The sequence below is a fragment of the Streptomyces sp. CB02366 genome (assembly GCF_001905905.1).
Taxonomy (GTDB): domain Bacteria; phylum Actinomycetota; class Actinomycetes; order Streptomycetales; family Streptomycetaceae; genus Streptomyces.
In genome coordinates this window covers 287992-345662 of the sequence record NZ_LIVT01000003.1, presented here as the reverse complement: position 1 = coordinate 345662, position 57671 = coordinate 287992, and the positions used below count along the sequence as shown (strand labels likewise).

The window sequence follows — 57671 nt, the reverse complement described above, 5'->3', positions numbered from 1 at the left end:
CGTCTCCGGGGGGAGGGAACCGACAGGTGGCCGGGCCGGTAAGCGCTTGTGCCCGTCGGCGCCCACGGGCGGGCGGCGGAGGCTCCGGCTCCGGTGCTTCCCGGCGGGAGAGCGCGAACCCCCTGGCGGGGAGGTGTGCTGGGCTGGGGACGCGCCCTCTCCCGCCGCCTCCGGAAGCCGTGTGCGGGGGCGGCGACGTCGCCGTGCGCCCTCCGCGCGCCCCCCGGCGCGCCGGTGGACCAGTGCCCCGGCGTCAACGAGTGCGACTGCTCCGGGAGTTACCGACGTCACAGTGGTGTCGGCGGCGAACACGGCGAGGCCCGTGCGGCCCACGGTGCGGGTGGGGGCGGGGGCGCCCATGACGATCGGATCGCCGCGGCCGAGCCGTCTGCGGATGGGGGCGGGGCCCGGCCGGTGCGGTCGCGGTGCCGGGTGGCGGGCGGGGCGGGGACCTACGGCCGCGCGGTCAGTCCCGTGCGGGGCGTGTGCGGCGCGCGATGCGTGCGGGCTGCCCCGTCGCGGCGTGCAGGACCAGGGCCGCACAGACGAACCCCGTCGCCCCGGAGGCCAGTGACCTGATGAGGGAGTCGTCCCGGGCGCCGGACGCGAGGGCGATGGCCAGTGCCGCCGTCAGGGTGACGAGAGGCAGCGCACGGGGGCTCCGCGTGGGGCCCGGTACGGCGGCCGGGGGCAGCAGCCAGGTCGCGAGGCCGTAACAGGCACAGGCCAGCAGCGCGGCCCCCAGCACTTCGCTGGGCCGGTGGCCGCCCATGGTCGCACTGGCGGCGGCGATACAGGCGAGCCAGAGCACACCGGCCGTGGCGACGTAGGGGCGGACGCGGGGGGAGACCACGAGGACGGCGGCGAGGGTCAGCGCGGCGGGGATGGCCGTGTGCCCGCTGGGGAAACCTTGGTCAAGGAGATTCTCCGGCGCGCCCACCAGATCGGGGCGGGGCAGGATGGTCGATTTGAGCACCTCCTTGCCTCCGGTCGTGAGAACGACGACCCCGAGCGCCGCGCCCCCCTGCCGCCAGCACCGCCGCACCAGGGTGAGGACCACGATGACGGCCAGCCCCACCATCAGGGTGGGCTTGGCGCTCAGTTCCATCGGAGGCAGGGGCGTCGAGCCGTAGGCCGCTCCCGACAGCGGGTAGATCCATGCTTCTTCGCTCCCCTTGGTGCTCAGATGGAACAGGGCGTTCTCGGCTCGCTGCCCCCACGGGGTGCAGACGGCGAGCAGGTAGACCGTCAGGAACCCCAGGGTGTACAGCAGAGTCGGCGTCCACGGCCGTGCCGTACGCGACGGGCCGGGGTGGTCGGGGGCGACGGGGCCCTGTCGGGAGGCCGCCGGGCGGTGGGCGGGCAGGGGCGGGGAATCGTTCTGAGTCATCGCTCTTGTTTCTTCTCTGGGGGAGTGCGGTCGCGCGGGTCTTCCGGCACGACAGGGCCCGCGGGGCCCGGCGGCCCATCGGGGGCCGCTCCTATTCGGCGAACGCCCGCCCCTGCCGGCGCTGGGCGGCGATCGCCAGGGCGGGGAGGGGGGCGATCAGCAGGACGAGGACGACCAGGTCCGGAAGGGACTGCATGAACGCGTCCGGCCGGACGACGACGGCCTGCACGCGCACGAGCGCGAACGCCGCGACGGGGATCAGCCACCGGAGGTCGCCGGTGGCGGCCGTCGCCGCCCACGCGGCGAGCAGCATGGTGACTTCGAGGACGAACAGACCGCGCTGGAAAACCGGGCTGACGGCGATGATGTGCAGGCCCCCCGCCACGAACATGGCGAGGACCACAGGGGCCAGCCAGCGGTACGAGCGGCGTCGCAGACGGCCGGGACGGCAGAGCGCCAGCACGGCGCAGGCGGCGCACAGTGCCCCCGACAGCGCCAGGTCGCGGGCCGTTATCGGGGCGCCGAGACCGTAGTAGCCGAGGCCCGCCTTGCCCTCGTCACCGAAGAGGGTGCGGCCGTGGGTCGTGGCCCCGGCCCAGATCATGGCCGCCGCGGCCGGCAGCGCGAGCCACGGTCTGCCGCGCAGCAGGGCGATCAGACAGCCCAGCGGGAGCAGCCCGTAGGGCAGCAGCCGTATCTGCGTGGGACCTTCGGCCCACGGGTACCAGCCGGAGAAGCGGAAGGCGATGGCGTGCTCTCCGGGGTCGATGCGCAGGGCCCAGTGCCATACGTCCTGCAGGTACGGAACCAGCGCCAGCGCCGCGAGGACCAGGGCGGCCAGATGGATGCCGTCCAGCCACCACGGCCGGGCCGTGTCGTCGGCCACGGCACGGGCGCGGGCCCGCAAGCCGCCGCGCACCAGGGCGGCGACCTCCCGCAGCGGTGGCCGGGAGCGGCCGGGATACGCCTCGGACAGGCAGGCCAGCACCTCCTCTCCCTGCCGGGAACGGTAGGGCTCGGGATAGGCCGCGAGCAGCAGACGGTTCATGCCGGGGCCGCTCCGGCATCCCGCGTGCGTCCGATGACGACGGTCGCCGCCTGCTGCATGCGCAGCGCCTCCCGGGCGACCGCCTCGGCGCCGTCCTCGGTGAGCCGGTAGTAGCGCCGTGCCCGCCCGTCCACGATCTCCTCGTGACCGGCGGCCACCAGCCCGGCCCGCTCCATCCGCTCCAGCGCGCCGTAGAGCGTGCCGACAGCGATCCGGAGCCGCCCCTCGGTGGCCCGCTCGGCGGCCTTGATGATGCCGTAACCGTGCAGCGGGCCGTCCATGAGCACGGCGAGGATGAAGTACTGCGGTTCCGACAAGGGCGGATTCTGTCTGGTCATGCGCCGAGCATATATCGAGCTGCGAAGTATATCTGTCGGCCCTGGACGAGCACCGTCAGCGCCTCTGCGCCCGCGGCGGGCCTCACGCTCTCCCGGCCGGCGGGCGCGCCGTACGCCGCCGGGGCGCCCGGGGCCCGGCGACTCCGGGCGAGCGCGTACGCGCGCGGCCCGCGGGCCGGTGCTCCCCGATAGGATCACGCTCGGGTCCTGAACGTTGATCACGGATCAACGTCCTCCGAGACAGCGGGAATTCACCCGGCCGCGCCGCTGCGGCAATCACGTTCCCGCCGGCGGCCGGAACGCCCGGAACACCGAGTGAGTGGAGTGCCAGTCGTGCGTGGAGGCAGCATCGCCGTCGTCGGCGGCAGCATCGCGGGGTGCGCGGCGGCTCTGGCCGCCTCCCGCGGCGGGGCCGAGCGGATCACCGTTCTGGAACGTGCCGACGACCGGCTCCGCGACCGGGGGGTGGGGATCGCCCTCCACGGCGACCGGTACGACGAGCTGCGGGAAGCCGGATACGTGACGCCCGAGATGCCCTGGGCGCCGCTGACCCGGCGCGTGTGGAGCGTACGGGACGGTGAGGCGGACCACGGCCGGGTCGTCGGCGAGCAGCCGTTCCCCTTCCGCGCCTACAGCTGGGGGTCGCTGTGGAGCGAGCTGCGCCGCCGGGTGCCCGAGGGGGTCGCCTACCGGTCCGGCGCGGTGGTCACCGGGGTGGAGCCCGACGCCGACGGCGTGACGCTGCGGCTCGCGGACGGGTACGAGGAGCGCTTCGACGCCGTGATCGGGGCGGACGGATACCGCTCCGTCGTCCGCGAGGCCATGTTCCCCGGTGCGGACGCCGCGTACGCCGGATACATCGGCTGGCGCGGGACCTCGCCGGAGGTCGCGGGCCTCCCCGCGGACGGCCTCGACGCGCACAACATCGTTTTCCCCGGCGGCCACTGCATGATCTACCGCATCCCGGACGGTCGCGGCGGACACCGGCTCAACTGGGTGCTCTACACCGCGCCCCCCGGGGCGGACGGCCTCCATCCCGACCTCCGGACCCCCACGTCGCTGCCGCCGGGACGGCTCAACTCCCGTCTGACCGAGTGGCTTCGCGCCCTGGTCGCCGACAACTTCCCGCCCTACTGGGCCGCCAGAGTGCTCGGCACCCCCGCCGAAACCACCTTCATCCAGCCCATCTACGACCTGGCGGCGCCGCACTACGCCTCCGGGCGGATGGTGCTCGTCGGCGACGCCGCCAGCGTCGCCCGGCCGCACATCGGCGGCGGCAGCGTGAAGGCGCTCCAGGACGCCACGGCGCTGGAGGCCGCCTGGGCGGCCGGGGGCGATTGGAAGGAGGTCCTGGAGCGTTACGACGCCGGGCGCGGACCGGTCGGGGCCGCGATGGTCGCGCTCGCGCGCCGGATGGGCCACGCGCAGGTCGAGAACACCCCCGACTGGACCGCCATGGACCAGTCCGGGTTCGACGCCTGGTGGCAGGAGCAGAACAGCGGCTCCGACCGGCGCAGCGGCTTCGGCGGCCACAGCATGAAGGCCGGGTAGGCGCGGCGGACCACGGACGGGCCCCCGGGGCCCGTCCGTGCCGGACGCGTGCCGCTCAGCCTCCCGGGCCCGGACCCGCCGCCGTCAGCTCCAGCGCCGCGTGCAGCGCGGTGGCGTCGGCGCGGGCGTCCTCCCCGGCCAGGCGCAGCGTCGTCCGCCCCGAGGTGAGGACCGTGAGGGCGTCGGCGCACTCGACGGCCTGCGCGGGGCTGGGGGAGACCAGCAGGACGGCGAGCCCCTCGGCCGCCAGCGTCCCCACCAGCTCGTGCACCTGCCGTACCAGGACAGGCGCGAGCCCCTCGGTCGGCTCGTCGAGCAGCAGCACCCGCGGGGAGCCGAGCAGCGCCCGGGCCAGCGCCAGCATCTGCTGCTCGCCGCCGGACAGCTCCGCCCCCCGGTTGCCTCGCCGCTCGCCCAGCCGGGGCAGCAGCGCGAGGACCCGCGCCGGGGTCCAGACCCCGGGGCGTGCGGTGTCGCCCCGGCGCGGCGGACGGTGGGACAGCCGCAGGTGCTCCTCCACCGTGAGCCCGGCGAACACCCGGCGGCCCTGCGGTACGAGCCCGATCCCGGCCCGCGCGATCCGGTGCGCCGGGCGCCCGGTCACCTCGCGGCCGTCGACGCGGACGGTTCCCGCGCTCGGGCGCATCAGCCCGGCGACGGTGTGGACGAGGGTGGTCTTGCCCGCGCCGTTGTGGCCGACGACGGCGTGCACCGTGCCGGCGGCGACCGTCAGGTCGAGGCCGTGGAGGACGGTGCCGCCGTGGTAGCCCGCGGTCAGGCCGGTGAGTTCGAGCATCGGGCGCGGTTCAGCCTCTCGCGTCGGTGGGGGACGGGCAGACGGTCGGGACGGCTTCGGCGCCGTCCGGGGCCGCGCCGGGGCCCGCCCCGTGGTACGCCGCGCGGACCTCGGGGCGGGCCAGCACCTCCCGCGTCGGTCCGGTGGCGAGCACCTTCCCGGCGGCCAGCACCGTGGTGGCGGAGGCGAGGCGGGCCACCACGTCGACGTGGTGCTCGACCAGGACGACCGCGACGCTCGACGGCAGACCTCCGACGATGCCGAGCAGTCGGCCGATGTCGGTGTCGGTCAGCCCCGCCGCCGGCTCGTCCAGGAGGAGCAGGCGGGGTTCGCCCGCTAGCGCGGCGGCGAGGTCGAGCATGCGGCGCTGCCCGTGCGAGAGCGTGGCGGCCGGCCGGTGGGCGAGCTCCGCGAGACCGACCCTCTCCAGGTGGCGGCGGGCGGACTCCTGGTGCAGCCGGTAGCGGGACGGCCTGCGCCAGGCCCCGCGACGCTGCGGATGGTGCGGCCAGCCGGCCAGCACGACATTGTCGAGCACCGACAACTCGGCGACGACCGAAGGCTGTTGGAAACTCCGGGCGATACCGAGCCGACTGCGCCCGGCCGTCGCCGTGGAGGTGATGTCGACGCCGTCCAGGGTGATCGTGCCGCGGTCGGGCCGGTCCGTGCCCGCGATCAGGTTCAGCAGGGTGGTCTTGCCCGCCCCGTTGGGGCCGATGACGGCGTGCCGGGCGCCCGGTGCGAGGCGCAGGCTCACGTCGTCCACGGCGGTGAGCGTTCCGTACCTGCGGGTGAGGCCGTCGAGGACGAGGACCGAAGGCGCCGCCGCGGGCGGTGCGGGTGTCATGAGGAGGCCTTCCCGGCGGGGTTCGGTGCGGGCGGTGACGGCTGCCGGCCCCCGGGCCGGGGGGCCGCCTCCGGGGCGGTGGGGGCGTCCGGCGTACCGGGCGCCCGCGGGGCGCCCGGGGCATCAGGAGTAACGGGAACCCCGGGAACCCCCGGAGCGCCCGGCCCCCGGGGCGACGGGCCGTCCCCGCCGCCGCGCAGACCCGCCAGGCCGCGCGGCAGCAGGTACACGGTCGCCACGAAGAGCACACCGAGCAGCAGCGGCCCGTGGCCGGGCCAGGAACCGGCGACCCAGTCCCGGGTGGCGACGATGAGCCCCGCCCCGAGCAGCGCGCCGATCACCGACGTCGTACCGCCGATGACCACCGCCAGCAGCGCGAACGCGGCGATCTCGAACCCGACGTCGGCGGGGGCGAGGTACTGCTGCACGGTCACCATCAGCGAACCGGCCACACCGGCCAGCGCGCCCGCCCCGACGTGGGCCACCAGGAGGTAGCGCCCCACCGGGTGCCCGGAGGCGCGCATCCGGGCCTCCGCGCCCCGCGTGCCGGTGAGCAGCTTCCCGGCCGGGGAGCGCAGGACGAGCAGCGTCAGCGCGACCGCGACGACGGCGACGACGAGCGCGTAGGTGTACAGCTCGCCCTCCTCCACCATCCCCTCCCCGCCCCACAGCGCCTGCGTCGCCGGGAAGCCGACGAGCCCGTCGGCCCCGCCGGTGACGGACTTGAGCTGGTTGACGACCGCGCCGGTCAGCTCCCCGATCGCGAGCGTGATCATCAGGACGGTGGTGCCTCGCGCCCGGACCACCGCGGGCCCCACCACCGCGGCGAAGACGGCGGCGGCGAGCGCGGAGAGCACGATCTGGACCGGGCCCGCGGTCCACCCGGCGTCCGCGAGGTTCGCGGTGGCGTACGCGCCCACGGCGAACGGCGCGGTCTGCCCGAGCGTGGGCAGACCGGCGTAACCGGTGAGAACGGTGACGCTGACCGCGAGCAGCCCCAGGGCCAGGGCGGAACCGGCCAGGGAGACGCTGTACGGGTCCAGCAGGGCGGGCAGCGCGATCAGCGCCGCGAGCAGGGCGAGCAGCGGCGCCGCCCGCCGCACGGGCCCGCCCGGCAGCCGGCCGGCCCACCCGGGCCGGCGGCCCGCGCCCTCGTCGGGGGCGAAGCCGCCCCGGCCCGCGCCCGACGCCGATCCCGCCGCGGAAGCTCCCGCGGCCGTCGCCGTTCCCGCCGCCTCGCGCGGTCGTCTTCGCAGCCGGGCGGCGAGGCGGCCCCGGAGCCGGGCCAGCGGGTCCGGGGCGGGGCTTTCGGGGCCGTGCGCCGCCGGTTCCGTGAACCGGGAGCGCAGCACCAGCACCGCCGCCATCGCGGCGAAGAGCAGGTACGGCGCCAGCGCGGGCGCCAGCGCGACGCCCAGCGTCTGCACCTCGCCCACGGCGACCGCCGCCGCGAGCGTCGCCCACAGCGAGCGCAGCCCGCCGAGCACGACCACCACGAGCGACAGCATCAGCACGTTCTCGGAGGTACCGGGGCCGGGGCCGATGATCGGAGCCCCCAGCACACCCGCCGCCCCCGCCAGCGCGCCCGCCGCCGCGAGGACGCCGGTGTGCACCGCCCGGGGGCTGCGGCCGGTGGCCGCGAGCATCTGCGGGTCGTCGGCGGCGGCCCGTACCGCCGCGCCCATCCGGGTCCGGGTCAGCACCCAGGTACCGAACGCCGCGAGCACCACGGCCATCACGATGAAGCAGAGCCGGTACGCCGGATAGCGGTGCCCCAGCAGCGTCACCGAGGAGTCGAGCGCCTCGGGGACGCGGACGGGGAGTTCGTCCGCTCCGAAGAGCTGGATGAGCAGATCGCCGCCGATCAGGGCGAGCCCGAAGGTCAGCAGCGCCTGCGCCAGATGCCCACGCCGGGCGAGCGGAGCCGTCGCGGCGGCCAGGCCCGCCCCGGCGACGCACGCCGCCGCGGTTCCGGCGGCCAGCCCGAGGGCCAGGCCGCCCCAGGTGCCGTCGCTCAGCTCGGCCCCCGTGTAGGCGCCGATCGCGTACAGCGTGCCGTGCGACAGGTTCAGCACCCCGGCCGTGCCGAAGGCGAGGCTCAGCCCGGCGGCGACCACGAACAGCAGCAGCCCGAAGGCCACCCCGTCCACCGCCGGTACGAGGTGGGCATCGAGGAGGTCCATGTCAGCTGCCGAGGGTCGCCAGGTCCTGGACCATCACGTTCGCCAACCGGGCGCCGTCCGGCCGCACCTGGCGCAGGTACCACGTCTGGACGGGGGAGTGCGCCTTGTCGCCGAACTCCCAGGCGCCGCGCGGGCTGTCGATCTGGCCCAGCCCCGCGATCGCCTTGTTGACGGTCTGCGGCGTCACGTCGCCGTCCTTCGCCGCGTCCGCGATCGCCTTGTCCAGCACGGCGGCCGCGTCGTAGGAGGCCATCGCGTAGGTGGTGGGCTGCGTTTCGTGCTGCGCCGTCCAGTCGGCGGCGAACTTCCGGTTCGCCTCGTTGTCCAGGTCGGCCGCGTAGTTGAGCACGGAGTAGATGTCCTTCGCCGCCGGGCCCTGCGCCTGGAGCACGCTGCCCTCGGTCACGAAGGCCGTGTACAGCGGAAGGTCGGCGATGTCCGACTGGGCGTACTGCTTGGCGAAGTCGATCGCCGCCTTGCCCGCGTAGAAGCAGTACACGGCCTTGGCGTCCGTCTTGGCGATCTCCGCGAAGTACGGCATGAAGTTGGTGGTCTTCGGGAACGGCGTCCAGGTGGTCTTGCCGCCGGGATTGGCGAGCTTGCCCTTGATCCGCTCGAACTCATCGGTGAAGCCGCGCAGTTCGTCGTGTCCGCCCTGGTAGTCCGGCCCGATCGCGTAGACCGGCCCGTCGACCTTCTCCTTGATGTACGGGGCGATGGCCCGGCCCGGTTCGTCGGACAGGAAGCTCGTCGTCCAGACGTACTCGATGTCCTTGACCGGCGGCCGGGCGTTCGATCCGAGCAGGGGGATCTTCGCCTGCTGGATCAGGGGCAGCACCGCGTTGACCGAACCGCCGCCGACGAGGCCGGTCAACACGTCGACCTTGTCCTTCTTGACCAGTTTGGTGGCGGCGGGGACGGCGGTCGGCGGCCCGTCGCCCTCGTCCGCCACGATCAGTTCGACCTTACGGCCGCCCAACTTGCCCCCGTGGGTGTCCAGATACAGCTTGAAGCCGTCCCGCAGCTCCGTGCCGACCGGCTCGTAGGTGCCCGACAGGGAGGCCACCAGGCCGACCTTCACGGTGTCGTCGGAGGCGCCGCCGCCCCCGCTGCAACCGGTGACGGCCGCCAGGCCGAGGGCGAGCGCGGCGGCGCCTGCCGGCCGGAACCGGGCTCTGCTGCGGCGGGGGCTGGAGGGGGTGAAGGGGAACATGAGGGCTCTCATCAGGGGTCGGGGATACGGAACACGGGGGCGCGCCGGAAGCGTCGCCGGGGCGGCGCCGAGGGGACGGCCGGGGACGGTCGGTGGGGGCAGGGCCGTCCGTCAGCGCGGCGCGGAGGCGCCGACGTCGCGCACCTGGGGGGAGAGCGAGTCGCCCACCTGGTTGATCAGTTCGGACATCATGTAGCTGACCTCGCCGATGTCCGCGTCCCGGGTGGTGGTGACGAGCAGCGAGGCTCCGCTGGAGACCGCCATCGAGAACATGTACCCGCCCTCCATCGCGGTGAGACTGTGCTCCACCGGGTCGGTATCGGTCAACTGGGCTGCCGCGGAAAGCAGGTTGACGACTCCGGACGCGATGGCGGCCAGCCGCTCGGCGTCGTCGCGTTCCACGCCGGTGTACGCCAGCGCGAGTCCGTCCACGGACACGGCTATCGCCTGGGTGACTTCCGGAAGACGCCCGGCGAAATCGCTCAGGATCCAGCTCAGGTCGGAGGAGGTGGTCATGTCTCGGTCCGTTCGGTGGTGTCGTCCGGGGCGGAACGCCCCCGGTGGTTCGTGCTCCGGTTGATCCCCTGGGCGTAGGCCGCCAGTACGTCGGAGACCTGCCGGGAGTCCCGGCGGCGGGGCGAGGGGCGCGGGGAGCCGCCGCCGGGGCGCTGCTCGGCCCCCTCCCGCCGGCCCGCGGCGGGCCACTGCTGCGGGGCCCGGCGCTGCCGCACGGGCAGCCCCGAGGAGCTGACCCCGGCGACCCGGGACGCCGGCTCGTCGTGCACGGGGTGCGGTGCGGGCGTGGCGCCGTGCTCCCGGCCCCGCACGCCGCCGTCGCCCCTGCCGGGGTCCGCGGCCGTGCCCGTGGCGGCCGCCGCGCGGTCCGGGGCGCCGGTGCGGTCGGGACGTGCGTTCGTGCGGTCCGGCCGCCGCCGGGCGCGGGGCTCCGGCGTGGTGGCCGGCCGGGGGGAGGTGGGCCCGGCCTGGGCGCCGTGCCCCCCCGAGGGGGGCTCCTCGGCCTCCGTGAAGTTCGTGACCAGCACCTTCGCGGGCAGCGTGACCTCGGCGATGGTGCCGGGGCCCGAGGAGTCGCGCAGCTCGACAACGATGCCATGGCGTGCCGCGAGCCGGGCCACCACGTGCAGCCCCATGGACCGTACGTCCCCGATGCCCGCCTGCGGCTCGCGCAGCGCCGCGTTGTGAGCCGCTCGGCGCTCCGGCGCGATGCCCACGCCCTCGTCGACGATCTGCACGACGGCCCGGTCCCACAACCGCCAGACGGCGACCCCGACCTGCTTGTCCGGGGGCGAGTACCGGGTGGCGTTGTCGAGCAGCTCCGCCAGGATGTGCGCCACGTCGTGCACGGCGCGGGCGGTGACGCCGATCCCCGACTCGATCACACCGAGCGAGACGCGGTCGAACCGCTCGATCTGCTGGGCGGCCGCCATGATGACGGTGGAGCACCCGACATCGGCGGAGCGCACCCGGGCGTTCCCGTAACCGCCCAGTACCAGAAGGTTGTTGGTGTTGCGCTCCATGCGGACGGCCAGGTGGTCGAGCGCGAAGAGGGCCTTCATGCGCAGGGGGTCGGCCTCGTCGCGCTGCACCGTGTCCAGTTCGGACACCATGACCGCGGTCAACCGCGCTCCCCGGCGCGCGACACCGACCAGGGTCTCGGCCAACTGCTCGTGTGTCTGCGCCTGTTGTGCGGCGAGGCGGACAGCCTCGTGATGGACGGCGTTGAACGCCTCGCCGACCTCGCCGATCTCGTCCCGGCCCGTGGTCCTGACCGGGTCGCCGGACCGCTGCGCCACCTCCTCGGGCGTCGCGCCGCGCAGGGCGCCGGGCCGGGACAGTTCGTTCATCACGGCGGGCAGTCCGGAGTGGGCGACCTCGTGCGCGGCGTTGCGCAGATCGCGCAGCCGCCGGAGCATGACGCGCCCCAGCCGGATCGCCACGACCACGACGCCGACCAGGGTCAGCACCACCAGCCCGACTTCCGCGGCCGCCGTCCGGACGAGGGTGACGCGGACGTCGGACACCTGGGCGAGGACGGCCGCGTCGACCCGCTTCTCCACCGAACGCAGCAGCTCCTGCCGGTCCTGGGCGGCCTTCTGCCACTGCTCCGGCGTGACGGTGATCTCCCGGCCGGCCCCCGTGCGCCCGATCTCGTCCTCCAGGCGCCGGGCCTCCAGGGCCTCGGCCCCGGAGAGGGTCCGCTCCAGCCAGGTCCGCCACTCGCCGGGACCGAGGTCGTACAGGACGCCGATCGACTCGGTGTAGCCCATCCGGCCGGCGTCGAAGGTCCGCTGCGAGGCGGTGGTGAAGCCTCCCGCGGCCTGCGCCCGTCCGACGGTGACCTGCTGCTGGGCCGTGTGCTCGGCGGCCTCGGACAGGGCGGCGGCGGCGCGGATGCGGTCCGCGATGTCGGCGTCCACGCCGTCCGCCTGGGCGATGCCGTCCCGATAGCCGTTCAGGTCGGCGATCACGATGCGATAGCCGAAGGCGAGGGCGGAGACGGTGCTGCTTCCGGAACGCACCTGGGCGCGCAGTCCGGGCATCTCCTCGACGAAGCGCTCGATCCGGCGCAGGGCTCCCTCGGCGCTGCCGGGAACCGCGGTGAGCCCCTTCGTCCTGCCCTGGAAGCGGGTGATGCTCCGGTCGGTCTCGTCGGTGCGCGCCCGGAAGGTCTCCGCGCTTCCCTGTCCGGAGACCAGGGCGGTGGCCGCCGCCCGTTCGCGTTGTAATCGGTAGGTCAAGTCAGCTGCTCCGTCAGCGACTTCGACCATCGAGGTCAGCCGTCCGGCCTGGATCGCCTGGTCGGTGGCGGGCACGAGGGCCAGGACCGAGAAGGCGACGGCGACGGTGAGCGGGGCGCTGACGAGAAGGACGAGGCGACGTTTGATTTTCACCGCGCGGCTCCGTCGCCGGAACCGGGCTTGTGTATCGGGGGCACGCAAATACCTGTCAACGGGGGGGTGGGGGCGGCGATATGTCCGTAGAGGTGAGGGGAGTTGGTGCGGGTGGGGCGGAAGTTGCCCCTGTGGCACGGCATGATCCTATGCCGAAGTGAGCCCCCGCGGGCGAGGGAATCCCCGAAAAATCTGTACGCCGTTCACAGAAGGGTGGCCTGATTGCGCTCACAAGTGGCCATAAAACAAAGGTTCTTGAGGTCAACAGGCACGACAGGCCGTCGCGTGGGCCACCGTCGCCCCCCGGCGGCCGGACCGGCCCGGAGGCCGAGGCGGGCCGCCCGGCCGGAAGCCGGACCGGCCCGCCGGGCGGGCGTCAGTCGTCGAGGGCGTCCATGACCTCGCCGAGGTCGACGAACTTGAAGTTGGTCGAGTCCCGGTCGCCGTCGCCGGGGGCGTCGTGCCCGTCCTGGACGACGAGGAGGCCGTCGGGGTACGCGGAGCCGAGCGGGGCGTTGAGGACCGCGGCGCCGTCGCACTCCTCGGAACCGTCGAGGGCGTCGTTCGCGGCGGCGACCCGGAAGCCGCCCTCGTACTCGTTGGCGTCCTCCAGTTCGCGGTCGTAGGCGGCGAAAGTGTTGTCGCCCTGGCTGGAGGCGAGGAGGTAGCCGTCGCCGTCGGGTTCGGTGAGCAACGTCAGGCCCTCGACGTCCGCGGAGATCCTCGTGCCGCCGAAGCCGGGGTCGACGCCCGGCGCGCACTCCTCGGTCTCCTCGTCGTAGACGCCCGGGACGCCGTACTCGCGGACCTTGTCGATCAGCTTCGGCGTGCCGGTGAGGTCGGCGCGCATCCGCCAGATGCCGACGTCCTCCTGACCGGCGTAGAGCATGCCGTTGGCCGGGTCGACAACCATCCCCTCGACCTGGGGCAGCTCGCCGGGCTCGCCGCACGGCGACCAGGAGGCGCCGTTGGGCAGCCGGAAGGAGGAGGGCAGGTCCAGGGTGCGGATCTTGCGGTAGGTGACCTTGCCGCCCGCGGCCGGCAGCAGCTCCAGGAGGGCGATACTGGTGCGTTCGCGACGGCTGACCAGGGCGTACGCCTTCCCGGTCGCCGGGTCCGTCCAGGCCGCCAGACCGTAGGCGGTCCGCTGCTCGTTGATGTCGGCCTGGTCGCGGGAGAACACGGGCGGCGCGGCGGGGTCGGTGATGTCGGTCAGCGGACCGCCGGCGCGGTCGCGGTCGATGCGGTGGAAACGCAGCCGGTCGTGGCCGCGGTCGCTGGTGACGGCCAGGTCGGCCTTCCCCGAGGAGAGCCGCAGCCCGTGGACGAGGTCCACGTTGTTGAAACGGCCCGGCGCGTCGTCCTCGCCCGCGGCGGGGGGCGCGGCTATCGACTGCACCAAACGCGCTTCCAGGTCGTAGACGCGCAGGCCCCCCTCCTTGGCGGTGGCGACGACGAGGCTGCGGCCGGGGGCCGCGGCGTTGCGCCAGATGGCGGGGTCGTCCGCGTCGGCGTTGCCGCCCTCGTCGTCGTCGTGCAGCACCGGCGTCTCCGCGCGCGGGGCGACGGTCGGCAGCGCGTCGTCTGAAACGCGATGGCGGCCCTCCGCCTGCGCCGGTGCGGCCAGGGCCGCCGCCGTCAGGGCCGTGGCCACGGTCAGCACGGCCGACCGGACGATCATGGAGCGAGTCACGCTGATCTCCTCTGGAAGGGGGACAGTCCCGCGAGAGCGTGGCCCCTCTTCGTGTCGGCACGGCGGCCGCCGACCGACCGGTAACCCCCTTCTCCCGTGTACAGGGGGTGAACGCCACAGACCGTACGCACCCTGATGAGCGAGATCTGCAACGCGTTCTTCACGCAGGGCCCCACGGGATCGATCTTCAACCGGTCCCCGCCGACCCGGCAAGAACTCGACTTCATTCTCTGTTCCGACGGCACGGTCCGTAAGCGGCACAGTGAGAACATCGGCAGTGCGATCCTGCGCTCCAGCTTCATGCCGAACCAGCACCTCTACCGCAACGGCCGGTCCATGGCTCTGGACGGCTCTGACGTCAGATCCTTCGGGCCGGTGGTCAACGGTGATTTCAAGGACTTCAGCAGGGTCGCCACTTTCCATGGCGGCGACACTCCCTACGGGTATTGCGACCAGACCTCCGGGTGCGGCGGCAACCCCTGGGCATAGACCGGGGGACCGGCCGGACGCGAACCGTGCGGGCCGCAGCTGCTTCGAAGGGTGAGGTGGAGACCCCGACTGCAACGTAGGGTAATCCGAAGGGAATCCTGGGAGAGGGTGCGTTCCGTCCTCTCCCAGGATCAGGTCAAGGAGAAACCGTCATGCCCCTCCTGGCGATCGCCTACATGACCGCGTGGCTCGTTTTCTCGCTGCTCGGTTTCTGGAAGTTGACCGACCCGAGGCGTCAGATGCTGTTGTCCGGCTCCCTGGTCGTGGTCGCCGTCGGGGTCACCTTCGGCGTGTTGTGCAACGCCGGCCTCGGTGTCTTCGTCTTCGGTATCGGCGTGATCGCGGCACTCGTGCGGCTCAGGCGCGCGTGGGGCCGACCGCCCATCGCTCCTCCCCGCTGACCGGTCGTGACCTGGATTCCTCCAGTGAAGGCAGGGCCTTCCCATGGCCCATGCCCCGGAGTCCCGGTGATCACCGGATGTCGTGGAGGGCAACGGTCGCCGTACGGTGGGTGCAAACGCTGTTCAGCGCTCCCGATCGCCCTGTTTGCGGCCTTCCTGCCCCCCCCTGAACGGGCAGCGAGACCGCCCCTGCCAACGGCGACAGCACGCCGTAACCGCGACCTGATTACTCCGGTACACGGGGAATGCGCCCACCTCGGCGGATAAAGTTGTCCGCCGGGGGCGCGGGGCCCGGCCCGGCACGGGACCGCGGGGCGCGAACACGCACCACGAACCGACCGGATCCGCCGACGAGCAGCAGACCGCCCTGCGCAGTCCCGCGGAACTCACCGAACCTCTCCCGTACTTGCTCGGATCCCCCCGCTGATTCCTTGCCAGGACAGCGAGCGTTTCAGCGTTGCCTCTCCAGGGCGAGGAGGGGTCGGGCGATAACCCTCATCCGGTGGGGCTGGTGCGGGTTCCACGGAAGGCCTGCCAGGACTTCAGGCGTGCCATGCCTCGTTCGGCGGATGCACGAGCTGCGGACGGGGTCCGGTTCGCGGTCTGCTCGGTGGTTCGGCTCGCATGAGGAGGGCGAGCAGGCCGCCGAAGAGGAAGAACGAGAAGGACGTGATCAGGTAGAGGTGTCCGATCTCCTGATGGCCGGTGGTGCTCAGCCGGCTCACCACCACCTTTCCCGGGCCGCTGTGGGCAACGGGCACGGGAGTGACGGGTTCAGGAGTAACGGGTTCGGTCGATGCGGCCATGGATCCGCCTCGAATGGCCGTCGCTGGGAAACGGATCACTGAGTGCCCTGATCCGGGCTTCCCGAACTGCCCCGTCACCCGGATGGACGCGCCCCGAGTGCACTTGTCCGGATCCGGTGCTTCCAGCGAGGAATCCACGAGTTTCCGGCCGGATATCGCCGTAGCGCCTTGCGGAGGGTCGACGCGCCAGCCCCAGGAGTCGGGTATGGATCGTGTATTCGGTCCCATGGGTGCGGGCACAGGCGGTGTGGATTTCTGGTTTGAGCGTATGCCGCCGGGATACTCGGTGATCTCCCCCCTGCCTTCGAAGGAGGCGTGGCATGGCTTTCAATCCTTTGGAGCAGCGCGGTATCCCGCTGGACCGTCAGCTGAGGAATTGGCGCGAGCTGAATGTGAAGCCGATCGATCCCGACCACTGTGACCCTTACACCCGGTGCCGCATCATCACGATGAACGGCATCGAGGTCGAGGCGATCATGTTCAGTCACCAGATGGCCCGGCATTGTCCGGACCTCGAGGTCAAGCAGCAGCTCGCCCGGACGAGGTACATCGAGGCGCAGCAGCAGAAGGTGGTGAACTGGCTGCTTCCCGGGGTTTCCTCGGTGCTGGAGACGACGATCGCCTATGAGCAGGTGGCGGTGGACCTGACCGCGTGGGTGGCGAGGATGGAGCCGGATCCGTACCTGAAGCAGGCGTATCAGTTCGGTGTGCTGGAGGATTTCGACCACCTGTACCGGTACGCCAACCTGTACGAGATGATCGAGCACCGCAAGGCCGAGAAGATCGTGGACGGGCTCACCGAGGTCATGCCGGGGCGCCCCACTCCGCTGCACCACCGTGATCCGGTCGACAACGTGCGCGAGCCGTACGACAAGGACACCGTCAACCCGCTGTCCCGGCTGCACGCGCTGACGATCATGTCGGCCGAACAGCAGACGATGAACTTCTACATGAATACCGGACCCACCTACATGGAGCCCATCGCCCGCCGGCTCTACCAGGAGATCGGGCTCATCGAGGAGGAGCACGTCACCCACTACGAGTCGCTCGTCGATCCGGGCGAGTCCTGGTGGGAGCAGCTCGTCCACCACGAGTACAACGAGTGCTACCTCTACCACTCCTTCATGGAGCAGGAGAGCGACCCGAGGGTCAAGGCGGTCTGGGAACTCCACCTGAACATGGAGCTGGAGCACCTGCACATCGCGGCGGACCTGATGCGCCGGCACGACGGGCGTGAGGCGGCCGAGGTCTGCGCGCCGTCGCTGCCCAACGTGCTCACCTTCGAGCCGAACAAGGGCTACCTGCGCGAGCTGATCGCCAACCAGCTGGACCTGACCACTCTGGGCACCGGATACGTCCGGGAGGCCCATGAGCGGTTCGAAGCCATGCAGGAAGCCATCCACGGCGGTGAGCCGGCCCCCAGCGACCAGGTGCTGGCCCAGCACGACGCCATGATCGGCGGGGACTACCGGCTGGAGACCGAAGGCGAGCACCCGGTCCCCGGCCTCCGGTCGGCCGAGTGACGACCCCGCCCCCCGGTCACCGGCCGGCAACGACCGAGGAGAGCCCCATGACCGCACAGGCTGGACAGTCCGAAGCACCGCCGACCGATGACGACGACGTGGTGGCCATGCTCATGCGCCAGCACGGAGACATCCGCAACCTCTTCGACGAGGTCGAGCACAGCAGCGGCGACGCGCGCAGGGACGCCTTCCGGCGCCTGGTGCGCCTCCTGGCCGTCCACGAGACGGCCGAGGAGGAAGGGGTCCACCCCTTCGCCCGACGCGGTTTCCCCGGCGGCGAACAAGTGGTGGAGGACCGCCTCCAGGAGGAGAAGGCCGCGAAGGAGGCGCTCGCCGACCTCGACGCCCTGGACACCGACGACCCCACCTTCATGCCCCAGCTCATGAAGCTGCGCAGGGACGTCCAGCACCACGCACGCGCCGAGGAGCGCTACGAGTTCACCCACATCCGCCGCAGCACCGACAGCGCCCGGCTCGCCTCCATGGCACGGGGAGTCAGGGCCGCCGAGGCCATGGCCCCCACCCGGCCCCATCCGGGCGTGGAATCCGCCGGCGCCAACATGGCCCTGGGGCCCCTCGCCGCGCTCATGGACCGCACCAAGGACGCCGTACGCAAAGCCATGGGCAAGGACGGCTGACCACCGCGTCGAGCAGCTGATCCTCGGACGGCGACGTCCGCAGGAGGAGCACAGGCGGCTCGGACGGTGTGTCCCCTGCGCGGGAGACGCGCGGCCAGGACTCGCCTCCGCGCTTCCGTCGCCGCCCCCGGGCTCGCCCCGGGACGGTGACCGCGGTGGCCTCCGGCCGCTGCTGAGAGGCCGTCGGCCGGAGAGGCCGGTGAGGACACGAAAGACCGGAGCGGGCAGGTGCGGGATTTTGGGCGCGCATCGTGTTCATCTCCCGATGTCCGGTTTCTCCCGAGTGCGGGCCCGCACCGCACTACGGGGCAGAGAGAGGGAGTAGTTGGCTGTGACAGACGTAGCGAGCGCCGGGACGGCCGCGGACGACGACCGACCGGAGCTCACGAACCGGCAGGGCCATGCTGTCTACGACAATCAGAACCAGCGCACCGTCGGGGCCCGGGGCCCGGCGACTCTGGAGAACTACCAGTTCCTGGAGAAGATCAGTCACTTCGACCGGGAACGCATCCCCGAACGGGTGGTTCACGCCCGGGGCGTGACGACGTACGGCTACTTCGAGGCGTACGGGAAGTGGGGCGAGGAGCCCGTTTCCCGCTACACCCGGGCCAAGCTGTTCCAGGAGGCGGGCAAACGCACGGACGTCGCGGTCCGCTTCTCCACGGTGATCGGCGGACGCGACTCCTCCGAGGCGGCGCGTGACCCACGGGGATTCGCCGTCAAGTTCTACACCGAGGACGGCAACTGGGACCTCGTGGGCAACAACCTCGGTGTGTTCTTCATCCGGGACGCGATCAAGTTCCCCGACGTCATCCACGCCCTCAAGCCGGACCCGGTCTCCCACGAGCAGAAGCCGGGCCGCATCTTCGACTTCATGTCGCAGACCCCGGAGAGCATGCACATGCTCGTGAACCTGTTCAGCCCCCGGGGCATCCCGTCCGACTACCGTCATATGCAGGGCTTCGGCGTCAACACGTACAAGTGGGTGAACGCCGCAGGGGAGACGGTGCTGGTCAAGTACCACTGGATGCCGAAGCAGGGCGTCCGCAGCATGACCGCCGAGGACGCGGCGAACGTCCAGGCGTACGAGCTGGGGCACGCCACGAAGGACCTCTACGACGCGATCCGGCGGGGGGACCACCCCGAGTGGGAGCTGGTCGTGCAGATGATGTCCGACGACGACCATCCCGAGCTGGACTTCGACCCGCTGGACGACACGAAGACCTGGCCGGAGCAGGATTTCCCGCCGAAGGCGGTGGGCCGGATGGTGCTGGACCGGGTGCCGGACAACTACTTCGCGGAGAACGAGCAGGTGTCCTTCGGCACCGGTGTACTGGTCGACGGGCTGGACTTCTCGGACGACAAGATGCTGGTCGGCCGGACCTTCTCCTACAGCGACACCCAGCGCTACCGGGTGGGGCCGAACTACCTGCAACTCCCGGTCAACCAGGCGAAGAACGCCCGCGTCGCCACCAACCAGCGCGACGGGATGATGGCGTACGACAACGGCCACCACGGTGAGAACCCCGAGGTGAACTACGAGCCGTCGATCACCGGAGGACTGCGTGAGGCCCGGTATCCGACGCACGACGAGCAGGGCCCGGAGATCCACGGCCGCCTGACCCGTAAGCGCATTCCCCGGACCAACGACTACATGCAGGCCGGCCAGCGCTACCTCCTCATGGAGGACTGGGAACGGGACGATCTGGTGACGAACCTCGTCCAGATGCTCTCCGCGTGCGACCGGGCGGTGCAGGAAAGGATGGTCTGGCACTTCCTCCTCGTCGAGAACGAGCTCGGCTGCCGGGTCGGCGACGGACTGGGCATCACCCCGCAGGAAGTCAAGGGACTGAAGCCCCTGGCCGGCCAGGACCTCTCGGACGACGACCGTGAGCGTCTGGCCCGGCTCGGCGAGAACCCCCCACGCGACGTCGAAGGACTCACCATGACGCACTGCGTTCCCGACGAGCGGCACGTCGTCACCCGCTGAGCGTGCAGGTGGGACGCGGAGCCCGCGGCCGTGCGCCGGGTCCGCCCCGGCGAACCCGGCCCGGGCCCGGCGCCGCACCGATGCACCGCGTCCGGGGCGCCGTCCGCACCGCCACGAGCGAGAACGGGGGCTCCGTCGCCCCGGCGGCCTGCGAGGGAAAACGAGAAGCAGTGGGGAAACCGAGAAGACGGGGAAGAGAACACATGGTGATCGACGAGGCTCTCGTCCGCGAGCTGCTGGACGCGGCGGACGACGACTCCGCCCTCGTCCTGCTGGAGGGCCGTGCCCGAGTGGCGGGACGGTCCGCCCTGGACGGTGACGACCTCCGCGGCGCCGCGGTGGTGCTGACCCGGGCAGAGCTCGTGGACCGGCTGGGCACCGCACGCCCCGCCCCGCAGGACCTGACGCTGGTGGCGACGTCGCTGGACGACGCGGTCGGCAAGCTCGGCGGCTGACGCGTCCGTTCTCGTGACGGCCGTCCAGCGCCCGCTACGGGTGTGGAGCGCCGGAAACGGGCTACCCAGGGCCTACCGAAGGTCGTCGTACGAGAGGGGCGTCATCATGTCTTCGACGGACACGCCGGTGCGGATCCAGTTCGTCGGCAACGCGACGTTGCTGTTGCGGTACGGGCCGCTGACCCTGCTCACCGACCCGAACTTCCTGCATCGCGGGCAGCACGCCCACTTGGGATACGGCCTGCTGACGAAGCGTCTCAAGGAACCGGCTCTCACCGTCGGCCGGCTCCCCGACCTCGACGCCATCGTGCTGTCCCACCTGCACGGCGACCATTGGGACCGGGTGGCCCGCAGAAACCTGGACCCCGCCCTGCCCGTCCTCACGACCCCGCAGGCGGCTCGGATCCTGCGCACTTTCCAGGGCTTCAGCCGTGCCACAGGGCTGCGGGACTGGGAGCACCGCAGCCTCGTCAAGGACGGTCACCGGATGCGCCTGACCGCGATGCCCGGCCGTCACGCACTCGGTCTCCTCCGCGGTCTGCTGCCGCGTGTGATGGGAAGCATGATCGAGTTCGGTCCGGAGAGCGGACCGGCGCGACTGCGTGTGTACATCTCCGGTGACACGCTCCTGTTCGACGGAGTGGACGAGATCGCCCGACGCTACCCGGACACCGACATGGCGGTTCTGCATCTGGGCGGCACCCGGCTGCCGGGCGGCCTCGTGGTCACCATGGACGGACGGCAAGGTGCGGAACTCGCGCGGCGCCTGGGCCCGCGGCACACGCTCCCCGTCCATTACGACGATTACAGCGTGATGAAGTCGCCGCTGAGCGCGTTCCTGGACGAGATGGACCGGCGCGGGCTCGGGGAGCGGGTCGTGCACTGCGGGCGCGGCCAGGTCGCGACGCTCACCCCCGACGACCCGCGGGTCCACGTGCGCTGACCATCCCCGCTCGCCCCCTGACCGCCGCCCCGCGAGAGGCGGTCAGCGCGGGGGCAGGCGGTGCAGCGCCACCTCGCCGAGGACTCCGTCCGCCACGGTGCAGGTCATGTACGTGCGGTACGGCTGCCGTCTGCGGTCCGTCGGCGAGCCCGGGTTCAGCAGGCGCATACCGCCCGGGGCCTCGGTGTCCCAGGGGATGTGGCTGTGGCCGAAGACCAGGACGTCCAGGTCCGGGTGGAGCGCGGCGCAGCGCGCTTCCCGTCCGCGGGCCGCCCCCGTCTCGTGGACCACGCCGAACCTCAGGCCCCCGAGGCGGACGCGGGCCACCTCCGGCAGCCGGGACCGCAGTTCCGGGCCGTCGTTGTTGCCGTACACCCCGACCAGGCGCCGCGCGCGCCCCTCCAGCAGATCCAGGGTGGCGACATCGACCCAGTCCCCGGCGTGGACGACGACGTCCGCCCGTTCCACCTCGCGCAGCAGTTCGTCGGGGAGCCGCCTGGCGCGCAGGGGCACATGCGTGTCCGAGACCAGCAGCAGCCGCACGGGCGCGGTCGGTTCGCCATCCATCCGCTACCTCCTTCTCCGGCCGGTCAACCGCGACGGCCGTGGACGTCCGTGCGCGGGGCGGGGCCCGCCCCGGAGCGGCGGCCGGGGCAGACGGCGGCGTGACGCTGCCCGGACCCGGGCCCGCCGCGGGCGGCGAGCGCGTCGGCTACGGCCCCGGTGACGAAGGCGTACACGGCCTTGGGGACGATGTCGACGGCGAGTTCCTTGCGGGGCCAGGGGGGGAGGCGGCGCGCCGAGACCGGTGGCGTTCTCCAGGATGTGGTCAAGGGTAAGCCGGACGACGGCGAACCGCGCGGAGGCGAGCGGCCCGCGCAGCCCGGCGGGCAGGAGGGACTTTCGCGACACACCCCAGGCCCCGCCGGTCTCGTCGAGCCGGCGAGTGGCGGTCTTGTCGTGGTGGCCGGGAGCGTTCGAGATGGTGTGGTCGTCGTTGCCCGCCTCGGCGGGGGGGGGGGGGGGGGGAACCGAACACGTGGGAAAGGAGCCGCCGCCTGAACCGGCTACCCGCTCCGGGTGGGGAGCCAGGTGTCGATGACCTCGGCGACAAGGGCGGCGCCGCGGCTGTTCTGATGGATGTGATCGGTGGTGAGCACGAGCCCCCGGCGCTGCGAGATCGTGTCGAGGCTGTGGCGCAGCAAGGCGCGCCGGACGAGGACGTTGACGCTCGCCGCGGGCGTCGGATCCCGGTAGGGGATCGGCGTCGGGTCCGCCTGGCGTAGCTCCTCGGTCTGGCGTTCGTGGAGCGGGAGGTAGGCGGCCTTGTGGGTGGCGGCGACCTCGGCGATCATGCGGCTGTACGCCTGTGATGCCCGCGCCGCGGCTCCGTCGAGTTGTTGGCCGAGGACCGGGAGGGACAGCAGCGCTATCGTCGCGTCGGTCTGCGTTCGCAGCCGTTCGACGACGGCTCCCAGGCACTGCTGGAACCAGCCGGCCGACGGGCGCTCGGGGAGTTGTTTGCGCTTCACGGCCCGCTCGACGGGGTAGCCGGCGAGGCTTGCCCGGGCGTCGTTGGTCCCGATCAGCACGGTGATCACGTCGGGTGGATCCGCGACGACGGCATCGAGGCGCTGGGAGAGGTTGTGGGCGAAGTCGCCGTTGACGCCGAAGCGGGTGAGCCGTACCTCGCAGGGAGGGCGGCGCCCTTCGAGGAGGTCCAGGTAGTCGACGCTCAGTTGCGCGCGGGTGAGGCTGTCGCCGAGGCACGCGACACGGGTCGTCACGGCGTTCGGGGGCCGGACGCGCCGGCGTGCTCGGTGGGAAGGGCTTCGGTCCGGGGACGGTGCTCGGTGCCGAGGCCGGCGGTGATGGTCAGGATGGACGCCGGTCCCGCCATGTCGACCGCGTGCCACGTCCCGGCCGGGTTGACGGTGGCCTGGCCCGGCCCGAGCACAACCCGTTGGGGCACTCCGTCCACATCGCGGGTGACCGTCACCGACCCGCTGAGGCAGACGACCAGTTCGTCACCGGCGGGGTGGCGCTCCCCGTGGTCGCCGGGGCCTTCGCCGTCGATGATCGTCACCAACCGGCCCTCGGCGCCGTCCGCCGCGACCGCGGCGGTGTAGGCATGGAGCACCTCCGGATCCCAGGCGAAGCCCTCGACGGGGTTCGCTCTCGACCCCAGCCCGAGGTGCACGGGGGTGGTCCGCAGGTCGATGGCGTCGGGTTCGTGATGGACGAGTCTCATGCCGACGATCGTGACAGGGCGGCGACAGGGGGTCTTGAAGGAAAGGGAACGGAAGCCGACGCGATGGACAGCCCTTAACCAGGACCGAGCAGGACTTCGCCGCGACGCCATGCTGTCGGCGATCGGCCCGTGAACTCGCCCCAGTCCCGGACGAGATGGGCCTGGTCGGCGTAGCCGGAGACGGACGCCACATCGGCCCACGGAAGCGGGTCGCGCCGGGCGGCCAGTTCATGCGCGTGCTCGAAGCGCAGAACCCGGGCGAAGGTCTTCGGCGACAGGCCCACCTCACCGCGAAACCGCTCGGTGAGGTACCGACGGCTCCAGCCCAGGTCCTCAGCGACCCTCCCGATCTGGACACGGCCCCGCGCGGCCAAGAGACGGCGCCAGGCCTCGGCCACCTCGGGGCGCACCCAGGACACGGGATCGCCGCCGGCGCCGCGGCCGACGGCTCGCAGGAGCAACTCGTCCAGCACGGCGAACCGGGCGGTCCATGTCCTCGCCACGCGGAGCCGGTCGACCAGCTCGACGCCGAGCGCTCCGAGAAGCTCGTCGAGTGGGACCAGGCGGTGGGCGAGATCCGCGGCGGGCATGCCGTAGACGGCCCGGGCCCCGAGTGGTGTCAGCGACACCTGCACGCCTTCCTGGCGTCCGTCGTGGTGGATCGCGACGGACCGGCGCATCAGACCCCCGGCCACGCTGCTGAATCGGGTGACCGGTGATCCGTCGTCGACGCCTGCCGCCACATCCAAAGGGCCGGACAGACTGATCACCGCGGTGAGCACCCGGCCCGGCGGACCGCAGTGCACCCCCGTCGGGAACCCACGAAGATCGAAACCGGCATACGAGCCGACGTACCGCCGTAAGGCGGGCGCCGGACGTGCACAAACCCTGGTGGCCGTGTGGTCTTCCACTCTCGCAGTGTACGAACCGGCGGTCCACCGGTGTGCCCGCCTGTTCGACCGGGGCCGGTCCCCGAGGAAACCGGCCTGTCGGCGACCTTGCGTGATCGTCCGAGGCGTATCGGGTCCATGTCCCGCCGGTCTCGCGGACGAGGCGGCCGGTGGTCCTGTCGGGGTAGCCGAGAGCGTCCGCGACGACGGGGCCGGGTGGTTCGAGGAGTCGCTGTCGGACGGTAGCACCGCGGGCAGCGGCGGCCGGGATTCCGGCCTCGTTGTGGAGCGCGCCCGTGCCGAGCCGGCCGACGGCGCGCAGGCCTGCGCGGTGTGCCGCCCGGACAGGATGCTCCACCGCGAAGCCCTGACCCCGGGCCCGGGGCGGGCCCCGGCAGCGGTTCCGCCCCGGAGGCTCCCGGGCCGGGACTGCCCCCCCGGGAACGTCGCCGTCCCGACCTGCCCGCCGGAGTTCCCCGGCCCTTCCCCGGTGAACGGGGCTCCGTGGGTGTGTCCGTACGCGGGGACAGGGCCAAACCGTGCCGTGGGGGTGTGCGGGACAGGTCCGGGTTTTTTGGAGTACGGCCCGGCCCCCTGGTGCCGGCGGCGACCCTGCCACCGGCACCGGCACCGGCACCGGCACCGGCACCGGCACCGGCACCGGGCCCTGCCCCGCCCCCGCTGTGCGGTTGAGCGCGGTAGGGCGTTTCCGCGGTGAACCTCGCCCCGGGTGGAAGCAGCACCAGGCGCCGGGCCGGACCGGGACGGGTTCCAGGGTGTGACCCCGTGGCGATCAAGAACCTCGTGCGGGGCTTCGGCGCCCCGCCGGCCTGGTTCCCTCTCTCTCCGCCCCTGCCCCGTCTCTCCGCCCCTGCCGCGCAGCCCGGCTTCTCCTGCTCAGCGGCGACTGCCCGACCTGTGTCCCACCGGACCCCGCACCGGTCCGGGCCCGTCTTTCCGGCCTTGCGGGTCAGCTGGGGTGTGCTGTCGGGTCAGGTGAACACGACGGAGCGCACCTCGAGCCGCTCCAAGGCGCCGCCTGTGCGGGGTCGCAGGGGGAAGGAGTCGCCTTCACAGCCGGCGTCGGTGAAGACCGTCGCCCAGGCGTCCGTGCGGTTCTTCGGCGAGTGGCCGGGCCGAGGGTTGTCCTCGCCGACACCCGGGAGGTCGAGGCACTGTCCGCTGGGAGGGTTGTTGAGGAAGCCCGAAGCCTCGTGTCCTTCAACGGTCACGTAGTCGTAGCGGAACTGCCCGGACGCGGCCGATGCCGAGGCGGGGGTGGTCATGATGAGGACGCCGGCGCCGAGGGCGGCGGCCAGGGCGGAACGAAGACGCATCGAGAGATCTTTCTCCTCGGGGGAACGTTGCCGTGGCTGTCCCTGCCCGACGAGTTCGAACCGCACCCTCTCTTCACCCTTACGGACAGGGGCGAAACGTGCCTGCTCCCTCGAATGGCCCCGGGTGCGGTCTCACGTGGAGACGACCTCCACGGCCGCGCGACGGTGTTCCTGAGCGCGCCAGGCGGCCTCGCTCGCCAGGTGGCGCGCTCAGGCGGCAGTACTGCCCGGAGAGCGGTGCCGGGCGGCCTCACCGGTGACCGGGATCAGGTGGGGAAGGACTGGTTCCGCAGGGGCGGACGCTTTCGGCGCCCGTCATGGGAACGCCCGCTGTCGGCCCCGCGGTCGCGCACCTGCGCCGTGAGGGCCGTGGGTGCTTGCGGGGCTACCGGGTCCTGAAGCGGCGGAAGAGGTTGCGGGCGACGTGTACGCCCGGGCCCCCGAAGCCGACGATGTCGACGCGCCCGTCGCCGGTGATGTCGGCCAGGAAGCGCGGGTGGCGGTCGACTCGCCAGCCGCCCGCGTCCTCGTTGTACCCGAAGCCGCGGCATACCAGCTGGGCCTGCTCGAAGGTGCCGTCGCCCTTGTTGCGGGACACCCAGACGCCTTCGTCGCCGAAGCCGATGATGTCGGGGTTCTCGTCGCCGGTGACGTCGGCGAGGAGGCGGAGGTGCTTTCCGCCCGTCCACCCCTGGGCTTCCCCGTAATCGTTCAGGACGAGCCGGGAGGGCTCGAACGTGCCATCGCCGCGCCCACGGGCGACGACGACGCCCTGAGGTCCGAAACCGACCATGTCCGGCACTCCGTCGCCGGTCGTTCTGACCAGGAACCGGGGGTGGTCGTCGGTGGAGCTCCATCCCTGGCCGACCCCGAAGTCGGCGAGGACGTAGAGAGGTTCGGCGAATGCCCCCTCCCCGTCCTGGAGGGACACCCAGAGGCCGTCGTCGTGGCAGCCGACGATGTCGAGCCTGCCGTCACCGGTGGTGTCGGCGAGGAACCTGGGGTGTTTGTCGACCAGCCAGCCGCCGGCCTCCTCGCTGTGGCCGAACGCCCGGAGGGCGGGTTCGTCGGCGAGCGGTGCGAACTTTCCTTCCTGGTCCTGGAGGGACACCCGGAGCCCGTCGTCGTGGAAGCCGAGGATGTCGAGCCTGCCGTCGCCGGTGGTGTCGGCGAGGAAACGCGGGTGCTTGTCGGTGAGCCAGCCGCCGGCCTGCGGGCCGTGGCCGAACGCCTTCAGGACCGGTTCCCCGCCCGCGGGCGCGAACGTGCCGCCCTCGTCCTGAGGGGACACCCGGACGCCGTCGGCGGCGAGCACGACGACGCCGGGACGGCTCTCGCTCGTGAGGTCCGCGAGTGTCCACAGATCCTTGGGACTCGCGGAGGACGCGGGCGGGTGCAGGACCCGTTCGTCGTCGAAGGTCCCGTCCCCTCGGCTGGGGGAGGTCACCGCCCCCTTCGCGGGTTTCAGCCCCACGATGTCCTCGACCCCTGTTCCGGTGGTGTCGGCGAGGAACCGTTCGCCGAGCCCCGCCCACCGGCCTGCCCGGTCGGCCGGCCGGCGGTGGGGCCTGTCGGCCTTCCACCCCCCGGCATCCTGGTCGCCGCCGAACTTCTCCAGGACCAGCAGTACGTCGCTGAAGGAGGGCGTCGCGTCGGCTGCCGGCCGCAGAGCGCTCTTGTCGTGGGTCAGCCGCCAGGACTGACGGCTGTTCCAGTGGTTCAGCGGCGCCCAGCCCAGGACGAGGTCGCCGGTGCGCTCCGGCGCGCCCGGGACGAGACGCCACCGCTGGCTCCCGGCGCCGTCGTCGTACTCGGCGAGGACGATCCGGGTGTCGTCCTTTCCGGGGTCGGCGAGGTCGAGCACGGCGCCGTCGGCCGCGCCCTCGATGACGTAGAGGCCCGTTTCGTCCTCGACGGGGACGAGGCGCCACTGCTGGGCCTTCTTGTCGGCTGCGGCATCCCACTGGCGGACGCCGCGGTCCGCGGCGGAGGGATCGTCCAGCACCTTGCCGCTGACCGCGTTGCGGATGACGTACGCCGGTTCCTCCTGCGCTCCTGGTACGGGGGTGAACCGCCACTGCTCCGGGCTCGGGCCGTCATCGGCGTAGTCGCGGACGACGAGCGCCCCGTCCGCGCCCGGCGCGGCCCTGGAGCCGAGGGACTGACCGGTGGCGGCGTTGACGATCTCCAGCTTCAGTTCTTGCGTGGGCACGGCCATGGTGGTGCCTCTTCCAGGCGGGTGGGGCGACGGCTGGGGACGGGTACGGCGTGCTGGCCGCGGCTCACGTGAAGACGTGGTGGTAGGGGACGTCCCACTCGTTGGGCAGCCGCGGGTAGAAGGTGTTGATGACCGTCCCGGTGAAGTCCCCGCCCCAGTTGTAGGTGAGGCGTGCTTCGCTGTCCTTGGCCACCGTGTGGTCCTTGAACCCGAGGATGGCGTCGGGGTGGGTGATCGGCACGAAGGTGATCCCGCCCCACGGCGTCACCGTGACGACCCACAGCTGGGTGTCCTCCACCGCACCGTTCTTCCCCCGCCACTTGTCGCCCACCTTGCCGGGCAGACCCACCTGCAGGGTGTCGGCCGTGCTCTGCGGGGCGTCCTGGTGGACGGTGACGCGACGGCGCTGCGGCTTCGGGGCTCCGTCGTCCCCGCGACCGGCATCGGCGTCGGCCGCGCCGGCGGACGGCGGCGTCACCTGGCCCGCGGCGCTCTCGATGAAGTACAGCGGGCGCTGGCCGAAGAAACCGCCGGGGGTGATGTGCCAGAGGTGGCCCTGCGCGTCCTTGGTGGCCGGGTCGAGCGCGGTGGCCAGCTTGACCCCCTTGTCGTGGCTGCTCGCCGCCAGTTCCGCAGGTCGCAGGTATCCGCCGTTGAAGGCATGGACGAGCATGACCGGCCGGTTCTCGACCAGCGCGGCCACGATGGCGTTGTCGTAGCTGTTCACCGCCACCGGGCCGCCGACCACCAAATTCGCCATTGCCGTGCGCTCTTGGGTATACATCGCGGGAAACCTCACCTGTTCTTGATGGGGAGAACAACGCCTCAGGCGCTCAGTGAAGTGGTTTATCACGCGCCATTACCCAAAGTCCTGCCGATCGCGATCGATTGAGCTTCATAAGCGAATGTATGATCGGAGTAAATACCCCCAAAGCGGCTACTTTCGAGGTCAGGGCGCTGCGGTGGGGTGCCGGAAGGTCATCGATCGGGTGATCGGAATCGCCGGGAATTGATGATCACCCGTTTGAGTGCGATGGTCGGAGCGGCCTTCTCGGGTGATGGGGTTCCTGCTAGCTTCCATTTCCGGAGCGTGTGCAGATTTATTTTTTGCCAATTCACCGAGTGCGGTTTCGGCCAGATCAGTCGAGGACAGAAATTGCCTTCCCACGCGTACAACCTGGCACGGGCCAAGCGCCAGCCGCTGACGAAGAAGAACCTGCGGGAACTCAACATCGCGCAGACCTGGCAGTCCATCCTGGAGCACCCGAACCTGGTCTACGTCGACGACTACGGGGTGCGGCACAAGCCCGTCGGCTTCTCCGTGAACAAGTCGAGCTTCGGCTCCTTCCCCGGCACCGCGTACGGGCTGGGCTGGCTCGCCTACATGAACCTCGGCGAGCCCTTGATCGAGGAACGGCGCAACATCACCCAGCCCCCGCCCGACTCGTTCTCCTCGCGCGCCTACGTCAACCGCAGCCAGTCCGAGATGACCTTCACCGACTCCGTCGACTTCACCGTGTCGAACGGGGCCACCTGGTCACTCTCCGGAGACTCCAAGCTCACCTTCGGCGGCAGCGTCAGCGCCCAGCTGCAGCTGCAGCTGCAGAACAAGCTCGGCCTGAATCTCCAGGGACAGTTGGGCACACAGCTCAAGAACGAGATGGCGAACAAGAACGCCAACACCGTGACCAACAAGAACAGCAAGGACAGCGTGGGGGTCGACAACGCCAACACCGTCGACACGGCGGTGACCAACGGCATGACGAACTCCGCGTCGACCTCGCTGGCCGGTTCGGTGGATTTCACGACCACGGGCAGCGCTTCCGGCACCGCCGCGCTGAACGCCGCGCTGGCCCTGGGCATCGCGGCCTCCGTAGGCGGTTCGCTGACCACCGGCTGGGCCTCGAAGTCGCAGATCTCCGGCAAGGTCCCGCCGGGCTCCCGCGTGGAGACCATCGTCACCCAGCGCCGTGCCCTCAAGCAGTACACCTACGAGATCCCGGTGACGTTCTCCGGGCTGCTCGCGGTGAAGTACGCGGTCCCGGTGGCCGTCCTGTCCCCTCCTCAGTCGGCCGACTACCCCGGTCTCGACGAAGTGGTGGCCCGCGACATCGCCGACCTCGACCTGGCCGGCGGCGGCTTCCGCATGACGGGTCTGGCCGAGGTCGTCTCCGCCCTGGAAGTCCACCACACGATGTTCGACGGCGAGAGCCTCACCGACAGCGACCGAGACCTGTACAAGGGACCGTGACCGGCGGCCGCGGCCACCACGACCAGAGGTGACAACCATGGTGTTCAAAAACGTCTTCGACTCCGCGGGAACGGGCGCGGGGCTCTTCTCGGTGACCACCGACCGCGACAAGCCGCAACCGGGGGCGGACGTCGACTTCGAGGACGCCGACGACGACACGTACGACGACACGACCACGAGCCTGTTCACCAGCGGGATCCACGGCGCTTCCCACCGGGCGAAGACCGTGCGGGAAGAGGCGCCCGAAGCGCGGGCCATCCTCGGCTTCCTCGCCTCCTTCATCCAGACCACCCAGGCATCGGCCGGCGCCCAGGCCGCCTACGCCCAGGACCCGGGATCGGTGTCCACGGCCGCAGCCGCCGGCATGGACAAGTCCAGCGAGACGGTGACGAAGCGCGGCGACCTGCGGAAGGACGAGGACCTGCGGGTGCCGAAGAGGGACGACTTCAAGGCCCCCGACGCCCCGGCGTCCCCGAAGGCCGACCAGCCCCCCAAGGCGCCCAAGGCGACCGCCGAGAAGCCGTCCGACTCCCCGTAGGTTCACAGGGTGCGAGGGGGCAGGGGCGACGACGTCCCTGCCCCCTCGGGCGTTCACACGGGCAGCAGCTGCCACTGCCGGTCGCGGTGGTCGCCCTGCGCCCCGTACTGCTTGACCACCGTGGGGGCGTTGGTGTCGACGCGCAGCAGCAGACCACTGTTGCGGTTCGCGATCTCGTACGCCCGCGGGGCGTCGGCCCCCGAACCCACCGGAATCAACCTCCACAGCTGGTGGTCGGCGCCGCTGCCCTCGTAGGCGCGCTGCGCCACCACCGCCCCGTCGGCGGTGCCTCCCCCGACGACCTCCAGGACCTTGCCGCTGCGCAGATTCTCGATCCGGTACAGGACCTCGCCGTCGTCCTGGCCCGAGACGATCAGCCGCCACCGCTGGTGAGCCCTGGGGGAGGCGAGGGCCTGGTGGATCTCGGCCCCGTCCTTGGTCGACTCGCGCAGGACCCCCATCCGCAGCCTGCTGCGCACGTTGGCCCAGGAGACCACCGTGCCCGACTCCGGCAGCCCGGCCAGCTTCTCCGACGCGACCTTCCGGACCCGGTTGTTGAGGTGGTCGGCGATGTAGAGGGTGTCGACGCAGTCCACGGCGAGCCCGAACGGATTGTTCAGCTGGGCGGCCGCAGCCGGTTCGCCGTCGCCGCCGAAGCCTGCGGCGCCCTTGCCGGCGAACGTGGTGATCTCGCCATCCGGCGTCACCTTCCGGACGCGGTGGTTGTGGTAGTCGGAGATGTAGAGAACCCCGGTGCTGTCCACCACGACGCCCAGGGGCAGGTTGAGCTGTGCGGAGGTCGCCGGACCGCCGTCACCGCTGAACCCCGCGGCGCCCTTGCCGGCGACCGTGCTGATGGTCCCGTCGGCCGCGACCTTCCGGACACGGTGGTTGTTCCCGTCGGTGATGTAGAGGATGCCCGCACTGTCCACCGCCACGGCGTACGGGCGGTTCAGCTGCGCGGAAGCCGCTGGGCCGTCGTCTCCCTTGAATCCCGCCGCACCGGTTCCCGCGACCGTACTGATCTTCCCGTCGGCGCCGATCCTGCGGACCCGGTTGTTGGCGTGGTCGGAGATGTAGAGCGTGCCGGTGCTGTCCACCGCCACCCCCAACGGGTAGTTCAACTGGGCCTTGTCGGCCGGCCCTCCGTCGCCGCTGAACCCCGCGGCGCCCGTCCCGGCGATTGTGCTGATCTTCCCGTCAGGGGTGATCACCCGGACCCGGTGGTTGGCGGCGTCGGTGATGTAGACGCTGCCCGCGGCGTCCACCGCCACCTCGCGCGGGCAGTTCAACTGGGCCGATACGGCAGGACCGTTGTCGCCCCGGTAACCGGCGCCGGCCCCGGCTACGGTGCTGATCTTCCCGTCGGTGCTGACCTTCCGGACCCGATGGTTGTTGTAGTCGGAGAAGTAGAGGTTTCCGGTACCGTCCAGCGCGATGCCGTACGGACGATTCAGCTGAGCCGTGACGGCCGGCTCGTCGTCCCCCTTGAACCCCGCGACCCCGGTCCCCGCGACCGTGCTGATCTTCGGGACGAAACTCTCGCCACCGGCTTCCGTCCGAGCAGAGCTCATCGTCATCCCTTCACCGTTCACCGGCCGCCCACTACAGTCGGTTGTCGATCGATTCCAGCAAGACATGCGGGCGACCGGCTGGCGAAGTCACCAACGGGTGCTTTTACGCGTTGCGTTGACGGAAGTGCTGAGGAGCCGGTGCGACTCGGGACGAAGCGTTTGCCGGACGGCACGTCGACGGTCGCGGCGGCCTTCGCGGCGAGCGGCGGTTGCCGCGACGGAAGCGCCGCCGCCGTGCCCGGAAGACGGCGGGGGTGCGGGGGAGTGCGTGAACGCGCTCGCGCGGACGGGATCCGCCATCCCGTCCGCGCGAGCCGAGGTGCCCCGGCGGGTTCAGTTGAGCTGGTCCGGGTGCGGGCCGGTGCGCAGGTCGCGGTCAAGGGAGGCGATCGCGGTCGTCTCGTCGTCGGTGAGGGTGAAGTCGAAGACGTCGAGGTTCTGGCGGATGCGCTCGGGCGTCACCGACTTGGGGATGACGATGTTGCCGAGCTGGAGGTGCCAGCGCAGGACGACCTGGGCCGGGGACTTGCCGTGGCGGGCGGCGATCGCCGTGATGGCCTCGTCCTTGAGGACGGCGCCCTGGGCGAGCGGGCTCCACGCCTCGGTGGCGATGCCCAGGTCGGCGTGCACGGTGCGCAGTTCGCTCTGCTGGAGGCCCGGGTGCAGCTCGATCTGGTTGACGGCCGGGATCAGGCCGGCGCCGTCGATCAGCCGTTTGAGGTGGTCGGGCTGGAAGTTGGAGACGCCCGCGGTGCGGACGCGGCCGTCGGCGACGAGCTTCTCGATGGCCCTCCAGCTCTCCTTGTACAGGTCACGGGCCGGGGTGGGCCAGTGGATCAGGTACATGTCGACGTGGTCGAGGCCGAGCTTGGCGAGGCTGGTGTCGAAGGCGCGGAGCGTGGCGTCGTAGCCCTGGTCGGCGTTCCACAGTTTGGTGGTGACGAACAGGTCTTCGCGGGCTATCCCGGACTCGGCGAGGGCCTTGCCGACGCCGGTCTCGTTGCCGTAGATCGCGGCGGTGTCGATGGAGCGGTAGCCGGCCTCGAGCGCGGAGGCGACGGCGGCGGTGGTCTCGGCGTCGGGGACCTGGAAGACGCCGAAGCCGAGCTGGGGGATGTCGACGCCGTTGTTGAGGGTGACGGTCGGGATGCTCAGGGGTGCCATGGTGTGGGGGCCTTTCGTGGTTCAGGTGGTGCGGGGGGTGAGGAAGACGGCGTCCTGCGCGGTCAGCGGGGCGCCGGGGCGGACGGGGTGCTCATGGGGGTCCTCCTGTCTCTTTTCCGGAGAGGTCGCTGCGGGTGGGGTGGATCAGACGGTCGCCGGGGCGGGCTCGGTCGTCGTGACTCCGGTGACGACGTGGCCGGTCCGGCGGGTGCGGCGGTCGAGGTGGGCCGCGAGGAGGGCGAGGAGCAGTGCCGTGCCGGAGAGGATCGCGCCGACCCAGTTGGGGGCGGTGAAGCCGAGGCCGGCGGTGATGACGACACCGCCGAGCCAGGCGGCGAGGGCGTTGCCGAGGTTGAAGGCGCCGATGTTGGCGGCGGAGGCCAGGGTGGGGGCGGCCGAGGCCTGGTCGAGGACCCGCTTCTGCAGCGGCGGCACGGTCGCGAAGCCGAGGGCGCCGATCAGGGAGAGGGTGATCGCGGCCAGGATCTTGTCGTGGGCGGTCGCGGTGAACAGGAGCAGGGCGGCGGTGAGGGCGGACAGGGCGGTGAAGAGCATCGGCATCAGGGCGCGGTCGGCGAACTTTCCGCCGAGCAGGTTGCCGAGGAACATGCCGATCCCGAAGAGGACGAGGAGCCAGGTCACGGCGCCCTCGGTGTAGCCGGCGACCTCGGTCATCATCGGGGTGATGTAGGTGATCGCGGCGAAGACACCGCCGTAGCCGAGGACGGTCATCGCCATGGCGAGCCAGACCTGCACGTGCTTGAAGGCGGCGAACTCGCGGCGCACGCTCACCGACGCGGGGCGGCCGGCTTCGGGGATGAGCTTGGCGACGCCGAGGAAACCGATGATGCCGAGCGCGGCGACGACGAGGAACGTGACGCGCCAGCCTGCGGCCTGTCCGATGTAGGTGCCGCCGGGGACGCCGACGATGTTGGCCACGGTCAGGCCCATGAACATGAGGGAGATGGCGGAGGCCTTCTTCTGCGGGGCGACGAGGTCGGCGGCGACGACGGAGCCGATGCCGAAGAACGCGCCGTGTGCGAGGGAGGCGACGAGCCGGCCGGCCAGCATGAGGCCGAAGGTCGGGGCGAGTGCGGAGAGTGTGTTCCCGACGACGAAGAGCGCCATGAGTGCCATGAGCATCTTCTTGCGGGAGACCTTGGTGCCGAGGATGGTCAGCAGGGGGGCGCCGATGACGACGCCGAGGGCGTAACCGGAGACGAGCCAGCCTGCGGTGGGGATGGTGACGCCGAAGTCTCCCGCGACCTGGGGCAGCACGCCCATGATCACGAATTCGGTGGTGCCGATCCCGAAGGCCCCGATGGCCAGGGCCAAGAGCGCGAGAGGCATGGAGACGACCTTCCAATTGATTGCGTGGAGCGTTTACCTCGAAAGACAATAATTGCACGCGCGGGCTAAATGCAAACGCATGAAGCTCTGGATGTTTGTAGTCCGCGCATGCAACCATTGGGTCGGAAGGAGGTCGCCATGACCGCAACCGACCCCGCACTGACCGCCCTGGCCCAGGGCTGGACCGCCCTCTCCCTGCTCCACGGGCGGCTCGAGGCCCATATCGAGCGCGCCCTGCAGTCCCGGCACGGCCTGAGCGTGCGGGAGTACTCCCTGCTGGACGTGCTCAGCCGGCAGCACGACGGCGAGGGCGGCCACCTCCAGATGAAGCAGGTCGCCGACGCCGTCGTCCTCAGCCAGAGCGCCACCACCCGCCTGGTGACCCGCCTGGAGGACCGCGGCCTGCTCATGCGCTACCTGTGCCCCACCGACCGGCGCGGCATCTACACCAACGTCTCCGACGCCGGCCTCGCGCTCCTCGAAGAGGCCCGCCCGACCAATGAGGCGGCTCTGCGCGAGGCCCTCGCCGAGGCGGCCGGTGACGAGCGGCTCACGCCGCTGGTGCGGGCCGTCGAGGGCGCAGACGTGCCGCTGACGGTCCACGCGGCCTGAGCGCATCCCCGCCCGCCCCCTCGCCGCGCCGGCGTCGGCCCCGGCGTCGAGGGGGTCGGTTGCTCGTCAGGGACCGAGTGAATCACGCTCAACACGTGCGTGATGGTGCCCGGCCTTCGCTCGGGGATCGTCGCCCTGTCATCGTCATGGTGTCCGGGGGACCCCCGGCAGGAGTCCGCCCCGGCCAACCCCTACGGCGCGGACTCCGACCAGGTGACAGGTGCGCGGGCATCCCCAGCACCCCGCGGCCGGCCCCACATCCTGGGGCCGGCCGGGTACCGGACCAGGCCCACCAGCAGCGATCACCGCGCGGCCCACAAGAGCTGACGTGGACCACACGATCACGAACCTGTGGTGCGCCCTGACCCGTGGCGCCACCACGACGCGTGGTGAGCGTGGGGGCGGGTCGTCAGCGGTATCGACCGCGCTTCGGGCCCCGTGACCACGGGCGCGGCCGGGTGATGTGACGTGGCGGATCGGGCCGAGCCACTGCTGGTGGCGCTTCGGCCACGAGCCGTTTGCTTCCGCCGGTTCGGCTGAGCGGAGCTGCGCCACCTGACCCGACCCGCGGCGATCCGAAGACGGCAGGAACCCGCAGGCGCGACGTCGAACGGGGGAGGAGCACGGGCTGGTGGGCTCTATCGGCTTGGGGAGCGATAAGAATCTGGGCAGGCTCGGCGGAGCGGTCCACTCCTCACAGCACAGCCAGGGCCGAGTGCGGAAGATCGTGTCGCAAGTGCGCCGGCGTGACCAGCACTCGATCGACGAACACCAGACGATGCTTCGGGCCAGCACCGGCCTCGCGGCGGCGATCGCCGCCGCGCCGCTCCTGCAGCGCAGACTCCTGCTGCGCCTCCCATGCCGGGGCGAGCTCAGCGACGAGTTCGGCAAGATGCTGTCGGGATATGCCCGATAGGGCACGATGAGACAAGGCCGCGCGGGCTGAGGACATCACATCCACGGGTGTCGCGCCTCGCGCCGCCTACGCCTGCCGCCGCTCCCACTGATCCTTCGTGATCTCGTACCGCACACCCCCGTGCTCGGAACCCTCAACCGCCATCATGTCCTCCGGTGTGGGGATGCTCTCCGCGAGCGTCATCCCGAGCTTCTCCATGACGTTGCGCGAAGGGCGGTTCACGGTCATCGTCTCGGCCCAGACCATGCGGATCCCAAGCTCGGCGAACCCCTTCGCCAGCAGCGCCTGCGAGACCTCCGTGGCGTAGCCCCGGCCCCAGGCCGCCCGGCGCAGGCGGTAGCCGAGTTCGGCCTCCTCACGCGGGCCGCTGCGGAGCGGACGCAGGCAGAACCAGCCGACGAACGCGCCGCCGTCCTTCTCGTTGGCGGCGAACAGGCCGAGGTCGTGATCCCAGCGCTCGTAGCCGGCGAGGATGCTGGGGATGGCTAGGTCGCGGACCTCCTCAGGCGGAGTCGGAGCGCCGCCGGTCAGGTAGCGCATCACCGCCGGGTCGCTGTCCAGCTCGATCAGCAGGTCCGCGTCGGCGGCGGCGAAGGGGCGCAGAGTCAGACGCTCGGACTCGAGGTAGGTGGTCACGTGAGGAGCATGGCCGAGGCGGGTCTGACGGTCCAGGCGTTTTCGGACCACGTCTGTCACCGGGTGGGGCGCTGGAGGAGCAGCATGGGACGGCCGCCTTCACGTCATGGCCGGGGGCCCGCCTCTACCGCTCCCCAAGTCGTATGCGGGGCCGAATCCTTCGGCGGGCTTCGTCACGCCGGAGGAGCCGCGGCCGGTCGGTTCCATCGGCGGGGAACGAGGGGGCCGTTCCGGGCCGTCTCTCCACTCCCCCTGATCGCTACGGTCGAACTCCGGTCCCTTCCCGTAGCTTCGATGTTCTTCAGGAACAGCGTTTGCGCATGGTTCCGGAGCCGGTGGGGGACCGCCCCCCTCGCGGACGCCGATGAGAAAGGACAACCCTCTCGTACCTGGGGACGCGGCACGGCCGGCGGCTCTCCCGCGGTCTCCCGTCCAGCTCTCCGCACCGGAGCAACGAGATCTACGCGGCCCCCCGCCGTTGCGACGGCGTTCCTCCGTGCCGGCGGCCGCACCGGCCGGGCGAGCACCGACCGAGCCCTCGACCTTGCCGAGCAGACCGAACCTGAACGCCCGGCGGCGCGAGGCCGTCGAGCCGGACGGCCTGGACGAGCGGGGTGCGCGGTCCCCGACCTTCCCGGCCTGCGTCTTCGGACGCTGCCGGACGTGTTCGCCTGAGCCCGGGCCGAAGGCGTCGAGCTGCGGCTGGACGCCACCGGGGCGTGTGGCGGGGCAACGGCGTGCGGCGGGGGAACGGGGACGGCCGGGATACCCGCGTGCGGCCGGGACGGCGGGCTGTCTACGCTGCGTCCATGATTCGAATCGCCACACCCGAGGACATTCCCGTCCTGCACGCCCTGGTGCTTGAACTCGCCGCGTACGAGAAGGCACTCGACGAGGTCGTCGCCTCCGAGGCGCAGTTGGCCCAGGCCCTGTTCGGCGACCGGCCCGCCGCGTACGCGCATGTGGCGACGGCCGACGACGACGGCGAGGTCATCGGGTTCGCCCTATGGTTCCTGAACTTCTCCACCTGGCGCGGTGTGCACGGCATCTACCTGGAGGACCTGTACGTCCGCCCCGAGCGGCGCGGCGGCGGCCACGGCAAGGCGCTGCTGACGGAGTTGGCGCGGATCTGTGTGGAGCGCGGATACGAGCGGCTGGAGTGGTCGGTGCTCGACTGGAACGCCCCGTCCATCGCGTTCTACGAGTCGCTGGGCGCCCGGCCGCAGGACGAGTGGACGGTGTACCGGTTGACGGACAGCGCGTTGGCGGGTCTCGGGGGCGCAAAGCCCTAGGTGTATTGATCACGCGCGTTGTCACCATGCCACACCCCCATCAGGGCTGGTGCGAGGGTGGCGGCTGCCGGTGGAGAACCGTGCCGTTGCCAGCGTCGGACTCGTCGCAGGGAGGCGTTGTCCGGGCCTTTTGTCTGGAAGAATTGTGTGCATGACCCAAGGAAACGCCGCCGCGGCACCGCCCGCGCAGACTGAACCCCTGATCGTCGTGGCGGCGACGGTCGTCCGGGGCGGGCGGCTCCTCATGGTGAGCAAGAAGGCGGCTCCCGACGTCTTCTACCTCCCCGGGGGGAAGCCCGACGCGGACGAGGAGCCCCTGGAGACGCTGGTACGAGAATGCGAGGAGGAGCTCGGCGTTCGGCCCGTGGAGCCGCGGTTGCTGGCCGAGATCGAGTCCATCGCGGCTCTGGAAGGCGTCCCTCTGCGGATGACCGTCTTCGAGGCGCGCCTCAGCGGCACCCCCGTTCCGGCCGCCGAGCTTGCACACCTGCGGTGGGCGTCGGGTCACGAGAAGGACCTCTGTATCGCTCCCGCGGTACGGGATCACGTTCTGCCGCTGCTGAGGAAGAAGGGCCTGCTGGCGGCGTAGGACGGTCACAGGCTGCTCACACCGTAGGCCACGGGACGGTAGCCGGCCCAGCAGCCGGTACGCCCGCTGGATGTCACCGACGAGCCGGTCACCGTGGAACTTCGGATCTCTCACGGATCCAGACAAGGCCCGCAGCCTTCCACCGGCCCGGGGCCGGCCCGCCGTCAACTGTGGGGGCGGGCCCGTTCCCGGCGCGCGTGGACCACGTCGAGAACGGCCTGCCGGCCCCCTCCCGCGGCGCTCGACCGGATGGCTGGTGAAGCACGGAGGATCCGGCCACTGGGTCGGTAAGGCCATGGGGCCGGATCATGCGTTCGACGCGCCTCCCGGGCCGAGGAGACCTGCCGCACGGCCACAGGAACGGTCAAGGCCCCCTCGCCGCATCACATCGACGGCCCAGCCTCCGGGGAGGCTGTCGGGGGCAGCGCGGCGAAAGGCCAGGCAGGGGGCGCAGGCGTCGATCCGGCTGGAGCGCCGGACCGTGTGGTCCGGGCCCCCTCGGCCTCTCCCCCCACCCGCGACCGGTCCGCCGGGCCCGTGGAGCGTGGCGCGCAGCCCCGCCGCGGGCCCCACGCCCCAGCGAAGTCCCCGAGATGCCGCCGTACCCCTCCCTGGCCCGCTTGTCAGCAGGTCGGGACGGGGCGCGGCGGCACCCCCGCATCAGATGTCGCGGAAGATCTCGATCTGCGCGCCCACCGAGTTGAGGCGCTCGGCCAGTTCCTCGTAACCGCGGTTGATCACGTAGACGTTGCGGAGCACGGAGGTGCCTTCCGCCGCCATCATCGCCAGCAGCACCACCACGGCGGGGCGCAGGGCGGGCGGGCACATCATCTCGGCGGCGCGCCAGCGGGTCGGGCCCTCCACCAGGACCCGGTGGGGGTCGAGGAGTTGGAGCCGGCCGCCGAGGCGGTTCAGGTCGGTCAGGTAGATGGCGCGGTTGTCGTAGACCCAGTCGTGGATCAGCGTCTGGCCGTGCGCCGCGGCGGCGATGGCCGCGAAGAACGGGACGTTGTCGATGTTGAGGCCGGGGAACGGCATCGGGTGGATCTTGTCGATCGGGGCCTCCAGCTTGGAGGGCCGTACGGTCAGGTCCACCAGCCGGGTGCGCGCGTTGTCGGCCGCGTACTCGGGGGTGCGGTCGCAGTCGAGGCCCATCTCCTCCAGCACCGCGAGTTCGATCTCCAGGAACTCCACCGGCACCCGGCGGATGGTGAGTTCGGACTCGGTCACCACCGCGGCGGCCAGCAGGCTCATCGCCTCGACCGGGTCCTCGGAGGGGGAGTAGTCCACGTCCACGTCGATCTGCGGAACCCCGTGCACGGTGAGCGTCGTCGTACCGACCCCGTCGACCCGTACGCCCAGCGCCTCGAGGAAGAAGCACAGGTCCTGGACCATGTAGTTGGACGAGGCGTTGCGGATGACGGTCGTCCCGTCGTGGCGGGCGGCGGCCAGCAGGGCGTTCTCGGTCACCGTGTCGCCGCGCTCGGTCAGCACGATGGGCCGGTCCGGCGTGACGGAGCGGTCGACCTGCGCGTGGTACAGCCCTTCCGTGGCGGCGATCTCCAGGCCGAACCGGCGCAGCGCGATCATGTGCGGTTCGATCGTGCGCGTGCCGAGGTCGCAGCCGCCCGCGTAGGGGAGGGCGAACTGCTCGGTGCGGTGCAGCAGCGGGCCCAGGAACATGATGATCGAGCGGGTACGGCGCGCGGCGTCCGCGTCGATCGCCGCCAGGTCCAGCTGCGCGGGCGGCACGATCTCCAGGTCCACGCCGTCGTTGACCCAGCGGGTGCGCACGCCGATGGAGTTCAGCACCTCCAGGAGGCGGAACACCTCCTCGATCCGGGCCACCCGGCGCAGCACCGTACGCCCCTTGTTGAGGAGCGAGGCGCACAGCAGCGCGACGCAGGCGTTCTTGCTGGTCTTCACGTCGATGGCCCCGGAGAGGCGACGGCCGCCGACGACCCGCAGGTGCATGGGCCCGGCGTAACCGAGTGACACGATCTCGCTGTCGAGGGCTTCACCGATGCGGGCGATCATCTCAAGGCTGATGTTCTGGTTGCCGCGCTCGATGCGGTTGACGGCGCTCTGGCTGGTACCGAGCGCCTCGGCGAGCTGCGTCTGTGTCCAGCCCCGATGCTGACGGGCGTCACGGATGAGCTTGCCGATGCGTACGAGGTAGTCGTCTGACATACCGGCAGGCTATCTCAGATATGAGATGAGGCTGCTGCGGGGGTGTGCCATTCGAGTGACGGACGGGCGACAGGCGTTCACCGGCCCTCCGCGGGCCGGGCCTTCACTCGCCGGGCCTCGTCCGGCCCTTCGCATCGTCGCCCATACGGGCGCGGGGGGCCAGGCCGGCGCGGCCGTACGGGCGAGGGGCTGGGGTCCTCGCGGGCCGGGCGGGTGTCTGTAGGGGCGGTAGAGCGGGCCCGGTTCGGCGCGGCCGTACGGGCCGGGGTGTCGGTGTCCGCAGGGGGAGCCCCGGCGGCGGCGCCGGGCCGGGCGGGAACGTGGAGGTCAGGGTGCGTCGAGGACCGCGGCCACCGCTTCGATCTCGACGAGCTGGTCGGCGTAGCCGAGCACGGTCACGCCCATCAGGGTGCTGGGGACGTCGTGCTCGCCGAAGGAGTCCCGGACCACCCCCCATGCGGCCACCAGGTCTTCCTGACGGGCCGACGCCACCAGGACCCGCGTGCTGATGACGTCCTCCACCGTCGCGCCCGCGTCGGCGAGCGCGGTCCGCAGGTTCTTCATCGCCTGCGCCGCCTGGCCCGCGTAGTCCCCGACGGCCACGGTCTCACCGTGCTCGTCGAGCGGGCACGAACCGGCCAGGAAGATCAGCCGGGCCTCGGCGGGGGCCGTGGCCGCGTAGGCGTACTGGGCCACGTCGGAGAGGGTGCGGGAACGGATCAGGGAAACGGCGCTCTTACGGGTCACGGTGGGGTCGTCTCCTGGGTGCGGGCCTGCTGGTGCGGGAGAGGAGCGGGCGGCGTGCGCGGCGCCCTGCCGCGCGTGCCGAGGCACCGGGTCCTCCGCGGTGCGTCGGCCTTGCCGCGGTGGGCCGGGGCACCCGTGCCCCTCGCCCTCATCCTGCCGGAGCGCTCCGGGCCCCGCTCCTCCTTTTCCGGTGGCCCCCGCGGCGCCGGCCGCGCCCGGCGGAAATCGCGAGCCGGGCGAAGGGTCCCGCCTCTACGGTGTCCGGATGACTTCCACGGCTTCGACAGGACCGGTCAGGCAGGTACAGATCACTTTCGACTGCGCGTCACCGCAGCGCGTCGCGCGTTTCTGGTGCGAGGTGCTGGGGTACGTCGTCCCCTCGCCGCCCGAGGGGTTCGCCACCTGGGAGGCGTACGAGGTGACCCGGCCGCCCGAGAAGCGGGACGCCGGCTTCGTCTGCCAGGACCCGAACGGCGTGGGGCCCCGGATGTACTTCCAGCGGGTTCCCGAGGGCAAGGTCGTCAAGAACCGGGTCCACCTCTGCGTCCGGGTCGGTACCGGTCTCGTCGGGGCGGAGCGCCTCGCCGCGCTGGAGGCCGAACGGGACCGGCTGATCCCGCTCGGGGCCGCGTGCGAGCGCGTGCTGCTCGCCGACGAGGAGAACGAGTCCTGCATCGTGATGCGGGACGTCGAGGGCAACGAGTTCTGCCTCGACTGACGCGGCGCGGCCGGGGCGGCCCCGGCGCAAGGGGTGCCGGTGGCTCCCCCCCCGTGCCGGCTCCCCGGCCGCCGTTCCCGGTCCCGCTTCCCGTCCCGCCTCCCCGGCTCCCGCTTCCCGCGGACCGGGGAGCCGTTCCTCCTCACCCGGGTGCCCGGTCAGAGCTCAGTCGGCGGCGAGCAGCTGCTCGCGCAGGATGTCGGCGTGCCCGCAGTGGTGGGCCAGCTCGCGCAGGACCTGCACGTACACCCAGCGCAGTGTGCGCGGCCCGGCGCGGTGGCCGGTCACGACGGTGTCCAGCGGCAGGCCGGCGGCCACCGTCCGGGCCGTCGCGCAGGCCTTCCGGTGGGCCGCCGCGACGGAGGCGACGGTGTCGTCGTCGGCAAGCCGGAAGGACTCGTCCGGGTTCCGGACCAAGCCGAGCTCCTGACGCGGTGTGCCGCCGACGCACTCCTCGAACCACACCCGCTGCATCCAGGTGACGTGCTTGAGCAAGCCGAGCAGCGTGGTCGCCGACGGGACGAGCCGGCGGCGGGCCTGCTCCTCGGTGAGGCCGACGAGGGTCGCCTCCAAGGCGTCCCGGTACTCCTCGACGAACGCGTCGAGCTGAGTTCGTTCATCGTCCAACGGCACATCGAACGGGCCCATCAGAGTCTCCCATCACGGGCGCCGGGCACGAGGGGAGCGCCGTACGCGCGTACCGGTTCCCCCGCCGTCTCCTCCGGCGACCGGTCCTGAACGATCACTCGACCTCCGGTGAGAAAAAAACCTAGCGGTCACCGACCCTCGACGACAACGCCCGACCTTCACCGCGAGAGATCATCGGAGGCACCTGGGCATGACCGGACCGCGGCTATGTACTAGAGTTATCTCGACATCGAGATATCTGCCGAGGCGTACCACAGCCGCCGCCCGGTAAGGGTTACCTAACTAAGCCTTACCTTAGCGGATGGTCGGGGCCGCGGAAGGCAACGCGGCGCCGACTGCCAATGAGGCGCGGCGCGGAGATACGCGCACATTGAAGAAGGAGACTGTCGTGTCGGCGAACAGCTTCGACGCCCGCAGCACGCTGCGCGTGGGCGACGAGTCGTACGAGATCTTCAAGCTGGACAAGGTAGAGGGCTCCGCGCGCCTCCCGTACAGCCTGAAGATCCTGCTGGAGAACCTGCTCCGCACCGAGGACGGCGCGAACATCACCGCCGACCACATCCGGGCCATCGGCGGCTGGGACTCCCAGGCGCAGCCCAGCCAGGAGATCCAGTTCACGCCGGCCCGCGTGATCATGCAGGACTTCACCGGCGTGCCCTGCGTCGTGGACCTCGCCACCATGCGCGAGGCCGTCAAGGAGCTCGGCGGCGACCCGGCGAAGATCAACCCCCTGGCCCCGGCCGAGCTGGTCATCGACCACTCCGTCATCGCCGACAAGTTCGGCACGAAGGACGCCTTCGGCCAGAACGTCGAGCTGGAGTACGGCCGCAACAAGGAGCGCTACCAGTTCCTGCGCTGGGGCCAGACCGCCTTCGACGAGTTCAAGGTCGTCCCCCCGGGCACCGGCATCGTCCACCAGGTGAACATCGAGCACCTGGCGCGCACGGTCATGGTCCGGGGCGGCCAGGCCTACCCCGACACCCTCGTCGGCACCGACTCGCACACCACCATGGTCAACGGCCTCGGCGTGCTGGGCTGGGGCGTCGGCGGCATCGAGGCCGAGGCCGCGATGCTCGGCCAGCCGGTCTCCATGCTCATCCCGCGCGTCGTCGGCTTCAAGCTGACCGGCGAGCTCCCGGCCGGCACGACCGCCACCGACCTCGTGCTGACCATCACCGAGATGCTCCGCAAGCACGGCGTCGTCGGCAAGTTCGTCGAGTTCTACGGCCAGGGCGTCGCCGCGACCTCCCTCGCCAACCGCGCCACCATCGGCAACATGTCGCCGGAGTTCGGCTCCACGGCCGCCATCTTCCCGATCGACGACGAGACGCTGAAGTACCTGCGCCTGACCGGCCGCGACGAGCAGCAGGTCGCCCTCGTGGAGGCGTACGCCAAGGAGCAGGGCCTCTGGCTCGACCCGAACGCCGAGCCCGACTTCTCCGAGAAGCTGGAACTCGACCTCGCCACGGTCGTCCCCTCCATCGCCGGCCCGAAGCGCCCGCAGGACCGCATCGTCCTCGCCAACGCCGCGCAGCAGTTCGCCTCGGACGTACGCAACTACGTCTCCGACACCGGCGTCGACGAGGCCGGCAAGGAGTCCTTCCCCGCCTCCGACGCCCCGGCCGTCTCCAACGGCGTTCCGTCGAACCCGACCACCGTCACGGCCCCCGACGGCTCGACGTACGAGATCGACCACGGCGCCGTCACCGTCGCCGCGATCACCTCCTGCACCAACACCTCGAACCCCTACGTCATGGTCGCCGCCGCGCTCGTGGCGAAGAAGGCGGTCGAGAAGGGCCTGACCCGCAAGCCGTGGGTCAAGACCACCCTCGCCCCGGGCTCGAAGGTCGTCACCGACTACTTCGACAAGGCGGGCCTGACCCCGTACCTCGACAAGGTCGGCTTCAACCTCGTCGGCTACGGCTGCACCACCTGCATCGGCAACTCCGGCCCGCTGCCGGAGGAGGTCTCCAAGGCCGTCAACGACAACGACCTCGCGGTCACGTCGGTCCTCTCCGGCAACCGCAACTTCGAGGGCCGGATCAACCCCGACGTCAAGATGAACTACCTGGCGTCTCCGCCGCTGGTCGTCGCGTACGCCATCGCCGGTTCGATGAAGGTCGACATCACCAAGGACGCCCTCGGCGTCGACCAGGACGGCAACCCGGTCCACCTGGCCGACATCTGGCCCTCCGAGGCCGAGGTCAACGACGTCGTGGCCAACGCCATCGGCGAGGACATGTTCAACAAGTCCTACCAGGACGTCTTCGCGGGCGACGCCCAGTGGCAGGCGCTGTCGATCCCGACCGGCGACACCTTCGAGTGGGACGCCGAGTCCACCTACGTCCGCAAGCCCCCCTACTTCGAGGGCATGTCGATGGACCCGGCCCCGGTCGAGGACATCACCGGCGCCCGCGTCCTCGCCAAGCTGGGCGACTCGGTCACCACCGACCACATCTCCCCGGCCGGCGCCATCAAGGCCGACACCCCGGCCGGCAAGTACCTCACGGAGCACGGCATCGAGCGCCGCGACTTCAACTCCTACGGCTCGCGCCGTGGTAACCACGAGGTCATGATCCGCGGCACGTTCGCCAACATCCGCCTGCGCAACCAGATCGCGCCGGGCACCGAGGGCGGCTACACCCGCGACTTCACGCAGGCGGACGGCCCGGTGTCGTTCATCTACGACGCCTCGCAGAACTACCAGGCCGCCGGCGTCCCCCTCGTGATCCTCGCGGGCAAGGAGTACGGCTCCGGCTCGTCCCGCGACTGGGCCGCCAAGGGCACCGCGCTCCTGGGCGTCAAGGCCGTCATCGCCGAGTCCTACGAGCGCATCCACCGCTCGAACCTCATCGGCATGGGCGTCCTCCCCCTCCAGTTCCCCGAGGGCCAGAGCGCCGAGAACCTCGGTCTCACCGGCGAGGAGACGTTCTCCTTCACCGGCGTCACCGAGCTGAACGACGGCACCACCCCCCGTACGGTCAAGGTCACCACCGACACCGGTGTGGAATTCGACGCGGTCGTCCGCATCGACACCCCCGGCGAGGCCGACTACTACCGCAACGGCGGCATCCTGCAGTACGTGCTCCGCAGCCTGATCCGCAGCTAGTCGTTTCAGCAGCCGAGTGAGGAAGGGCCGCACGCCGGGAACCCCGGGGTGCGGCCCTTCCGCGTCCGCCCGTCCGCCGGGCCGTCACAGCGGGTGCCGTTCCACCTCGCCCATCCGGCACTTCGTGCCCGCCGGCGCCTCGCCGGTCCCCTGGGCCCGCACCTCGGCCGAATCGCCGGGAGCGAGTTCCTCGGTGGCCGCGATGCCGTCGGCCACCTCGGCGCGTCCCCGTCCACGAACGTGACGGTGACGATGTAGACCGCCGGGCTCCCGGTCCTGTTCACGATCTTCAGATCGGCGTGCGGCCAGCCGATCAGGGAGTCGCGTGAGCACGTCGTGACCGAGACGCCCCCCTCGGGGGCCGGCTCCGGCGACGGTTCCCCCGTCTCCTCCTCGTACGGCTCCTCCCCGTACGGTGCGGAGTGCGGTGCGTCCGACCGCTCCGGCTCCAGCGCGACGGAGTCCCGGACCGAGGACATCGTCCAGACGACGAGGGCCGCCACCCCTCCCGCCACGATGAGCCCGCCGCCCACGGCGAGCGCCACGACCAATCCCGTACGCTGCTTGCGCGGCAGCTCCGCGGGCGCGGCCCACGGCGAAGCCGGCATCGGGGGCGCCCCCTCCGGAGCCCGGTGCTCCCGCTGCGGCTGTTCGGGCGGCGGAGCCGGAAAGATCGCGGACATGAGGTCCCCCCACAGGACGTCGATCGGACGAGGGCCCTACGGTACGTGGCCCCACCTGCGCTTCCCCCACCCCCTGCACAGAAAGCGAACGGACCACCATGGGCGAGCTGATCCTCATCCGGCACGGCGAGACCGAATGGTCCCGTTCCGGACAGCACACGAGCTGGACCGACCTCCCGCTCACCGATGTCGGGGAGCGCCAGGCCCGCGCGCTCGTCCCGCTGCTGGCCGACCGGAACATCGGGCTCACCCTCGTCAGCCCGATGACCCGCGCCCGCCGCACCGCCGAACTGGCCGGGCTCCACGCTCCCCGGGTCACCCCCGAGCTGTGCGAATGGGACTACGGCGGCTACGAGGGCATCACCACCAAGGCGATCCGCCGCACCCGCCCCTTCTGGAACCTGTGGACCGACGGCGTCGACCCCGGCTCGGACGAGCATCCCGGCGAGAGCCCCGCCCAGATCGGGCAGCGCGCCGACCAGGTGCTCGCGGGCGTCCGGTCGGCCGCCGAGGGGATCGGCGACGCGGACGTCGCCCTCGTCGCCCACTCGCACTTCCTGCGCGTCCTCACCGCCCGCTACCTCGGGCTGACCCCGGCCGAGGGCCGTCTCTTCCAGCTCGCCACCGGCGCCCTCTCCCGCCTCGGAACCGAACACGGCCGGCCCGTCGTCGCCGCCCTCAACGTCGCCCTGCCGGAAAGCCTCCTGCCCGAGTGACCGCCCCCCTCGCCGCGCGCCGCCGGCCTGCGGGAACGCCGACGGCCGGCGTCCCGCCCCGCGGGATGCCGGCCGCCGGTTCAGCGCCTGCGGATCAGGAGAGCAGCTCCACCTCCGCGAGCGTCGCCGGACCCGCCAGCACCAGCCGGTACTTCGTGTACGAGCCGGGCTCGGCCACCGAGAACACCCGGGTCTGCCGGTCCCAGGCGAAGGACTGACCCGAGCGGCGGTCGAGGTCCTTCCACGTCCTGCCGTCCTTCGAACCCTGGAGCGTCCAGCCGGTCGGGGCCTTGGCCGCCGCCGCCGAGGTCAGGGTGTACTGGACGCCCTTCGTGGCCGAGGGCGCCGGAAGCTCCACCGACTCGACCGTCGCCGAGGTCGCCGAGGTGTCGTCGAACAGCGCACCGTCACCCTTCAGAGCGTCGCCCTCGGGCGTCGGGACCTCGTCGTCCTTCTGTACCGAGACCGGGGCCGCGTCCTTGCCCGTGCCCCAGGCGGAGGGCTTGGAGCCCATGGCGAACTCCAGCGTGCCGCCCCTGGCCAGCACCTCGTGCGGGAGCGCCGTGGAGGTCCACTTCTTGCCGTTGACCTTCACGCCCTGCACGTAGATGTTCGTGTCGCTGTTCTTCGGGGCCTTGACGACCAGCTTGCGGCCGTCGTCCATGCGGACGGTCGCCTTCTTGAACAGCGGCGAGCCGATCGCGTACTCCCCGCTGCCCATCACCAGCGGGTAGAAGCCGAGCGAGGAGAAGAGGAACCAGGCCGACTGCTCGCCGTTGTCCTCGTCGCCGTGGATGCCCTGCCCGATCTCGCTGCCGACGTACAGCCGGCCCAGCACCTCGCGGACCTTCTCCTGCGTCCTGTACGGCTGCGAGGCCGCGTTGTACATGTACGTGGCGTGGTGGGCGACCTGGTTGCTGTGGCCGTACTGGCCCATCCGCACGTCCCGCGCCTCGGTCATCTCGTGGATGACCCCGCCGTAGCTGCCGACGAACTCCGGGCCCGCGGTCTCCGGCGTCGAGAAGTACGTGTCCAGCTTCTTGCCCAGGCCCGCGCGGCCGCCGTACAGGTTGGCCAGGCCCCGGCTGTCCTGCGGGGCGGTGAAGGCGTAGCCCCACCCGTTGGTCTCGGTGTAGTCGTAGCCCCAGACGCGCGGGTCGTACTGGCCGGAGGGCAGCCGCCAGTCGCCGTTCGGCTTCCTGCCCTGGAAGAACCCGGCCTCGGCGTCGAAGAGCTTGACGTACTTCTGCGCCCGGTTCATGAAGTACGCGGACTCCTCCTTGTACCGCTCCTTCTTCGTCTTCCTGTACAGCTCCTGGCCCATGCGGGCGATGCCGTAGTCGTTGACGTAGCCCTCCAGCGACCAGGACAGGCCCTCGTGGGTGGCGGTGTCCGCGTAGCCGGTGAAGACCGAGGTGCTCAGGCCCTTGCGGCCGACGCCGGAGGAGGGCGGGGCGACGGTGGCGTTCTTGAGCGCCGCCTCGTAGGCCGCCTCGGCGTCGAACTCCACGCCCTTGACGTACGCGTCGGCGAACGCCACGTCCGTGCTGGTGCCGGTCATCAGGTCCGCGTAGCCGGGCGAGGACCAGCGCGAGGTCCAGCCGCCGTCCTTGTAGTGCTGCACGAAGCCGTCCACCAGCTTCCCGGCCTTCTTCGGGGAGAAGAAGGAGTAGGCGGGCCACGTCGTGCGGTAGGTGTCCCAGAAGCCGTTGTTGACGTACACCTCGCCGTCGACGATCTTCGCGCCGGTCCGGGTCGGGGTGTTCTCGCCGGTCGCCCTGGAGAAGGGGCTGGCGTACCGGTTCCTCCCGTCGACCTTCTCGTGGCCGGAGTTCGGGTAGAGGTACAGGCGGTAGAGGCTGGAGTAGAGCGTCGTCAGCTGGTCGGCGTTCGCGCCCTCGACCTCGACCGTCCGCAGGACGTCGTCCCAGGCGCTCTGCGCCCGGTGCCGGACGCGGTCGAAGGAGGTGGACTCCGGGATCTCCATGGCCAGGTTCTTCTTCGCCTGGTCGACGCCGATCAGCGAGGTGGCGAGCCGCAGGTTGACCGTGCGGTCCTCGCCCGCGTCGAAGCGGAAGAAGCCGGTGACGTCGTCGCCCCCGCCGCCCTTCAGCCTGCCGCTGTCGGTGACCGGCGCGTCGAAGACGCCGTACACGAACATCCGGGTCGCTCCCGTGGACAGGCCGCTCCTGACGTCCGTGTAACCGGAGAACGAGCGGGTCTTCGCGTCCAGCGTGATCCCGCCGTCGTTCGAGACGTTGTCGAAGATCAGGCTGGCGTCCTCGCCCGGATAGGTGAACCGCATCCGGGCCGCGTGGTCGGTGGGCGTCATCTCGGCCTTGAGGCCGTTCTCGAACGTGACGCCGTAGTAGTGCGGCTTCGCCGTCTCGTTCTCGTGCCGGAACGGCAGCGCGCGAGCCGTCCGGGAGGCGTCCGGGGTGCCGCTCGCGGCCGAGGGCATCACCTGGAACGTCTGCCGGTCGCCCATCCACGGGCTCGGCTCGTGGCTCGCGCCGAACGCCTGGAGCGTGGGGAGGTTGTCGGCGTTGTTGCCGCGGTGGTAGTCGTACAGCCAGCTCAGCGAACCCGCGTTGGTGACCGGCGTCCAGAAGTTGAAGCCGTGCGGGACCGCCGTGGCCGGGATGTTGTTGCCGCGCGAGAAGCTGCCGGAGGAGTTGGTGCCCCGGGTGGTCAGCGCGTAGTCCGACAGGTGCGCCTTGCGCTTCTCGGGCTTCTTCGGGGCGATCGAGAGGTCGTCGATCCAGCCCTGGAACTTCGCCGGGCCCTTGGGGGAGTCGTACGCCACCAGGACGCGATCGACCGTTCTGCCCGCGGCGACCGTGCCGATGCGGGCGGAGACCTTGTTCCACTGGTTGACGTACAGGCGCTTGGCCTCCGCCTGGCCCCGCGGCGTCAGCAGCCCGCCGTGGCTGTCGGTGGCCTTCAGCTCGCTCAGATACGTGCCGTCGGTGAAGGCGAGGTCCACCGCGACGTGGGTGGCCGGGTAGTTCAGGTCCGTCTCGCTCATCTGGGGGTGGACGAGGTAGGACAGCTCGGTGTCCTCGGTGACGGCCGTGTTCACGTCGAAGACCTTGTTGTACGAGTACGCGCGTCCGCCCGGCGTGTGCGTTCCCGCGTAACGCAGTGCCCTCTTTCCGGTGAATCCCACGCCCGACTTCGCGGTGGGGGAGCCGGAGGGGCCGCGGTCGGGGCGGCTGCGCATCTCCTCGGGCGCCGGCGCGGAGGTGTCACCGTTCGAGAATTGAACGTCGGCGAGCTGAAGGGCGTCCGCGCCGCCGTTCTTCGCGATCTCCAGCCGGAAGTGCCGGTAGGCGGCGCCGCCCGCGATGTCGTACGTCTTCGTCTGGTGCCGCTTGGCGAAGGTCTCGCCGGTGCGGGTGTCGAGATCGGCCCACTCCTTGCCGTCCGCAGAGCCCTTGAGGGTCCAGTCCCGCGGGTCGCGTTCGGCGTGGTCGTTGGCCGAAGTGAGGGCGTACGTCACGACCTTGACCGGTTCGTCCAGGTCGAACTCGACCCAGCCGGTCTTCGCGAACGTCAGCCACTTGGAGCCCGGCTCGACGTCGACGAGGTTCTCCTTGACCTCGCCGCTCGCGGCGTTCTCGGCGCTCGCGCGCACCTCCGTCACCCGGTCGGTGACGTTGCCGGGTATGCCGGAGGAGTAGCCCCCGTCCACGCCCGAGGAGCGCGGTTCGCCGTCGGGCCCCTTCTCGACGGTGTCGCGCCAGTCCGGCTGCCGCTCGTCCGCCTCGAAGGAGGTGGTGAACGCCCGGTCGCCGGACGGCTTCCGGTCCGGCGAGGAGGGCTGGGCGGTGGCGACCGCGGGGGCGATCACCACCAGCGCGAGGGAGGCCGCCAGGGCGGCTGCTGTGGGGGTCCGTCTCCGGCGGGGGGCCGGGCGGGGGACCGCGTGAGGGGCCTTGTCGGCGCCGTGGTTGAGGCCGCTGGGTGGCTGCATGCCGAGCCGTTCCTCCCCGGGAAAATGCATGGACAACGTTGTCATAGAGGGATGCAAGGTCCAGTAGGGAGCCAAGTGGCAGGACGTGTCAAGGGTGTTGCCGCGGGCCCCCTCGGCGAATCGGCCGGAATGGGGAAATAGCCGCCGCGGGAGGAGGGGGCGGGGCGCCGAGGTGTCCGTGAGGTCTCAACTCGGGAAAGACTGCCGACCAAACCTGCGTTCGATCTTGCTCAGTCGGCGACAAGTGGACTATACCTGTCGGCACCTGCACAGCCGTTTCACGCGGATGTGCGCGCGGGGGAGAACAGCGACGGTCGCGGGGGCGGTTGGGGCGCCCTCGCTGTACTGTCTCCCGACACCCCCCGCACCGGCCCGGCCGGTACATCTGCACATCCGCATGACCCACAGCGCAACTGAACGCGGTGGCGGGCCCCTTCGCCTGAGGCGAGTTTCCACGGGTGACCGGTACACCGCCTGAGTCCTGGAGAAGGCGAGGACTTGAGCATGGGATCCACCTCCGCCCACAACAATGAGGGCCTTGGCCGTCGCGATCTGATCAAGCGGTCTGCCGCACTCGGCCTGATCGCCGTTCCGACGATGAGCTTCCTGTCCGCCTGCGCGAGCGGCGACAGCGGCAGCGACGACAAGGTCGAAAAGGGCGAGAAGACCGAGAAGAACCCGCTGGCCGTCAACGGCAGCGCACCGCTGGAGATCGTCATCTTCGACGGTGGCTTCGGCACCAAGTACGCCGAGGACGCCAAGGCCGTCTACGAGAAGACCTATCCCGAGGCGAAGGTCAAGTTCTCCGCGACGCAGAAGATCCAGTCGGTTCTTCAGCCGCGGTTCAACGGTGGCACCCCGCCGGACCTGATCGACAACTCCGGCGCCCAGCAGATGGACATGGGCGTCCTGGTCGGCAAGAAGCAGCTCACCGACCTGACCCCCCTGCTCGACGCCCCCTCCATCGACGACCCCGCCAAGAAGGTCCGCGACACGCTGCGGCCCGGCATCGTCGAGATGGGCCAGTTCGACGGCGACCCGGTCTGGATCATGTACTACGCGTACACGGTCTACGGCGTCTGGTACTCGCAGACCGCGCTGGAGAAGCTCGACGCCACGTACCCGGAGAACTGGGACGACATGCTCGCGCTCTGCGCGAAGGCGAAGAAGCAGGGCATCGCCGGCTGGACCTACCCCGGCAAGCACCCCTACTACCTCCCCTTCTCGCTGTACCCGTTCATCGCCAAGATCGGCGGCTCCGAGGTCCTCGACGCGATCGACAACCTGGAGCCGAAGGCCTGGGAGCACCCCGCGGTCAAGGCCGCCTTCGAGGCGTACTACGAGCTGGTCGCCAAGGGCTACATCCTGGAGGGCACCCCGGGCCTGGACCACCGCGGTTCGCAGGGCGCGTGGGCCCGCGGCAAGGCGCTGTTCATCCCGAACGGCTCCTGGGTGGAGAACGAGGAAGCGGCGATCATCCCCAAGGACTTCAAGCTGTCCGTGGGCGCCCCCTCCAGCCTCGACTCCTCGGACAAGATGCCCTTCGGCACCATCTGGGCGTCCGGCGGCGAGCCGTTCATCGTCCCGAGCAAGGCGAAGAACCCGGAGGGCGGTCTGGAGCAGCTGCGCATCATGCTCAGCGAGGCCTCCTCCAAGTCCTTCACCTCCAGCACCAAGTCGCTCTCCGCCTTCAACGGCGGCACGGACGGCATCGAGCTGTCCGACGGCCTCAAGTCCGGTGTCGCCGCGCTGGAGAAGGCCGGCACCAACGTAGTCAACCCGCGCCTGCAGGACTGGTACGTGAAGCTCCAGAAGGAGCAGATCGGCGTCGCCGCGCTCGGCGAGATGATGGCGGGCCGCGCCAAGCCGGCCGAGACCATCAAGAAGATCCAGGCCTTCGCCGACGCGACCGCCAAGGACCAGTCCATCAAGCACTTCAAGCACCAGTGACCACGCGTCACCAGCGGCGGGCAGCACGGGAAGGTCGGAGTCGGTAACGATGCAACACGGTAAATACCGGTTCATAGTCGGGTTCTTGGTGGTTCCGATGGCGTTGTACGTCATCTTCGTCATCTGGCCCTTCATCCAGTCCATCTACTACTCGTTCACGGACTGGACGGGTCTGAGCCCCGACTTCAAGATGGTCGGGTTCGACAACTACACCAAGATGCTCGACGACGACATCTTCTGGAAATCGCTGCAGCACAGTGTGCTGCTGGCCGTTCTGCTGCCGCTGGTGACGCTGGGCCTCGCACTCTTCTTCGCCTTCATGCTCAACGTGGGCGGGCGGCGCCGCAAGGGCGCCGCCATCGCCGGAGTACGGGGCTCGGGCTTCTACAAGATCGCGTACTTCTTCCCGCAGGTGCTCTCGATCGCCATCGTGGCCATCCTGTTCCAGTTCGCCTTCGACCCGGCCCAGGGCATGATCAACGGCACCCTCAAGGCCGTCGGCTTCGACGACGTGCCGACCTGGCTGGGCGACCCGGACCTGGCCCTGTGGGTCATCATGGCGGTCCTCGTCTGGTGCACGACCGGCTTCTTCGTGGTGCTGTTCTCCGCCGGCATGGCCTCCATCCCCAAGGACTTCTACGAAGCCGCCCTGCTGGACGGGGCGAGCCGCTTCACGACCTTCTTCCGGATCACGCTGCCCCTGCTGTGGGACACGGTCCAGTCCGGCTGGGTCTACATGGGCATCCTGGCGCTCGGCGCCGAGGGTTTCGCCATCGTCCACATCATGAGCGTCGGCCCCGGCGGGCCCGACTACTCGACCACCGTCCTGCCGCTGTACGTCTACCAGGCGGCGTTCCGTGACGGACAGGCGGGCTACGCGACCACGATCGGTGTCGCCCTGCTCCTCGTGACCCTGGCGTTCGCCGCCATCGTCATGCGGGTGGGCCGGCGCGAGCGGCTGGAGTTCTGATGAAGACCACTGACACCCCTCCCTCCGGGCCCCCGTCCGGCGCCGGCACGGCCGAGGTCCCGGTCCAGCGCTCCGCCCCGGTCTCCAAGGGCTCCTCGGGCCCCGTCAAGAGCAGCGAGGGCCACGTCCTCAACGTCTTCTCGCACGGGATGCTCGTCCTGTGGGCGATCATGGTCGTCCTGCCGCTGTTCTGGGCGGTGATGTCCTCGTTCAAGACCGACTCGGACATCTTCAACACCCCGTGGTCGCTGCCCAGTTCGCTGAACTTCGACAGTTGGGGCCGGGCCTGGAGCCAGGCCCACATGAGCGAGTACTTCCTGAACACCGTCCTGGTGGTGGGCGGTTCGCTCGTCGGCACCCTGGTGCTCGGCTCCATGGCCGCCTATGTGCTGGCCCGCTTCGAGTTCCCGGGCAACCGGTTCATCTACTTCCTGTTCGTCGGCGGCATGAGCTTCCCGATCATGCTGGCGCTGGTCCCGCTGTTCTACGTCATGGACAACATGGGGCTGCTGAACACGATCCACGGCCTGATCGCCGTGTACATCGCGTACTCGCTGCCCTTCACGGTGTTCTTCCTGACCTCGTTCTTCCGTACGCTGCCGACCTCGGTGGCGGAGGCGTCGATCATCGACGGGGCCTCGCACACCCGGACGTTCTTCCAGGTCATGCTGCCGATGGCCAAGCCCGGCCTGATCAGCGTGGGGATCTTCAACTTCCTGGGGCAGTGGAACCAGTACATGCTGCCGACGGTGCTGAACACCGACCCGGAGAAGCGGGTGCTGGCCCAGGGCCTGGTGGAGCTGGCCGCGAGCCAGGGCTACAAGGGCGACTACTCCGGCCTCTTCGCCGGCCTGGTGATCGCGATGCTGCCCGTGCTGGCGGCGTACATCGTCTTCCAGCGCCAGGTCGTCTCCGGCCTGACGGCGGGCGCCCTGAAGTAGCCCTCGTTCCACGTACGGCCCGGTGCCCCGGCGGAGTCCCTCCGCCGGGGCGCCGGGCCGTCGTCGGTGTGCCGGTGCTCAGGTCTTGACGGGAGGCACCCCCGAAAGGTCAGCTTAGGGTTCACATGTTGGAGGAAGCCGGGGTCTCGTCGCTGCGGCCCCGGCCGGGGCGGTCCTCACGGGCCGCCCGCCAAGGGCAGGAGTGGATGAGTCGATGGAGACTCCCGGGTCGCAGACATCGCTGCACAGGGCCAATCTGGAGCGGGTCGTGCGCGCCGTACGGATGGCGGGATCGCTCACCCAGGCGGAGATCGCCCGGAGCACCGGGCTCTCCGCGGCCACGGTCTCCAATATCGTCCGGGAGCTGAAGGACGGCGGAACGGTCGACGTCACGCCCACGTCCGCGGGCGGCAGGCGGGCGCGCAGCGTCTCCCTCAGCGGCGACGCGGGCATCGTCATCGGCGTCGACTTCGGCCATACGCACCTGCGCGTCGCCGTCGGCAACCTCGCCCACCAGGTGCTCGCCGAGGAGGCCGAGCCGCTGGACGTCGACGCCTCGTCCGCCGAGGGGTTCGACCGGGCCGAGGTGCTGGTCAAGCGGCTGATCGAGGCCACCGGCATCGGACCGGACAAGGTGATCGGGATCGGCCTCGGCGTGCCGGGCCCCATCGACGTCGAGTCCGGCACGCTGGGCTCCACCTCGATCCTGCCGGGCTGGACGGGCATCAACCCCAGCGAGGAGCTGTCCGGCCGCCTCGGCGTGCCCGTGTACGTCGACAACGACGCCAACCTCGGGGCGCTGGGGGAGCTGGTCTGGGGGAGCGGGCGGGGCGTCAAGGACCTCGCGTACATCAAGGTGGCCAGCGGCGTCGGCGCCGGCCTGGTGATCGACGGCACCATCTACCGGGGCCCCGGCGGCACCGCCGGCGAGATCGGGCACATCACGCTCGACGAGTCGGGCCCGGTCTGCCGGTGCGGCAACCGCGGCTGCCTGGAAACCTTCACCGCCGCGCGGTACGTCCTGCCGCTGCTCCAGCCCAGCCACGGCCCCGGGCTCACCATGGAGCGGGTCGTCCAGCTGGCCCGCGAGGGCGATCCGGGGTGCCGCCGGGTGATCGGCGACGTGGGCCGGCACATCGGCAGCGGCGTCGCCAACCTGTGCAATCTGCTCAACCCCAGCCGGGTGGTGCTCGGCGGCTCGCTGGCGGAGGCCGGGGAGCTGGTCCTGGGCCCCATACGGGACTCCGTGTCGCGGTACGCGATCCCCAGCGCCGCCCGGCAGTTGTCGGTTCTCCCCGGAGCGCTCGGCGGCCGGGCCGAGGTGTTGGGCGCGCTCGCCCTGGTGCTGAGCGAGATGGGGGATTCGACCCTTTTGGAGAGCACGCTCCCGATGGCGACTCCTGCCTTCACTTAGATAACGAATGGCACCGTTGTCATCTCGTTAAGGATTTACTCCTTGACGCTGACGCTGCGGCCGAGTTGACTTCCAGCCACCTCGGCCGCAACGTCGCGGCCTCGTCAGGGAGGTTCGAGAATGAACACGCGTATGCGTCGTGCCGCCGTCGCCGTTGCCGCCACCACCATGGCGATCTCGCTGGCCGCTTGCGGGAGCGCCAAGGAGTCCGGCGACAAGGCCGAAGGAGGCTCGGAGAAGAAGGGCGACGACCTGAAGATAGGTCTGCTCCTCCCCGAGAACCAGACGGCCCGCTACGAGAAGTTCGACCGGCCGATCATCGAGAAGAAGGTCGGCGAGCTCACCGGCGGCAAGGCGAAGGTCACCTACGCCAACGCCAAGCAGGACGCGAACACGCAGGCGCAGCAGGTCGACACCATGATCACCAACAAGGTCGACGCGCTCATCGTGGGCGCCGTGGACTCCAAGGCGATCGCCAACAGCGTCAAGAAGGCCAAGGACGCGGGCATTCCGGTCGTCGCCTTCGACCGCCTGGCCGAGGGCCCCATCGACGCCTACACCTCCTTCGACAACGAAGAGGTCGGCCGGGCGCAGGGCACCGCCCTGCTGGAGGCCCTGGGCGACAAGGCCGACGGCGGCACGATCGTGATGATGAACGGCGCGATCACCGACCCGAACGCCGCGCTCTTCAAGAAGGGCGCCAAGTCCGTCCTCGACGGCAAGGTGAAGTACGGCAAGGAGTACGACACCAAGGAGTGGAAGCCGGAGAACGCCA

General features: G+C 71.0%; 49 protein-coding genes and 2 pseudogenes (1 of these 51 running past the window's edge). 21 read left to right on the top strand and 30 right to left on the bottom strand.

Annotated features, from left to right (window positions below; all coding sequences use genetic code 11):
• Positions 1–466 precede the first annotated feature (466 nt).
• From AMK24_RS10110 to AMK24_RS10100, 3 genes are all read right to left on the bottom strand, one after another.
• Complete coding sequence (locus AMK24_RS10110) at positions 467–1390, bottom strand: phosphatase PAP2 family protein (RefSeq protein WP_073767263.1); 924 nt, start codon at positions 1388–1390, stop codon at positions 467–469.
• Positions 1391–1481: 91 nt separating this feature from the next.
• Complete coding sequence (locus tag AMK24_RS10105) at positions 1482–2438, bottom strand: hypothetical protein (RefSeq protein WP_073767262.1); 957 nt, start codon at positions 2436–2438, stop codon at positions 1482–1484.
• Positions 2435–2776 carry a PadR family transcriptional regulator gene (locus AMK24_RS10100; protein WP_073767261.1) on the bottom strand — a complete coding sequence of 114 codons (342 nt, stop codon included), beginning with the start codon at positions 2774–2776 and terminating at the stop codon, positions 2435–2437. The genes AMK24_RS10105 and AMK24_RS10100 overlap by 4 nt, the downstream gene beginning before the upstream one ends.
• Positions 2777–3109: 333 nt before the next feature.
• Between AMK24_RS10100 and AMK24_RS10095 the strand changes: the two genes are divergently transcribed.
• Entirely contained in the window at positions 3110–4327 is a 1218-nt protein-coding gene (locus tag AMK24_RS10095; protein WP_073767260.1) for an FAD-dependent monooxygenase, read from the top strand.
• A gap of 55 nt (positions 4328–4382) precedes the next feature.
• Here AMK24_RS10095 and AMK24_RS10090 read toward each other — a convergent pair whose 3' ends face one another.
• From AMK24_RS10090 to AMK24_RS10060, 7 genes are all read right to left on the bottom strand, one after another.
• Positions 4383–5123, bottom strand: a complete 741-nt coding sequence (locus tag AMK24_RS10090) for an ABC transporter ATP-binding protein (RefSeq protein WP_073767259.1) — start codon at positions 5121–5123, stop codon at positions 4383–4385.
• Positions 5124–5133: 10 nt separating this feature from the next.
• A complete protein-coding gene (locus tag AMK24_RS10085) occupies positions 5134–5970 on the bottom strand; it encodes an ABC transporter ATP-binding protein (protein ID WP_073767257.1) in 837 nt (278 codons plus the stop codon).
• Positions 5967–8153 (bottom strand): branched-chain amino acid ABC transporter permease, encoded by a 2187-nt coding sequence (locus tag AMK24_RS10080; RefSeq protein ID WP_073767255.1) that lies wholly within the window; start codon positions 8151–8153, stop codon positions 5967–5969. The genes AMK24_RS10085 and AMK24_RS10080 overlap by 4 nt, the downstream gene beginning before the upstream one ends.
• 1 nt (position 8154) lies before the next feature.
• Positions 8155–9366, bottom strand: coding sequence for an ABC transporter substrate-binding protein (locus AMK24_RS10075; RefSeq protein WP_073767253.1), 1212 nt, complete (start codon positions 9364–9366; stop codon positions 8155–8157).
• Positions 9367–9477: 111 nt separating this feature from the next.
• Positions 9478–9882, bottom strand: a complete 405-nt coding sequence (locus AMK24_RS10070) for a roadblock/LC7 domain-containing protein (protein WP_073767251.1) — start codon at positions 9880–9882, stop codon at positions 9478–9480.
• Complete coding sequence (locus AMK24_RS10065) at positions 9879–12278, bottom strand: sensor histidine kinase (RefSeq protein ID WP_073767249.1); 2400 nt, start codon at positions 12276–12278, stop codon at positions 9879–9881. Before AMK24_RS10065 ends, AMK24_RS10070 begins: the two co-directional genes overlap by 4 nt.
• A 376-nt stretch (positions 12279–12654) precedes the next feature.
• Positions 12655–13959: a phytase gene (locus AMK24_RS10060; protein WP_073767247.1), complete on the bottom strand. Its 1305-nt coding sequence runs from the start codon at positions 13957–13959 to the stop codon at positions 12655–12657.
• A 147-nt stretch (positions 13960–14106) separates the two neighbouring features.
• Here AMK24_RS10060 and AMK24_RS10055 point away from each other — a divergent pair, with 147 nt between their 5' ends.
• Complete coding sequence (locus tag AMK24_RS10055) at positions 14107–14460, top strand: hypothetical protein (protein ID WP_073767245.1); 354 nt, start codon at positions 14107–14109, stop codon at positions 14458–14460.
• 152 nt (positions 14461–14612) lie between these two features.
• Positions 14613–14861, top strand: coding sequence for a hypothetical protein (locus AMK24_RS10050; RefSeq protein WP_073767243.1), 249 nt, complete (start codon positions 14613–14615; stop codon positions 14859–14861).
• Between the two features lie 451 nt (positions 14862–15312).
• Here the strand turns inward: AMK24_RS10050 and AMK24_RS34675 are convergent.
• Together AMK24_RS34675 and AMK24_RS35400 are read right to left on the bottom strand one after the other, a co-directional pair.
• A pseudogene (locus tag AMK24_RS34675) lies at positions 15313–15497 on the bottom strand (IS5/IS1182 family transposase); the annotation flags it as partial.
• Positions 15476–15667, bottom strand: a pseudogene (locus tag AMK24_RS35400) (cytochrome ubiquinol oxidase subunit I); the annotation flags it as partial. The pseudogenes AMK24_RS35400 and AMK24_RS34675, both read right to left, overlap by 22 nt.
• A gap of 320 nt (positions 15668–15987) precedes the next feature.
• Here AMK24_RS35400 and AMK24_RS10040 point away from each other — a divergent pair.
• The 5 genes from AMK24_RS10040 to AMK24_RS10020 all read left to right on the top strand — a co-directional run bounded on the left by AMK24_RS10040 (position 15988) and on the right by AMK24_RS10020 (position 21216).
• The gene (locus tag AMK24_RS10040; protein WP_073767239.1) at positions 15988–17190 is read left to right on the top strand and encodes a hypothetical protein; all 1203 of its coding nucleotides are present in this window, start codon (positions 15988–15990) and stop codon (positions 17188–17190) included.
• Between the two features lie 47 nt (positions 17191–17237).
• Complete coding sequence (locus AMK24_RS10035) at positions 17238–17828, top strand: hemerythrin domain-containing protein (RefSeq protein WP_073767237.1); 591 nt, start codon at positions 17238–17240, stop codon at positions 17826–17828.
• A gap of 331 nt (positions 17829–18159) precedes the next feature.
• Positions 18160–19818, top strand: a complete 1659-nt coding sequence (locus tag AMK24_RS10030; protein ID WP_073767235.1) for a catalase — start codon at positions 18160–18162, stop codon at positions 19816–19818.
• Positions 19819–20021: 203 nt separating this feature from the next.
• Entirely contained in the window at positions 20022–20273 is a 252-nt protein-coding gene (locus tag AMK24_RS10025; protein ID WP_073767233.1) for a hypothetical protein, read from the top strand.
• Between the two features lie 106 nt (positions 20274–20379).
• Positions 20380–21216 (top strand): MBL fold metallo-hydrolase, encoded by an 837-nt coding sequence (locus AMK24_RS10020; protein ID WP_073767231.1) that lies wholly within the window; start codon positions 20380–20382, stop codon positions 21214–21216.
• A 42-nt stretch (positions 21217–21258) separates the two neighbouring features.
• Here the strand turns inward: AMK24_RS10020 and AMK24_RS10015 are convergent, their stop codons facing one another.
• The 8 genes from AMK24_RS10015 to AMK24_RS09975 form a co-directional block, all read right to left on the bottom strand.
• The gene (locus AMK24_RS10015) at positions 21259–21759 is read right to left on the bottom strand and encodes a metallophosphoesterase family protein (protein ID WP_073768737.1); all 501 of its coding nucleotides are present in this window, start codon (positions 21757–21759) and stop codon (positions 21259–21261) included.
• Between the two features lie 47 nt (positions 21760–21806).
• Positions 21807–22049 (bottom strand): hypothetical protein, encoded by a 243-nt coding sequence (locus tag AMK24_RS10010; RefSeq protein WP_338012689.1) that lies wholly within the window; start codon positions 22047–22049, stop codon positions 21807–21809.
• A gap of 234 nt (positions 22050–22283) precedes the next feature.
• Positions 22284–23003 carry an SGNH/GDSL hydrolase family protein gene (locus AMK24_RS10005; RefSeq protein ID WP_073767229.1) on the bottom strand — a complete coding sequence of 240 codons (720 nt, stop codon included), beginning with the start codon at positions 23001–23003 and terminating at the stop codon, positions 22284–22286.
• Positions 23000–23467, bottom strand: a complete 468-nt coding sequence (locus AMK24_RS10000) for a cupin domain-containing protein (protein WP_073767227.1) — start codon at positions 23465–23467, stop codon at positions 23000–23002. Before AMK24_RS10000 ends, AMK24_RS10005 begins: the two co-directional genes overlap by 4 nt.
• Positions 23468–23541: 74 nt before the next feature.
• On the bottom strand, positions 23542–24378 hold the full coding sequence (locus tag AMK24_RS09995) for an AraC family transcriptional regulator (RefSeq protein WP_073767225.1): 837 nt from the start codon (positions 24376–24378) through the stop codon (positions 23542–23544).
• Between the two features lie 971 nt (positions 24379–25349).
• The gene (locus AMK24_RS09985; RefSeq protein WP_073767223.1) at positions 25350–25694 is read right to left on the bottom strand and encodes a hypothetical protein; all 345 of its coding nucleotides are present in this window, start codon (positions 25692–25694) and stop codon (positions 25350–25352) included.
• Between the two features lie 385 nt (positions 25695–26079).
• Positions 26080–27912, bottom strand: coding sequence for an RICIN domain-containing protein (locus tag AMK24_RS09980; protein WP_073767221.1), 1833 nt, complete (start codon positions 27910–27912; stop codon positions 26080–26082).
• Between the two features lie 64 nt (positions 27913–27976).
• Entirely contained in the window at positions 27977–28696 is a 720-nt protein-coding gene (locus AMK24_RS09975; RefSeq protein WP_073767219.1) for a hypothetical protein, read from the bottom strand.
• A 372-nt stretch (positions 28697–29068) separates the two neighbouring features.
• On the opposite strand from AMK24_RS09975, the gene AMK24_RS09970 reads away from it, so the two are divergent.
• Positions 29069–30163, top strand: a complete 1095-nt coding sequence (locus AMK24_RS09970; RefSeq protein WP_073767217.1) for a hypothetical protein — start codon at positions 29069–29071, stop codon at positions 30161–30163.
• A gap of 37 nt (positions 30164–30200) precedes the next feature.
• A complete protein-coding gene (locus AMK24_RS09965) occupies positions 30201–30701 on the top strand; it encodes a hypothetical protein (RefSeq protein WP_073767215.1) in 501 nt (166 codons plus the stop codon).
• Between the two features lie 53 nt (positions 30702–30754).
• Here AMK24_RS09965 and AMK24_RS09960 read toward each other — a convergent pair whose 3' ends face one another.
• The 3 genes from AMK24_RS09960 to AMK24_RS09950 all read right to left on the bottom strand — a co-directional run bounded on the left by AMK24_RS09960 (position 30755) and on the right by AMK24_RS09950 (position 34789).
• The gene (locus tag AMK24_RS09960; RefSeq protein ID WP_443333906.1) at positions 30755–32275 is read right to left on the bottom strand and encodes an NHL domain-containing protein; all 1521 of its coding nucleotides are present in this window, start codon (positions 32273–32275) and stop codon (positions 30755–30757) included.
• Positions 32276–32608: 333 nt separating this feature from the next.
• A complete protein-coding gene (locus tag AMK24_RS09955) occupies positions 32609–33439 on the bottom strand; it encodes an aldo/keto reductase (protein ID WP_073767211.1) in 831 nt (276 codons plus the stop codon).
• Positions 33440–33583: 144 nt separating this feature from the next.
• The gene (locus tag AMK24_RS09950; RefSeq protein ID WP_073767209.1) at positions 33584–34789 is read right to left on the bottom strand and encodes an MFS transporter; all 1206 of its coding nucleotides are present in this window, start codon (positions 34787–34789) and stop codon (positions 33584–33586) included.
• A 138-nt stretch (positions 34790–34927) separates the two neighbouring features.
• Here AMK24_RS09950 and AMK24_RS09945 point away from each other — a divergent pair, with 138 nt between their 5' ends.
• Positions 34928–35401: a MarR family winged helix-turn-helix transcriptional regulator gene (locus AMK24_RS09945; protein ID WP_073767207.1), complete on the top strand. Its 474-nt coding sequence runs from the start codon at positions 34928–34930 to the stop codon at positions 35399–35401.
• A gap of 694 nt (positions 35402–36095) precedes the next feature.
• On the opposite strand, the gene AMK24_RS33655 is transcribed toward AMK24_RS09945, so the two are convergent.
• Both AMK24_RS33655 and AMK24_RS09935 read right to left on the bottom strand, forming a co-directional pair.
• The gene (locus tag AMK24_RS33655; protein ID WP_143203697.1) at positions 36096–36362 is read right to left on the bottom strand and encodes a hypothetical protein; all 267 of its coding nucleotides are present in this window, start codon (positions 36360–36362) and stop codon (positions 36096–36098) included.
• Between the two features lie 21 nt (positions 36363–36383).
• Entirely contained in the window at positions 36384–36953 is a 570-nt protein-coding gene (locus AMK24_RS09935) for a GNAT family N-acetyltransferase (protein WP_047181899.1), read from the bottom strand.
• Between the two features lie 773 nt (positions 36954–37726).
• On the opposite strand from AMK24_RS09935, the gene AMK24_RS09930 reads away from it, so the two are divergent.
• Together AMK24_RS09930 and AMK24_RS09925 are read left to right on the top strand one after the other, a co-directional pair.
• Complete coding sequence (locus AMK24_RS09930; protein WP_274535068.1) at positions 37727–38245, top strand: GNAT family N-acetyltransferase; 519 nt, start codon at positions 37727–37729, stop codon at positions 38243–38245.
• Positions 38246–38396: 151 nt separating this feature from the next.
• Positions 38397–38834: an NUDIX hydrolase gene (locus AMK24_RS09925; protein WP_073767201.1), complete on the top strand. Its 438-nt coding sequence runs from the start codon at positions 38397–38399 to the stop codon at positions 38832–38834.
• Positions 38835–39494: 660 nt separating this feature from the next.
• On the opposite strand, the gene AMK24_RS09920 is transcribed toward AMK24_RS09925, so the two are convergent.
• Complete coding sequence (locus AMK24_RS09920) at positions 39495–41024, bottom strand: helix-turn-helix domain-containing protein (protein WP_073767199.1); 1530 nt, start codon at positions 41022–41024, stop codon at positions 39495–39497.
• A 327-nt stretch (positions 41025–41351) separates the two neighbouring features.
• The gene (locus AMK24_RS09915; protein WP_073767197.1) at positions 41352–41771 is read right to left on the bottom strand and encodes a RidA family protein; all 420 of its coding nucleotides are present in this window, start codon (positions 41769–41771) and stop codon (positions 41352–41354) included.
• A 265-nt stretch (positions 41772–42036) separates the two neighbouring features.
• Here AMK24_RS09915 and AMK24_RS09910 point away from each other — a divergent pair, with 265 nt between their 5' ends.
• Positions 42037–42489 (top strand): VOC family protein, encoded by a 453-nt coding sequence (locus tag AMK24_RS09910; protein WP_073767195.1) that lies wholly within the window; start codon positions 42037–42039, stop codon positions 42487–42489.
• 165 nt (positions 42490–42654) lie between these two features.
• On the opposite strand, the gene AMK24_RS09905 is transcribed toward AMK24_RS09910, so the two are convergent.
• Complete coding sequence (locus tag AMK24_RS09905) at positions 42655–43122, bottom strand: DinB family protein (RefSeq protein ID WP_242435156.1); 468 nt, start codon at positions 43120–43122, stop codon at positions 42655–42657.
• 403 nt (positions 43123–43525) lie between these two features.
• On the opposite strand from AMK24_RS09905, the gene acnA reads away from it, so the two are divergent.
• A complete protein-coding gene (acnA, locus tag AMK24_RS09900; protein WP_073767191.1) occupies positions 43526–46246 on the top strand; it encodes an aconitate hydratase AcnA in 2721 nt (906 codons plus the stop codon).
• 84 nt (positions 46247–46330) lie between these two features.
• On the opposite strand, the gene AMK24_RS35150 is transcribed toward acnA, so the two are convergent.
• A complete protein-coding gene (locus AMK24_RS35150; RefSeq protein ID WP_274535067.1) occupies positions 46331–46462 on the bottom strand; it encodes a hypothetical protein in 132 nt (43 codons plus the stop codon).
• Between the two features lie 565 nt (positions 46463–47027).
• Between AMK24_RS35150 and AMK24_RS09890 the strand changes: the two genes are divergently transcribed.
• On the top strand, positions 47028–47645 hold the full coding sequence (locus AMK24_RS09890) for a histidine phosphatase family protein (RefSeq protein WP_073767189.1): 618 nt from the start codon (positions 47028–47030) through the stop codon (positions 47643–47645).
• 94 nt (positions 47646–47739) lie between these two features.
• On the opposite strand, the gene AMK24_RS09885 is transcribed toward AMK24_RS09890, so the two are convergent.
• Positions 47740–51621, bottom strand: coding sequence for a GH92 family glycosyl hydrolase (locus AMK24_RS09885; protein WP_073767187.1), 3882 nt, complete (start codon positions 51619–51621; stop codon positions 47740–47742).
• 504 nt (positions 51622–52125) lie between these two features.
• Between AMK24_RS09885 and ngcE the strand changes: the two genes are divergently transcribed.
• From ngcE to AMK24_RS09855, 5 genes are all read left to right on the top strand, one after another.
• Positions 52126–53571, top strand: coding sequence for an N-acetylglucosamine/diacetylchitobiose ABC transporter substrate-binding protein (gene ngcE / locus AMK24_RS09875; RefSeq protein ID WP_073767185.1), 1446 nt, complete (start codon positions 52126–52128; stop codon positions 53569–53571).
• Between the two features lie 49 nt (positions 53572–53620).
• Complete coding sequence (locus AMK24_RS09870) at positions 53621–54541, top strand: carbohydrate ABC transporter permease (protein ID WP_073767183.1); 921 nt, start codon at positions 53621–53623, stop codon at positions 54539–54541.
• Positions 54541–55482: a carbohydrate ABC transporter permease gene (locus AMK24_RS09865; RefSeq protein WP_073767181.1), complete on the top strand. Its 942-nt coding sequence runs from the start codon at positions 54541–54543 to the stop codon at positions 55480–55482. The genes AMK24_RS09870 and AMK24_RS09865 overlap by 1 nt, the downstream gene beginning before the upstream one ends.
• Before the next feature lie 214 nt (positions 55483–55696).
• The gene (locus AMK24_RS09860) at positions 55697–56896 is read left to right on the top strand and encodes an ROK family transcriptional regulator (protein WP_073767179.1); all 1200 of its coding nucleotides are present in this window, start codon (positions 55697–55699) and stop codon (positions 56894–56896) included.
• Positions 56897–57016: 120 nt separating this feature from the next.
• A protein-coding gene (locus AMK24_RS09855) for a sugar ABC transporter substrate-binding protein (RefSeq protein ID WP_073767177.1) crosses the window boundary here: on the top strand, positions 57017–57671 show its 5' portion. 458 nt of this gene lie beyond the right edge of the window; the window shows 655 of its 1113 coding nt (coding positions 1–655); the start codon lies at positions 57017–57019; its stop codon lies off the right edge, out of view.

What these genes read in the sequence shown, in the direction of transcription:
- AMK24_RS10110 (WP_073767263.1), bottom strand. Translation starts at nt 1,390, where the DNA reads ATGACTCAGAACGATTCCCCGCCCCTGCCCGCCCACCGCCCGGCGGCC.
- AMK24_RS10105 (WP_073767262.1), bottom strand. Translation starts at nt 2,438, where the DNA reads ATGAACCGTCTGCTGCTCGCGGCCTATCCCGAGCCCTACCGTTCCCGG.
- AMK24_RS10100 (WP_073767261.1), bottom strand. Translation starts at nt 2,776, where the DNA reads ATGACCAGACAGAATCCGCCCTTGTCGGAACCGCAGTACTTCATCCTC.
- AMK24_RS10090 (WP_073767259.1), bottom strand. Translation starts at nt 5,123, where the DNA reads ATGCTCGAACTCACCGGCCTGACCGCGGGCTACCACGGCGGCACCGTC.
- AMK24_RS10085 (WP_073767257.1), bottom strand. Translation starts at nt 5,970, where the DNA reads ATGACACCCGCACCGCCCGCGGCGGCGCCTTCGGTCCTCGTCCTCGAC.
- AMK24_RS10080 (WP_073767255.1), bottom strand. Translation starts at nt 8,153, where the DNA reads ATGGACCTCCTCGATGCCCACCTCGTACCGGCGGTGGACGGGGTGGCC.
- AMK24_RS10075 (WP_073767253.1), bottom strand. Translation starts at nt 9,366, where the DNA reads ATGTTCCCCTTCACCCCCTCCAGCCCCCGCCGCAGCAGAGCCCGGTTC.
- AMK24_RS10070 (WP_073767251.1), bottom strand. Translation starts at nt 9,882, where the DNA reads ATGACCACCTCCTCCGACCTGAGCTGGATCCTGAGCGATTTCGCCGGG.
- AMK24_RS10060 (WP_073767247.1), bottom strand. Translation starts at nt 13,959, where the DNA reads ATGATCGTCCGGTCGGCCGTGCTGACCGTGGCCACGGCCCTGACGGCG.
- AMK24_RS10055 (WP_073767245.1), top strand. Translation starts at nt 14,107, where the DNA reads ATGAGCGAGATCTGCAACGCGTTCTTCACGCAGGGCCCCACGGGATCG.
- AMK24_RS10050 (WP_073767243.1), top strand. Translation starts at nt 14,613, where the DNA reads ATGCCCCTCCTGGCGATCGCCTACATGACCGCGTGGCTCGTTTTCTCG.
- AMK24_RS10040 (WP_073767239.1), top strand. Translation starts at nt 15,988, where the DNA reads ATGGCTTTCAATCCTTTGGAGCAGCGCGGTATCCCGCTGGACCGTCAG.
- AMK24_RS10035 (WP_073767237.1), top strand. Translation starts at nt 17,238, where the DNA reads ATGACCGCACAGGCTGGACAGTCCGAAGCACCGCCGACCGATGACGAC.
- AMK24_RS10025 (WP_073767233.1), top strand. Translation starts at nt 20,022, where the DNA reads ATGGTGATCGACGAGGCTCTCGTCCGCGAGCTGCTGGACGCGGCGGAC.
- AMK24_RS10020 (WP_073767231.1), top strand. Translation starts at nt 20,380, where the DNA reads ATGTCTTCGACGGACACGCCGGTGCGGATCCAGTTCGTCGGCAACGCG.
- AMK24_RS10000 (WP_073767227.1), bottom strand. Translation starts at nt 23,467, where the DNA reads ATGAGACTCGTCCATCACGAACCCGACGCCATCGACCTGCGGACCACC.
- AMK24_RS09985 (WP_073767223.1), bottom strand. Translation starts at nt 25,694, where the DNA reads ATGCGTCTTCGTTCCGCCCTGGCCGCCGCCCTCGGCGCCGGCGTCCTC.
- AMK24_RS09980 (WP_073767221.1), bottom strand. Translation starts at nt 27,912, where the DNA reads ATGGCCGTGCCCACGCAAGAACTGAAGCTGGAGATCGTCAACGCCGCC.
- AMK24_RS09975 (WP_073767219.1), bottom strand. Translation starts at nt 28,696, where the DNA reads ATGTATACCCAAGAGCGCACGGCAATGGCGAATTTGGTGGTCGGCGGC.
- AMK24_RS09965 (WP_073767215.1), top strand. Translation starts at nt 30,201, where the DNA reads ATGGTGTTCAAAAACGTCTTCGACTCCGCGGGAACGGGCGCGGGGCTC.
- AMK24_RS09960 (WP_443333906.1), bottom strand. Translation starts at nt 32,275, where the DNA reads ATGAGCTCTGCTCGGACGGAAGCCGGTGGCGAGAGTTTCGTCCCGAAG.
- AMK24_RS09955 (WP_073767211.1), bottom strand. Translation starts at nt 33,439, where the DNA reads ATGGCACCCCTGAGCATCCCGACCGTCACCCTCAACAACGGCGTCGAC.
- AMK24_RS09950 (WP_073767209.1), bottom strand. Translation starts at nt 34,789, where the DNA reads ATGCCTCTCGCGCTCTTGGCCCTGGCCATCGGGGCCTTCGGGATCGGC.
- AMK24_RS09945 (WP_073767207.1), top strand. Translation starts at nt 34,928, where the DNA reads ATGACCGCAACCGACCCCGCACTGACCGCCCTGGCCCAGGGCTGGACC.
- AMK24_RS09925 (WP_073767201.1), top strand. Translation starts at nt 38,397, where the DNA reads ATGACCCAAGGAAACGCCGCCGCGGCACCGCCCGCGCAGACTGAACCC.
- AMK24_RS09920 (WP_073767199.1), bottom strand. Translation starts at nt 41,024, where the DNA reads ATGTCAGACGACTACCTCGTACGCATCGGCAAGCTCATCCGTGACGCC.
- AMK24_RS09910 (WP_073767195.1), top strand. Translation starts at nt 42,037, where the DNA reads ATGACTTCCACGGCTTCGACAGGACCGGTCAGGCAGGTACAGATCACT.
- AMK24_RS09890 (WP_073767189.1), top strand. Translation starts at nt 47,028, where the DNA reads ATGGGCGAGCTGATCCTCATCCGGCACGGCGAGACCGAATGGTCCCGT.
- AMK24_RS09885 (WP_073767187.1), bottom strand. Translation starts at nt 51,621, where the DNA reads ATGCAGCCACCCAGCGGCCTCAACCACGGCGCCGACAAGGCCCCTCAC.
- ngcE (WP_073767185.1), top strand. Translation starts at nt 52,126, where the DNA reads ATGGGATCCACCTCCGCCCACAACAATGAGGGCCTTGGCCGTCGCGAT.
- AMK24_RS09870 (WP_073767183.1), top strand. Translation starts at nt 53,621, where the DNA reads ATGCAACACGGTAAATACCGGTTCATAGTCGGGTTCTTGGTGGTTCCG.
- AMK24_RS09865 (WP_073767181.1), top strand. Translation starts at nt 54,541, where the DNA reads ATGAAGACCACTGACACCCCTCCCTCCGGGCCCCCGTCCGGCGCCGGC.
- AMK24_RS09860 (WP_073767179.1), top strand. Translation starts at nt 55,697, where the DNA reads ATGGAGACTCCCGGGTCGCAGACATCGCTGCACAGGGCCAATCTGGAG.